54 protein-coding genes and 3 tRNA genes (2 of these 57 running past the window's edge) are annotated in these 54,466 nt (G+C 72.4%); 25 read left to right on the top strand and 32 right to left on the bottom strand.

The features are described 5' to 3' along the window. Together ACIBCJ_RS06590 and ACIBCJ_RS06585 are read right to left on the bottom strand one after the other, a co-directional pair. A protein-coding gene (locus ACIBCJ_RS06590) for a VOC family protein (RefSeq protein WP_365979024.1) crosses the window boundary here: on the bottom strand, window positions 1-423 show its 5' portion. It extends 546 nt beyond the left edge of the window; only the first 423 of its 969 coding nucleotides appear in the window; the start codon lies at window positions 421-423; its stop codon lies off the left edge, out of view. 23 nt (window positions 424-446) lie between these two features. Beyond that, window positions 447-1,934 carry an aldehyde dehydrogenase family protein gene (locus tag ACIBCJ_RS06585; protein ID WP_365979022.1) on the bottom strand — a complete coding sequence of 496 codons (1,488 nt, stop codon included), beginning with the start codon at window positions 1,932-1,934 and terminating at the stop codon, window positions 447-449. 362 nt (window positions 1,935-2,296) lie between these two features. On the opposite strand from ACIBCJ_RS06585, the gene ACIBCJ_RS06580 reads away from it, so the two are divergent. Further along, a complete protein-coding gene (locus tag ACIBCJ_RS06580) occupies window positions 2,297-3,736 on the top strand; it encodes an MFS transporter (protein WP_365979021.1) in 1,440 nt (479 codons plus the stop codon). An 88-nt stretch (window positions 3,737-3,824) separates the two neighbouring features. Here ACIBCJ_RS06580 and ACIBCJ_RS06575 read toward each other — a convergent pair whose 3' ends face one another. Further along, window positions 3,825-4,811 (bottom strand): WYL domain-containing protein, encoded by a 987-nt coding sequence (locus ACIBCJ_RS06575; RefSeq protein ID WP_365979020.1) that lies wholly within the window; start codon window positions 4,809-4,811, stop codon window positions 3,825-3,827. A gap of 118 nt (window positions 4,812-4,929) precedes the next feature. Here ACIBCJ_RS06575 and ACIBCJ_RS06570 point away from each other — a divergent pair, with 118 nt between their 5' ends. Then, window positions 4,930-5,295 (top strand): VOC family protein, encoded by a 366-nt coding sequence (locus tag ACIBCJ_RS06570; protein WP_362094689.1) that lies wholly within the window; start codon window positions 4,930-4,932, stop codon window positions 5,293-5,295. A gap of 120 nt (window positions 5,296-5,415) precedes the next feature. Next, a complete protein-coding gene (locus ACIBCJ_RS06565) occupies window positions 5,416-5,982 on the top strand; it encodes a dihydrofolate reductase family protein (protein ID WP_362510661.1) in 567 nt (188 codons plus the stop codon). 8 nt (window positions 5,983-5,990) lie between these two features. Here ACIBCJ_RS06565 and ACIBCJ_RS06560 read toward each other — a convergent pair whose 3' ends face one another. Next, the gene (locus tag ACIBCJ_RS06560; protein WP_362094683.1) at window positions 5,991-6,401 is read right to left on the bottom strand and encodes an ATP-binding protein; all 411 of its coding nucleotides are present in this window, start codon (window positions 6,399-6,401) and stop codon (window positions 5,991-5,993) included. A 221-nt stretch (window positions 6,402-6,622) separates the two neighbouring features. Here ACIBCJ_RS06560 and ACIBCJ_RS06555 point away from each other — a divergent pair, with 221 nt between their 5' ends. From ACIBCJ_RS06555 to ACIBCJ_RS06540, 4 genes are all read left to right on the top strand, one after another. Continuing rightward, complete coding sequence (locus ACIBCJ_RS06555; protein WP_365979019.1) at window positions 6,623-7,474, top strand: helix-turn-helix transcriptional regulator; 852 nt, start codon at window positions 6,623-6,625, stop codon at window positions 7,472-7,474. A gap of 8 nt (window positions 7,475-7,482) precedes the next feature. Next, on the top strand, window positions 7,483-7,677 hold the full coding sequence (locus tag ACIBCJ_RS06550; protein ID WP_365979018.1) for a DUF397 domain-containing protein: 195 nt from the start codon (window positions 7,483-7,485) through the stop codon (window positions 7,675-7,677). 73 nt (window positions 7,678-7,750) lie between these two features. After that, window positions 7,751-8,212, top strand: coding sequence for a pyridoxamine 5'-phosphate oxidase family protein (locus ACIBCJ_RS06545; protein WP_362094672.1), 462 nt, complete (start codon window positions 7,751-7,753; stop codon window positions 8,210-8,212). A gap of 91 nt (window positions 8,213-8,303) precedes the next feature. Beyond that, entirely contained in the window at window positions 8,304-9,404 is a 1,101-nt protein-coding gene (locus ACIBCJ_RS06540) for an LLM class flavin-dependent oxidoreductase (protein WP_362094669.1), read from the top strand. On the opposite strand, the gene ACIBCJ_RS06535 is transcribed toward ACIBCJ_RS06540, so the two are convergent. Then, window positions 9,380-11,311 carry an EAL domain-containing protein gene (locus ACIBCJ_RS06535; RefSeq protein WP_365979017.1) on the bottom strand — a complete coding sequence of 644 codons (1,932 nt, stop codon included), beginning with the start codon at window positions 11,309-11,311 and terminating at the stop codon, window positions 9,380-9,382. The genes ACIBCJ_RS06540 and ACIBCJ_RS06535 overlap by 25 nt on opposite strands. Window positions 11,312-11,595: 284 nt before the next feature. Here ACIBCJ_RS06535 and ACIBCJ_RS06530 point away from each other — a divergent pair, with 284 nt between their 5' ends. Next, on the top strand, window positions 11,596-12,906 hold the full coding sequence (locus ACIBCJ_RS06530; protein WP_362510670.1) for a M6 family metalloprotease domain-containing protein: 1,311 nt from the start codon (window positions 11,596-11,598) through the stop codon (window positions 12,904-12,906). A 118-nt stretch (window positions 12,907-13,024) separates the two neighbouring features. Here the strand turns inward: ACIBCJ_RS06530 and ACIBCJ_RS06525 are convergent. The 7 genes from ACIBCJ_RS06525 to ACIBCJ_RS06495 all read right to left on the bottom strand — a co-directional run bounded on the left by ACIBCJ_RS06525 (window position 13,025) and on the right by ACIBCJ_RS06495 (window position 18,934). Beyond that, window positions 13,025-13,098 (bottom strand) — tRNA-Lys (locus tag ACIBCJ_RS06525). Further along, window positions 13,089-13,685, bottom strand: a complete 597-nt coding sequence (locus ACIBCJ_RS06520) for a bifunctional DNA primase/polymerase (RefSeq protein ID WP_362510673.1) — start codon at window positions 13,683-13,685, stop codon at window positions 13,089-13,091. Before ACIBCJ_RS06520 ends, ACIBCJ_RS06525 begins: the two co-directional genes overlap by 10 nt. A gap of 144 nt (window positions 13,686-13,829) precedes the next feature. Continuing rightward, window positions 13,830-14,177: a hypothetical protein gene (locus ACIBCJ_RS06515; RefSeq protein ID WP_362094657.1), complete on the bottom strand. Its 348-nt coding sequence runs from the start codon at window positions 14,175-14,177 to the stop codon at window positions 13,830-13,832. A gap of 151 nt (window positions 14,178-14,328) precedes the next feature. Further along, a complete protein-coding gene (locus ACIBCJ_RS06510) occupies window positions 14,329-15,888 on the bottom strand; it encodes a pectate lyase (RefSeq protein WP_362094654.1) in 1,560 nt (519 codons plus the stop codon). Window positions 15,889-16,355: 467 nt separating this feature from the next. Further along, window positions 16,356-17,165 carry a hypothetical protein gene (locus tag ACIBCJ_RS06505; RefSeq protein WP_365979016.1) on the bottom strand — a complete coding sequence of 270 codons (810 nt, stop codon included), beginning with the start codon at window positions 17,163-17,165 and terminating at the stop codon, window positions 16,356-16,358. 138 nt (window positions 17,166-17,303) lie between these two features. Then, the gene (locus ACIBCJ_RS06500) at window positions 17,304-18,035 is read right to left on the bottom strand and encodes an aspartate/glutamate racemase family protein (RefSeq protein WP_362094648.1); all 732 of its coding nucleotides are present in this window, start codon (window positions 18,033-18,035) and stop codon (window positions 17,304-17,306) included. After that, window positions 18,032-18,934 (bottom strand): decarboxylase, encoded by a 903-nt coding sequence (locus ACIBCJ_RS06495; protein ID WP_365979015.1) that lies wholly within the window; start codon window positions 18,932-18,934, stop codon window positions 18,032-18,034. Before ACIBCJ_RS06495 ends, ACIBCJ_RS06500 begins: the two co-directional genes overlap by 4 nt. A gap of 186 nt (window positions 18,935-19,120) precedes the next feature. On the opposite strand from ACIBCJ_RS06495, the gene ACIBCJ_RS06490 reads away from it, so the two are divergent. Both ACIBCJ_RS06490 and ACIBCJ_RS06485 read left to right on the top strand, forming a co-directional pair. Further along, window positions 19,121-20,098 carry a D-2-hydroxyacid dehydrogenase gene (locus tag ACIBCJ_RS06490; protein WP_365979014.1) on the top strand — a complete coding sequence of 326 codons (978 nt, stop codon included), beginning with the start codon at window positions 19,121-19,123 and terminating at the stop codon, window positions 20,096-20,098. Window positions 20,099-20,143: 45 nt separating this feature from the next. Continuing rightward, window positions 20,144-21,529 (top strand): amidase, encoded by a 1,386-nt coding sequence (locus ACIBCJ_RS06485; protein WP_365979013.1) that lies wholly within the window; start codon window positions 20,144-20,146, stop codon window positions 21,527-21,529. Between the two features lie 171 nt (window positions 21,530-21,700). On the opposite strand, the gene ACIBCJ_RS06480 is transcribed toward ACIBCJ_RS06485, so the two are convergent. Continuing rightward, window positions 21,701-22,198, bottom strand: a complete 498-nt coding sequence (locus ACIBCJ_RS06480) for a DUF3830 family protein (protein WP_362094636.1) — start codon at window positions 22,196-22,198, stop codon at window positions 21,701-21,703. A 106-nt stretch (window positions 22,199-22,304) separates the two neighbouring features. On the opposite strand from ACIBCJ_RS06480, the gene ehuB reads away from it, so the two are divergent. The 6 genes from ehuB to ACIBCJ_RS06450 all read left to right on the top strand — a co-directional run bounded on the left by ehuB (window position 22,305) and on the right by ACIBCJ_RS06450 (window position 26,472). Beyond that, window positions 22,305-23,234 (top strand): ectoine/hydroxyectoine ABC transporter substrate-binding protein EhuB, encoded by a 930-nt coding sequence (gene ehuB, locus ACIBCJ_RS06475; RefSeq protein ID WP_362510685.1) that lies wholly within the window; start codon window positions 22,305-22,307, stop codon window positions 23,232-23,234. Then, a complete protein-coding gene (gene ehuC, locus ACIBCJ_RS06470) occupies window positions 23,231-23,932 on the top strand; it encodes an ectoine/hydroxyectoine ABC transporter permease subunit EhuC (protein ID WP_365979012.1) in 702 nt (233 codons plus the stop codon). The genes ehuB and ehuC overlap by 4 nt, the downstream gene beginning before the upstream one ends. Then, on the top strand, window positions 23,929-24,579 hold the full coding sequence (gene ehuD, locus ACIBCJ_RS06465) for an ectoine/hydroxyectoine ABC transporter permease subunit EhuD (RefSeq protein WP_362094627.1): 651 nt from the start codon (window positions 23,929-23,931) through the stop codon (window positions 24,577-24,579). Before ehuC ends, ehuD begins: the two co-directional genes overlap by 4 nt. After that, window positions 24,569-25,354 (top strand): ectoine/hydroxyectoine ABC transporter ATP-binding protein EhuA, encoded by a 786-nt coding sequence (ehuA, locus tag ACIBCJ_RS06460; RefSeq protein ID WP_362094624.1) that lies wholly within the window; start codon window positions 24,569-24,571, stop codon window positions 25,352-25,354. Before ehuD ends, ehuA begins: the two co-directional genes overlap by 11 nt. Window positions 25,355-25,535: 181 nt before the next feature. After that, window positions 25,536-26,294 (top strand): IclR family transcriptional regulator C-terminal domain-containing protein, encoded by a 759-nt coding sequence (locus tag ACIBCJ_RS06455; protein ID WP_365979011.1) that lies wholly within the window; start codon window positions 25,536-25,538, stop codon window positions 26,292-26,294. A 101-nt stretch (window positions 26,295-26,395) separates the two neighbouring features. Further along, window positions 26,396-26,472 (top strand) — tRNA-Lys (locus tag ACIBCJ_RS06450). 70 nt (window positions 26,473-26,542) lie between these two features. On the opposite strand, the gene ACIBCJ_RS06445 is transcribed toward ACIBCJ_RS06450, so the two are convergent. Together ACIBCJ_RS06445 and ACIBCJ_RS06440 are read right to left on the bottom strand one after the other, a co-directional pair. Then, a complete protein-coding gene (locus ACIBCJ_RS06445) occupies window positions 26,543-27,148 on the bottom strand; it encodes a lytic polysaccharide monooxygenase (RefSeq protein WP_133885534.1) in 606 nt (201 codons plus the stop codon). A 143-nt stretch (window positions 27,149-27,291) separates the two neighbouring features. Next, on the bottom strand, window positions 27,292-28,392 hold the full coding sequence (locus ACIBCJ_RS06440) for an SPFH domain-containing protein (RefSeq protein ID WP_362094618.1): 1,101 nt from the start codon (window positions 28,390-28,392) through the stop codon (window positions 27,292-27,294). A 106-nt stretch (window positions 28,393-28,498) separates the two neighbouring features. Here ACIBCJ_RS06440 and ACIBCJ_RS06435 point away from each other — a divergent pair, with 106 nt between their 5' ends. Then, the gene (locus ACIBCJ_RS06435; protein WP_365979010.1) at window positions 28,499-28,669 is read left to right on the top strand and encodes a hypothetical protein; all 171 of its coding nucleotides are present in this window, start codon (window positions 28,499-28,501) and stop codon (window positions 28,667-28,669) included. Window positions 28,670-28,694: 25 nt separating this feature from the next. On the opposite strand, the gene ACIBCJ_RS06430 is transcribed toward ACIBCJ_RS06435, so the two are convergent. Then, entirely contained in the window at window positions 28,695-29,756 is a 1,062-nt protein-coding gene (locus ACIBCJ_RS06430; RefSeq protein ID WP_365979009.1) for a peptidoglycan-binding protein, read from the bottom strand. 198 nt (window positions 29,757-29,954) lie between these two features. On the opposite strand from ACIBCJ_RS06430, the gene ACIBCJ_RS06425 reads away from it, so the two are divergent. The 3 genes from ACIBCJ_RS06425 to ACIBCJ_RS06415 all read left to right on the top strand — a co-directional run bounded on the left by ACIBCJ_RS06425 (window position 29,955) and on the right by ACIBCJ_RS06415 (window position 34,220). After that, a tRNA-Lys gene (locus ACIBCJ_RS06425) sits at window positions 29,955-30,028 on the top strand. A gap of 293 nt (window positions 30,029-30,321) precedes the next feature. Next, window positions 30,322-32,286: a glycosyltransferase family 2 protein gene (locus ACIBCJ_RS06420; protein WP_365979008.1), complete on the top strand. Its 1,965-nt coding sequence runs from the start codon at window positions 30,322-30,324 to the stop codon at window positions 32,284-32,286. Beyond that, a complete protein-coding gene (locus ACIBCJ_RS06415) occupies window positions 32,283-34,220 on the top strand; it encodes a kelch motif-containing protein (RefSeq protein ID WP_365979007.1) in 1,938 nt (645 codons plus the stop codon). Before ACIBCJ_RS06420 ends, ACIBCJ_RS06415 begins: the two co-directional genes overlap by 4 nt. A 90-nt stretch (window positions 34,221-34,310) precedes the next feature. On the opposite strand, the gene ACIBCJ_RS06410 is transcribed toward ACIBCJ_RS06415, so the two are convergent. The 11 genes from ACIBCJ_RS06410 to ACIBCJ_RS06360 all read right to left on the bottom strand — a co-directional run bounded on the left by ACIBCJ_RS06410 (window position 34,311) and on the right by ACIBCJ_RS06360 (window position 44,316). After that, a complete protein-coding gene (locus ACIBCJ_RS06410; RefSeq protein WP_365979006.1) occupies window positions 34,311-35,345 on the bottom strand; it encodes a glycoside hydrolase family 6 protein in 1,035 nt (344 codons plus the stop codon). A 91-nt stretch (window positions 35,346-35,436) separates the two neighbouring features. Further along, window positions 35,437-36,168, bottom strand: coding sequence for a class F sortase (locus ACIBCJ_RS06405; protein ID WP_365979005.1), 732 nt, complete (start codon window positions 36,166-36,168; stop codon window positions 35,437-35,439). A 2-nt stretch (window positions 36,169-36,170) separates the two neighbouring features. Further along, the gene (locus ACIBCJ_RS06400; RefSeq protein WP_362094600.1) at window positions 36,171-36,737 is read right to left on the bottom strand and encodes a hypothetical protein; all 567 of its coding nucleotides are present in this window, start codon (window positions 36,735-36,737) and stop codon (window positions 36,171-36,173) included. 103 nt (window positions 36,738-36,840) lie between these two features. Further along, complete coding sequence (locus tag ACIBCJ_RS06395) at window positions 36,841-37,620, bottom strand: HAD-IIA family hydrolase (protein ID WP_133885528.1); 780 nt, start codon at window positions 37,618-37,620, stop codon at window positions 36,841-36,843. Window positions 37,621-37,737: 117 nt separating this feature from the next. Continuing rightward, window positions 37,738-38,799 (bottom strand): 2-aminoethylphosphonate ABC transporter substrate-binding protein, encoded by a 1,062-nt coding sequence (locus tag ACIBCJ_RS06390; protein WP_365979004.1) that lies wholly within the window; start codon window positions 38,797-38,799, stop codon window positions 37,738-37,740. Window positions 38,800-38,841: 42 nt separating this feature from the next. Next, entirely contained in the window at window positions 38,842-39,639 is a 798-nt protein-coding gene (locus ACIBCJ_RS06385; RefSeq protein ID WP_365979003.1) for an ABC transporter permease subunit, read from the bottom strand. Continuing rightward, window positions 39,626-40,531, bottom strand: a complete 906-nt coding sequence (locus ACIBCJ_RS06380) for a 2-aminoethylphosphonate ABC transporter permease subunit (RefSeq protein WP_362508809.1) — start codon at window positions 40,529-40,531, stop codon at window positions 39,626-39,628. Before ACIBCJ_RS06380 ends, ACIBCJ_RS06385 begins: the two co-directional genes overlap by 14 nt. Beyond that, window positions 40,524-41,585 carry an ABC transporter ATP-binding protein gene (locus ACIBCJ_RS06375; RefSeq protein ID WP_365979002.1) on the bottom strand — a complete coding sequence of 354 codons (1,062 nt, stop codon included), beginning with the start codon at window positions 41,583-41,585 and terminating at the stop codon, window positions 40,524-40,526. Before ACIBCJ_RS06375 ends, ACIBCJ_RS06380 begins: the two co-directional genes overlap by 8 nt. Then, window positions 41,582-42,286 (bottom strand): HAD family hydrolase, encoded by a 705-nt coding sequence (locus tag ACIBCJ_RS06370; RefSeq protein ID WP_362508803.1) that lies wholly within the window; start codon window positions 42,284-42,286, stop codon window positions 41,582-41,584. The genes ACIBCJ_RS06375 and ACIBCJ_RS06370 overlap by 4 nt, the downstream gene beginning before the upstream one ends. A gap of 8 nt (window positions 42,287-42,294) precedes the next feature. Next, a complete protein-coding gene (locus ACIBCJ_RS06365; RefSeq protein WP_365979001.1) occupies window positions 42,295-43,419 on the bottom strand; it encodes a TIGR03364 family FAD-dependent oxidoreductase in 1,125 nt (374 codons plus the stop codon). A 141-nt stretch (window positions 43,420-43,560) separates the two neighbouring features. Beyond that, entirely contained in the window at window positions 43,561-44,316 is a 756-nt protein-coding gene (locus ACIBCJ_RS06360; RefSeq protein WP_362094582.1) for a GntR family transcriptional regulator, read from the bottom strand. Window positions 44,317-44,673: 357 nt separating this feature from the next. Here ACIBCJ_RS06360 and ACIBCJ_RS06355 point away from each other — a divergent pair, with 357 nt between their 5' ends. Further along, the gene (locus tag ACIBCJ_RS06355) at window positions 44,674-46,149 is read left to right on the top strand and encodes a PQQ-dependent sugar dehydrogenase (protein WP_365979000.1); all 1,476 of its coding nucleotides are present in this window, start codon (window positions 44,674-44,676) and stop codon (window positions 46,147-46,149) included. A gap of 250 nt (window positions 46,150-46,399) precedes the next feature. Here ACIBCJ_RS06355 and ACIBCJ_RS06350 read toward each other — a convergent pair whose 3' ends face one another. Then, window positions 46,400-47,755 (bottom strand): ROK family protein, encoded by a 1,356-nt coding sequence (locus ACIBCJ_RS06350; RefSeq protein WP_399281936.1) that lies wholly within the window; start codon window positions 47,753-47,755, stop codon window positions 46,400-46,402. Window positions 47,756-47,811: 56 nt separating this feature from the next. Here ACIBCJ_RS06350 and ACIBCJ_RS06345 point away from each other — a divergent pair, with 56 nt between their 5' ends. The 3 genes from ACIBCJ_RS06345 to ACIBCJ_RS06335 all read left to right on the top strand — a co-directional run bounded on the left by ACIBCJ_RS06345 (window position 47,812) and on the right by ACIBCJ_RS06335 (window position 50,371). Beyond that, window positions 47,812-48,894 (top strand): Gfo/Idh/MocA family oxidoreductase, encoded by a 1,083-nt coding sequence (locus tag ACIBCJ_RS06345; RefSeq protein ID WP_365978999.1) that lies wholly within the window; start codon window positions 47,812-47,814, stop codon window positions 48,892-48,894. Then, entirely contained in the window at window positions 48,891-49,376 is a 486-nt protein-coding gene (locus tag ACIBCJ_RS06340; RefSeq protein ID WP_362094573.1) for a heme-degrading domain-containing protein, read from the top strand. Before ACIBCJ_RS06345 ends, ACIBCJ_RS06340 begins: the two co-directional genes overlap by 4 nt. A gap of 122 nt (window positions 49,377-49,498) precedes the next feature. Next, entirely contained in the window at window positions 49,499-50,371 is an 873-nt protein-coding gene (locus tag ACIBCJ_RS06335) for an LLM class F420-dependent oxidoreductase (protein WP_365978998.1), read from the top strand. A 140-nt stretch (window positions 50,372-50,511) separates the two neighbouring features. On the opposite strand, the gene ACIBCJ_RS06330 is transcribed toward ACIBCJ_RS06335, so the two are convergent. From ACIBCJ_RS06330 to ACIBCJ_RS06315, 4 genes are all read right to left on the bottom strand, one after another. Then, on the bottom strand, window positions 50,512-51,369 hold the full coding sequence (locus ACIBCJ_RS06330) for a fumarylacetoacetate hydrolase family protein (RefSeq protein WP_362508785.1): 858 nt from the start codon (window positions 51,367-51,369) through the stop codon (window positions 50,512-50,514). A gap of 173 nt (window positions 51,370-51,542) precedes the next feature. After that, entirely contained in the window at window positions 51,543-52,256 is a 714-nt protein-coding gene (locus tag ACIBCJ_RS06325) for a membrane protein insertase YidC (protein ID WP_365978997.1), read from the bottom strand. A gap of 103 nt (window positions 52,257-52,359) precedes the next feature. Continuing rightward, window positions 52,360-52,704, bottom strand: a complete 345-nt coding sequence (locus ACIBCJ_RS06320; protein ID WP_133885522.1) for a DUF6412 domain-containing protein — start codon at window positions 52,702-52,704, stop codon at window positions 52,360-52,362. Window positions 52,705-52,808: 104 nt separating this feature from the next. Beyond that, window positions 52,809-53,348, bottom strand: a complete 540-nt coding sequence (locus ACIBCJ_RS06315) for a helix-turn-helix domain-containing protein (protein WP_365978996.1) — start codon at window positions 53,346-53,348, stop codon at window positions 52,809-52,811. 139 nt (window positions 53,349-53,487) lie between these two features. Here ACIBCJ_RS06315 and ACIBCJ_RS06310 point away from each other — a divergent pair, with 139 nt between their 5' ends. After that, a protein-coding gene (locus ACIBCJ_RS06310; protein WP_365978995.1) for an MFS transporter crosses the window boundary here: on the top strand, window positions 53,488-54,466 show its 5' portion. 455 nt of this gene lie beyond the right edge of the window; only the first 979 of its 1,434 coding nucleotides appear in the window; its start codon is at window positions 53,488-53,490; the stop codon falls past the right edge of the window.

Raw genomic sequence — 54,466 nt, 5'->3', positions numbered from 1 at the left:
GCCCACCGGCAGGGACGCGTCCCGGCCGCGCGCGGTGACCGCCCAGGTCTCGGCGGACAGTTCGATCAGCCGTCCGTCGAGGTCGTGGAAGCGCAGCCCGTAGCCGCCGCCGACCTGGTCGAGGGGGCCGGGTTCGGTGACGAGGGCGATGCCGCGCGCCCGCAGCCGCTGTGCGGCCTGATCCACTTCGGCCGGGGTGCCGAGCGCGAAGACCAGGCGGCCGAGACCGATCGTGTCGGAGCGGGTCAGCCGCAGCGCGTGGTGCTCCTCGCCGGTGCCGCGCAGCCAGCTCGCGCTGTGTTCGGCCTCGACGACCTCCAGGCCCCAGACCTCCTCGTAGAAGTCGACGGCGTCGGCGAAGTTCGGGGTGAGCAGCTCGACCGAGCGCAGGGCGCGCAGGCGGCCGATCGGGGGCTGGTTCATGGCGGGGTCTCCCTAGGGGTGGGTCAGTTGGCCCAGGGCAGGGGCGTGGCGTCGGTGCCCCAGTACAGGGACTTCTGCCGTTGGTAGGCGCGGATCAGGTCGCGGCCCTTCTCGATGCCGAGCCCGGAGTCCTTCATCCCGCCGAAGGGGGTGGAGATGGAGAACTGCTTGTAGGTGTTGATCCAGACGGTGCCGGCCTGGATGCGCCGCCCGAGCCGCCAGGCGGCCCGCGCGTCGCGGGTCCAGATGCCGCAGGCGAGGCCGTAGACGGAGTCGTTGGCCAGGGCGACCAGTTCGTCCTCGTCCTCGTAGGGCAGGGCGACCAGGACCGGGCCGAAGATCTCCTCCTGGCAGGCGCGGGCGGAGTTCGGCAGGGAGTCGATGACGGTCGGCAGGTAGTAGGCGCCCTTCGCGTACCGCTCGCCCTCGGGGGCGGCGCCGCCGCACAGCACGCGGCCGCCCTCCTCGCGGGCGCGGTCGACGGCGGCGGCGACGGCGTCGCGGTGCGCGTGGTGGACGAGCGGCGCGACCTGGGTGTCGGGGGAGGTGCCGGGGCCGACGCGCAGTTTCCGTGTCCGCTCGGCCAGTTCGCCGACGAAGGAGTCGTAGCGGGAGGCGTGGACGAACAGGCGGGACCCGGCGATGCAGGACTGGCCGCTGGAGGAGAAGATCCCGTACATGACGCCCGCGAGGGCCTGTTCCGTGTCGGCGTCCTCGCGCACGATCGTCGGCGACTTGCCGCCGAGTTCGAGCGAGGCGGGGACGAGTTTGCCGGCGGCGGCGCGGGCGATGGCGCGCCCGGTGGTGGTGCCGCCGGTGAAGCCGATCCGGCCGACCAGCGGGTGCCGGACGATCGCGTCGCCGACCACACTGCCCTTGCCCGGCAGTACGGCGAGCAGTGCGGTCGGCAACTGCTCCTCGGTGAGGACCCGGTGGACGAGGCGGCCGAACGCGAGGGAGACCAGCGGGGTCCACTCGGCGGGCTTGAGCAGGACGGCGTTGCCGCCGCCGAGCGCGGGCGCGACCTTCTGCGCGTCGGAGGCGATGGGCGAGTTCCACGGGTTGACCGCGCCGACGACACCGATCGGCTCGTAGGTGCTCATCGTCAGGTAAGGGCCGCGCGAGGGGGTGAGCGCGTCCTCGGCGGTCTCCAGCGCGGCGGCCGTGTACCGGAAGGTGCCGGCGGCGCTCAGGGCGAGCGCGCGGGTCTCGGCGAGCGTCTTGCCGGTGTCGGCGGTCTGGAGCGCGGCCAGGTCGCCGGCCTGCTCCTCGATCAGGTCGCCGATCCGGTACAGGACGCGGGCCCGGCGGTGCGGCGGCAGCTCCCGCCACTCGGGGGCGGCGGCGGCCGCGGCGGCGGCGTGCGCGGCCTCGTCCACGTCGTCCGGTGAGGCCGCGTGGACGGTGGTGAGGACGGTGCCGTCGGCCGGGTCGACGGTGTGGATCGGCAGGCCGGCGCCGCGCCGCCACTGCCCCGCGATGAGGATCTCGTCGGCTGGGATGCGCGGCATGGGGGCCTCCGGTAGGGGCGGGAGGGGACGGTGCGGGAACTCGCGGACACGGCTGGGGCCTTGCTCCCGACCGTCGTGTCTAAGCACTAGAAATCTAAGGGCTTAACTATTTTCCCCGCAAGGGACCCGGGACCGGGAATTTTTTACGACGTCAGGAGTAAGGCTTGCCTAACATCGGCGGGCTACCGGTAGAACTTAAGCACTGAGACATTCAGCGCCTACATAAGTGGGCTGTCGCCGCACCTCTCCCGCCCTCATCCCCTCATCGCCGCCGGCACGCGGCTGCTCCGTCGTGCCGTACGGCCCGAACCCTCCGTGCGGGCTCGCGCACTCCCCGACGCACGGGATCCGGAGACCCACCCATGACGATCGACGCAGCCCGTGACACCCCGGGCCGACGAGACGACGGCCGAAGCGACGGCACCGGCGACTCCGCCGCGCTCGCGGCCGCCATCGGCGCCCGCTTCGAACGCCTGCCGCTGTGCCGCTGGCAGGTGATGGTCCGGCTGGTCGTCGGCGCCGTCACGTTCTTCGAGGCGTTCGACCAGCTTCTGATCGCCTACGCGCTGCCCGAGCTGCGTGACGAGTGGCACCTCGGCACGAGCCAGGTCACCGCCCTGATGACCGTCGGCTCGGTCGGCATGCTGATCGGCGCCCTGGTCTCGGGCCGGCTCGCGGACCGGATCGGCCGGGTGAAGGTCATCGCCGGCTGCATCGCGCTGTCCGGCCTGTGCAACCTGGCCCTGACCCTGTGCACCTCCCCCGAGCCCTTCATGGCGCTCCGCTTCGTCCAGGGCATGGCCATCGGCGGCGAGGTGCCGATCGCGGCCACCTTCATCGCGGAGATCACCCGCGCCCACCAGCGCGGCCGCTTCGTCCTCCTGTACGAGCTGGTGTTCCCGGCGGGTCTGACCGCGGGCGCGCTGCTCGCCGCCTGGCTGGTGCCGCTGCTCGGCTGGCGCTGGATGTTCGGCCTGGCGGCCGTCCCCGGCGTGCTGTGCTTCGCCCTCGCCCGCTGGGTCCCCGAGTCGCCCCGCTGGCTCGCCGACCACGGCAGGCACGAGGAGGCGCGGGCGACGATGGCGTCGATCGAGGAGAAGGTCGAGAGGATCACGAGAGCCCCGCTGCCGGACCCCGCACCGGCCCGCCCCGTCCCCGTCCCCGCGCCCGCGGGCAGCGGCGGCACCGGCGGCCTGCGCGAGCTGCTGAGCGGCCGCTACGGCAGGCGCACCCTCGTGATCGGCGCCCTGTGGTTCACGGGCTACTTCGCGAACTACGGCATCACGTCCTGGCTGCCGACCATCTACGAGGACCACTTCGGCCTCGACCTGTCCACGGCGCTGCTCTACTCGACGGTGACGAGCTGCGCGGGCCTGGCCGGCTGTCTGCTCGTGGCCCTCACGGTCGACCGGGCCGGCCGCCGCGCCACGGTGACCTGGTGCATGGCGGCGGCGGCCCTGTGCTTGCTCCTGCTGGGCCTGACCGGGGGCGACTCGGCGGGCGGCGTCCTGGCCTGGACCTCCCTCGCGGCCGTGTTCCTCTTCGGCTCCAACATCTGCCTCTACCTGTACACGCCGGAGCTGTTCCCCACCCGGATCAGGGCGCTGGGCTCCAGCGTCGGCGGCGCGATGAACCGCCTGGGCGTCATCCTCGGCCCGATCGTCGTGGGCGCCATCTACGCCGGTGGCGCGGTCGGCACGGTGTTCGTGACCCTGGCCGTCGTCGCCGTCGCGGGCTCGCTGACGGCGGCGGCCTGGGCGGAGGAGACCAGCGGCCGCGCCCTGGAGGACGTGGCGCCGTAGGGGGCGGGGCCGCACGGCGAGGACAGAAGGGTGCTTCTGTCCTGCGGTGGCTCATTCGCGCGGGGGCCGAACGGATGCGGGGAAGTGTTCACGTGTCGGCGACAGGGGTGTGGGCGCGGACGAGGTGAGCAGCGAGCCGCTCGACCAGGCGCCGCGCGGCCTCCGGGGCGACGACCTCGATGTGCTCGCCGAACTGGAGCAGCTGCCGCACCCCGTCGATCCCCCGGTACGCCACGGTCACCTCGACCCGCCCGTCCTCCCCCGGCTCCCCCGCGTCGCCCACCGCCAGGAGCCGGGCCCCCAGGATCCGCCGGGCGAGGTCCAGGCTCCCGGCGTCGACGCGCGCGGTGACCAGCACCCGCCCCGCACCCTCCAGCGCCTCCGCCAACTCCCTTGCGGAGCCCGCGAGATCGGCACCGGCCCGCAGCCGCCGCGGTTCGTCGAGCACGAGCCACCGCTGAAGCCGGGTGAGCGCGAACATCCGCGGCCGCCCGTCCTGGTCGGCCACCAGGTACCAACGCCCGCCCCGCTGCACGAGCCCGTAGGGATCGACCACCGACTCCCGCGCGGACGGGGCGCCGCTCCTGCGGTAGACGATCCGCAGCCGCTTCGCCGTCCGCACGTCCCGGACCAGCCCCGCGACGTCGATCAGGGGCACGTCGTCCTCGAACCAGGGCCGGTTGTCGATCGCGATCACGTCCGTCAGCGCGAGCGGCAGGTCGTCCCGGGCAGGCGGCGGCTGCCTGCGCGAGGTGAGCTTGCGCAGCGCCGAACGGGCGGCCGCCTCGCCGCCGAGCTGCCGGGCGCGGTCGAGGTCGAGCCCGACCGCCCGCAGCAGGTCCGCCTCGCCGGTCGTCAGCTTCGACAGGTCGGCCTGGTCACCGGGCAGCAGGCTGATCCCGCCGTAGGTGCCCCGCTCGGTGAAGACGGGAATCCCGGCGTCGACGAGCGCCCGCACGTCGCGCAGCACGGTCCTGGTCGACACCCCCAGCTCCCCGGCCAGCTCCTCGGCCGTGGTCCGCCGACGCGTCTGCAACGCCGCCAGAAGCTCGATCAAACGCTGCGGCCGGCTCATCCGGCAGCCTCCTCACCCGAACATGACACCTCGAACATGACACCTTCTGTCATGTTCGCAGACGAGGCTGGCACCGAAGGCCGGATCCGACCGGCCCGTCCGCAAGGAGCCGATACCCATGTCCGCACCCAACCTCTTCCTCGTCTACGTCAACGACGTCGAGCGCGCGACCGCCTTCTACTCCGACCTGTTCGACATCAAGCCCGTGATCACGACACCGCGTTACGTCCCCTTCGAGGTGGCCCCGGGCGTGCTGTTCGCCGTCTGGAGCGGCCGCGGCGACCAGATCGCGCCCGGCACCCCGCGCACCTCGGAGGTCGGCCTCATGGTCCCCGGCTCCGCGGCGGCCGTCGACGCCGTCCACGCCGAGTGGGTGGCCAAGGGCGTCACCGTGGTGGAGGAGCCCCACGACGAGGTCTTCGGCCGCACCTTCGTGGTCGCGGACCCGGACGGCAACCTCATCCGCGTCTCGCCGGTCGACTAGTCCGCCTCCTCCGCCCGGGCGCCGCATCCTCGACATCCGTCGACATCCGTCGACACCTGCTGCGGCGCCCGCCCGGCGGCCGTACCGTCGGACCCGAGCGGCTACCGAGGAGGCCTTCCGATGCGCAGCGTGACCTATTCGATGAACGTGTCCCTCGACGGTTACATCGCCGACGCGAGCGGCGGCATCGACTGGAGCGACCCGGACGACGACGTCTTCGGCTTCTGGACGGACGAGATCCGCGAGGCCGGCGCCCACCTGCTGGGGCGGCGCCTGTACGAGACGATGCTGTACTGGGAGACCGCCGAGGAGGACGAGTCGCTCGGCGCCGCGGAGCTGGAGTGGGCCGCGCTGTGGAAGGCGCTGCCGAAGGTGGTCTTCTCCAGGACGCTGACGACGGTGCGGGGCACCAACACCCGCCTGGCCTCCGGCACCCTGGCCCAGGAGATCGAGCGCCTTCGGGCCGAGCCCGGCGACGGCGACATCGCCATCGGCGGCGCGGCCCTCGCCGCCGAGGCCGCCGCGGCCGACCTGATCGACGAGTACCGGACCATGGTCCACCCTGTACTGGTCGGCGGCGGCACCCCGTACTTCCCCCGGCACGAGCGCCGGGTGAACCTCGACCTCGTCGAGCACCGCACCTACGGCTCACGCGTGACCTACCTCCGCCACCGCGTGGTCCGCTGACCCGCCCGTCAAGCGACCCCCAGCTCGCACCACACGTACTTGCCCCTGTTCCCCTCGCGAGCCAGCGGCTGCCACCCCCACACATCCGCACACGCCCGGACCAGCGCCAGCCCTCGCCCGTCCTCCCGCTCCACGGCCCGGTCGAACGGCTGCGGCGGCTCCGGCGGCGAGGGGTCCGCGTCCCAGGCACCGAGCCGGAGCACTCCGTTCCCGGACCAGCGGACCCGCAGCGCGGCGGGCCCCTTGGTGTGCCGCACGGCATTGGACACCAGCTCCGTCGCCAGCAGTTCGGCGACGTCGACCATCCGGATCAGCCCGTGCATCGTCAGGATCAGCCGCAGGGTCCGACGGCAGACGGTGACGGCTCTGGGGTCGTTCGGGATGTAGAGGGAGTACTCCCACGGATCGTTTTCGGGCATGGCGGTTCCCTCCGAGGGTGGGGGTGATTGGGTGCCGTGCCGGTGTCTTTGCCGCTTTGCCATGACAGGGCAAAACGGTGCGCTTCCGCCACATGCAGTTGCAGTGCGTGTTCTCCGCGCCACTGACGGTAGACCTTAGAATTAATGGCATGCAAGCCCGTCGCGTAATCTGACACCCGAACGAGGAGCAGCACCGGGCGCGTTGAGCAGGGGGCACGAGAATGGGAACCAAGCGCGTAGCGACGGCACGGCAGTTGCGCTTGGCGGTAGAACTGCGCAGGCTGCGCGAAACATCGGCCCTCAGCGCCCGCGAGGCGGCAACCCTCCTCAGCGTCAACTCGGTCCAGATCAGCCAGATCGAATCCGGCACAACAGGCGTGAGTGAACAGCGCCTACGCCGCCTGGCCGCGCACTATGCCTGCACTGACGAGGACTTGGTCAACGCCTTGGTGGCGATGGCGACCGACAGGTCGCGCGGTTGGTGGGAGGAGTACCGAAACCGTTTGCCCACGCCGTTCCTGGACCTGGCGGAGCTGGAGCACCATGCCACCTTCCGCTGGGATGTGGACTTCCTGCACGTCCCAGGGCTCCTACAGATCGAGGACTACGCCCGAGCACTCTTCTCGCGGCGAGTCCCCGAGCTTCCGCAGGACGAGCTGGACTTGCGCGTCCGCCACCGGATGCAGCGACGCGAGATCCTCGAAGGCGAGCGGCCGATCCCGTACGAAGCCCTCGTACACGAAGCGGCATTACGCATCAGAGTCGGAGGTCGCGCCACCTCTCGTTCCCAGCTCGCGCACATCCTGGAGTTCTCCGAGGCAGAGCACGTGACGTTGCGCGTCATCCCTTTCGATCTGGAGGAGTTCGCCGACGTCACAGCCGCCATGGTCTACGCGGGCGGTGACGTCCCGCGACTGGACACCGTGGTGCGCGACGGCCCCCACGGCACGCTGTTCATCGATTCGGAACCGCAGCTGGATGTCTTTCGAACACTCTTCCGTAGAGTGGAGGCGGTATCGCTCACCCCCGAGCGTTCCCGTGACTTCATCCGCAGACTGGCGAAGGAACTGTGAGGCTCTCGGTGACCATCCCCGACAACTGGCGGAAGTCCTCCTACTCCGGCAGCGGCGACGGCAACGCCTGCGTGGAGGTCGCCCTGGACCACCCCCTGATATCCGTCCGCGACTCCAAGACCCCCACCCGAGCCGTGCTCACCTTCCCCACCTCCGCCTTCGCCGCCTTCCTCACCGCCCTGCGGAACCCGCCCCGACGCTGAGGAGCGCCGGCATCTCGGCCTAGGACCCGCGCCCGATGCGCGGCGTGATCGTGAACGCCTAGGGTCGGCGTCCATGCAGGCTACGGAGATCACTCCCCGCACCGCGGCGGAGCGCAAGCGCGACACCTTGCGGCGGTTGAGCACGGAGCGCGACGTGTGGGTGTCGACCGCTCACCCCGACCACGGGCCGCACCAGGTGCCCCTGTGGTTCCTGTGGGACGGGCGGGCGGTCTGGATGTGTACCGCCTCCTCCTCCGCGAGCGCGCGCAACATACGCCGGGAGCCGCGCGTACGGCTGTCGCTGCCGGACACCTTCGACGTGGTGCTGCTCCAGGGTGAGGCGGAGGCGTACTCCGCGAGCGAGGTACCGACGGAGGCCGCCGACGCGTTCGCGGGCAGGTTCGGCTGGGATCCGCGGACGGAACGGGGTTCCTTCGTCTACCTGCGCGTCGAGCCGGTGACGGTCCGCGCGTGGCGCGGAGAGCCGGAGCTTCGCGGCCGGGTCGTCATGCGTGAGGGGGCGTGGCTGGCCTAGCCACCGCACCGGGGAATAACCGGAGGCCCCCTCCTGTTACGTCGCGCAGCGACCCGCGTACGACCACGCCGAACACAGGAGGCACCCCACCATGCCCGCAGACGCCGCAGAGGAGATCCGGGGCACCGCCCACGGCACCGCTCCCGTCCCCCTCTCCGTACTGGACCTGGTGACCGTCGGCGCGGGCCGCACCGCCACCGACGCCCTGCGCACCAGCGTGGACATCGCGCGCCTCGCGGAGCACCGCGGCTACCACCGGTACTGGGTCGCCGAGCACCACTCCATGCCCGGCGTCGCCTCCTCCTCCCCCGCGGTGATCCTCGCCCACCTCGCCGCCCACACCGACCGCATCCGCCTCGGGTCGGGCGGCGTGATGCTGCCCAACCACGCGCCGCTGGTCATCGCGGAGCAGTTCGGGACGCTGGAGGCGATGGCGCCGGGGCGTGTCGACCTCGGTCTCGGCCGGGCGCCCGGCACGGACGGGGCCACCGCCGCCGCCCTGCGCCGTACCGACCGCCTGAACGAGGGCGCCGACGACTTCCCGCAGCAGCTCGCCGAGCTGATCCGGTTCCTGGACGACGACTTCCCCGACGGGCACCCCTACGCCCGCATCCACGCGGTGCCGGGGCCCGTGCAGGCCACCTCGCCCGGTGGCGTGCAGTCGGCGCACCGGCCGCCGGTGTGGCTGCTCGGTTCCTCCGGGTTCAGCGCGCGGCTGGCCGGCACCCTCGGGCTGCCGTTCGCCTTCGCGCACCACTTCTCGGCGCAGAACACGGTCCCGGCGCTCGACCTGTACCGCGAGTCCTTCCGGCCGTCGGCCGTCCTGGACGCGCCCTACGCCCTCATCGGCGTCTCCGCGCTCGCGACCGACGACGAGAAGGAGGCACGCCGGCAGGTGCTGGCCGCCGCCCTGAACATGGTCCGGCTGCGCACCGGACGCCCGGGCCTGGTGCCGACGCCCGAGGAGGCGGAGGCGTACGCCTTCAGCCCGATGGAGGAGGACTTCGTCCGGTCCTGGAACGCCAACGTCGTGCACGGCACCGCCGACGAGGTCCGGGCCGGCCTCGACGACCTCCAGAAGCGCACCGGCGCCGACGAGCTGATGCTCACCGCCAACGCGCACGGCGGCGACGTGAGGCTGCGCTCCTACGAGCTGATCGCCGACGCCTACGGGTTGCCGACGCCGGCCTGACCCCCGGCCGGGCCGGCCCCGGCGGAGTCCAGCAGCGCGGAGATGCGGTCCGGCGCCACCGGCCGGGAGTAGAGCCAGCCCTGGCCGGTGTCGCAGCCGATGCGGCGCAGGCGGGTCGCCTGGTCCGAGGTCTCCACGCACTCGGCGGTGACGGTCAGGCCGAGGCGGTGGGCGAGCTGGACCATCGCCTCGACGATGACCTCGTCGGCCGGGTTGGCGGCACCGGCCCCGCCGGCCTCGGAGACCGCCCCGTCCGAGGCCGCGCCGGCCGCCGCACCGTCGGCCACGCCGTCGTACTGGAAGCCCCGTACGAACGCGCCGTCCAGTTTCAGCACCGAGACCGGCAGCCGGCTGAGGTAGGCCAGGTTCGAGTAGCCGGTGCCGAAGTCGTCGATGGCGATGTGGACGCCCATGTCGCTGAGCGCCTTGAGGACCTGGAGCGGGCGCCCGGCCGAGCCCATCACCGCCGACTCCGTCAGCTCCAGCTGGAGCAGGTGGGGCGCCAGGCCCGTCTCCTCCAGGGTGTGGGCGACGTCCGCCACCAGGTCCGAGTCCCAGACCTGGCGGACCGCCACGTTGACGCTGACGAAGATCGGCGGCTCGCCGGGGTGGGCCAGCTGCCAGCGCCGGGCCTGCCGGCAGGCGGTGCGCAGGATCCAGCGGCCGAGGGGAACGATCGAGCCATCCTCCTCCGCCAGTGCGATGAACCGATTCGGCGCCAGGACGCCGAACTGCGGGTGGTTCCAGCGGATGAGCGCCTCGACGCCCCGCACCCGGCCGTCCTCCATGCCGACCAGCGGCTGGTACTCCAGGGCGAACTCGCCGCGCTCGATGGCCGGACGCAGGGTGGCCGCCAGCGCCTGGCGGGTCATGCGGCTGGCGTTGCGCTCGGGGTCGAAGAGGGTCCAACGGGCCCGGCCGTCCGCCTTGGCCCAGTACAGGGTCGTGTCGGCGGCCTGCATCAGGGCGGTGGGCGTGGTGCCCGCGGTGTGGCGCTCGACGACGCCGACCGAGGCGGTGACCGACAGGCACCGGTCGGCGAGTTCGAACGGCGGCTGGAGGGCCGCCAGGACCGCCCCGGCCAGATCGGCCAGCTGTTCGGTGCCGGTGGAGTCCTCCACCAGGAGGGCGAACTCGTCGCCGCCGAGCCGGGCCACCAGGGGCGTGCCGGAGCGGGCGCCTGCGGCCTCCTCCGCGCACCGCGTCAGCCGTTCGGCCACGGCGGCGAGCAGGCGGTCGCCGACCCGGTGGCCGTGGGTGTCGTTGACGGCCTTGAACCCGTCCAGGTCCAGGTAGCACACGCCGATCCGGCCGGTGCCGCCGTGCTCGTAGGACTCCGCCTCCAGCGCGGCGGTGAGGCGTTCGAAGAACAGGGCGCGGTTGGGCAGCCGGGTCACCGGGTCGTGCATCTGGAGGTGGCGCAGCCTGGCCTGGAGCTCGCGCCGGGCGCTGACGTCGGCGACGGAGAGCAGCAGGCCCGGGGCGTCCCCGTCCCCGGAGCCCTCCGGACCGGCCAGCGGCTCGACCGTCACCTGTGCCCACAGGGAGTGCCCGTCGGCCCGCTTGAGCCGTCTGGTGCAGCGCAGCCGGGGCCGGTGGCCGCGCAGCACCTCGCGGTACGCGTGCCAGGTGCCGGCGTCGGAGGCGAGGTCGACGAGGTCGGCGGCCACCGAGCCGGTCAGCGTCGCCGGGTCGGTGCCGAGCAGGGTGCCCAGGGTGTCGTTGGCGCTGACGACGAGGCCTTCGGGGTCGACCAGAGCCATGGCGAGCGGGGCCGTGGTGAACACCGACCGGTAGGACGAGGGCTCCGCACGTCCGGCACGAGGAGCCAGAGCGCCGTCACTCTCTGTGATGACCGTTGGGCTGAGGTCTACCGCGGGCGCCGGCCCTTCGGAGGTTCCGTTCACCGCTCGCTCCCGCAGTGCCTCGATCTCTGTTCGTGCTCTGTTCGTGCAGGAAAGTGTGCCGATCATAGAGGCTGACACCGGGCCCTTCCAGCCGCCGTTCCGCTTTCCGGACCGGGCGGCTCCTCCGGCAGATCGTTTCTGCTCACACCTGGACGGGTCCGTCACCCCTCCGACCAGTTGTGACGTTCCGTGAGTGTCTTCGGAATGTCGAGTGGGCGAACTCCGTCGAAATCCCGGCCGGCTCACCCATCCGATGTAGGCGAACAGGTCGTAATACGACAATCATGCACAAGCTGGGTGCGGTGTCCCGTCAACCGCGTCCGGAGGTCCATGTGCCGCGCCAGTTCCCCCGGACCAGGCTGCGCAGCACCGCCGCGGTGTGCACCACGATGTCGGCGCTCGCCGCGACCTCCCTGATCACCGCCCCCTCGGTCGCCGAGCCCTTCTCGCCGGCGCCCTGCGCGCTGCGGCGCACCGACGTGCACCACTCCGAGGGCCTGGACACCTGGAACGCGGCCTATCCGCGACCGGCCCGCACGCTGGACGCGGTGATGGTGTTCCTGTCCTTCCCCGACTCCCAGCCGCTGACCGCGCCGGCCGACCTCGTCGCCGACCACTTCCCGGCCACCGGCGACTTCTTCCGGCGCGCCTCGTACGGCGCCTTCGCCCTCCGCCCGCACCCGCAGCGGGACTGGATCCGGATGCCGAGCCCGTCGACGTCGTACGCCATACGGCGCGACTGGGGCCCCGAGCACCGGGCCGCCTACCTGCGCGACGCGCTGGCCGCGGCCGACCGGCACGTCGACTTCTCGCGGTACGACGTCGTCTACTTCGTCGCGGACCCGGACGCGCCCGGGGTGGACTCCGACGCCACGAAGGTCGTCAACCTGGACACCCCGCTGCGTGCGGACGGCAAGGACATCCGTCGGGTCGTCACGGTCTTCGAGAACCACCCGCCGGACCGGCTGGTCCTGGCGCACGAGACGGGCCACGTCTTCGACCTGCCCGACCTGTACCACCGGCCGGCCGACGGCGAGGGGGATTGGGACACGCACGTCGGCGACTGGGACCTGATGGGCAGCCAGTTCGGTCTCGCTCCTGACATGTTCGGCTGGCACAAGTGGAAGCTGGGCTGGCTGCAACCCCGGCAGGTGGCGTGCGTACGGGGCAGCGGGCCGACCCGGCTGACGCTGGAGCCGCTGGCGGCGGGGCCGGGGGTGGAGCTGGCCGACGCCGCCGGGGCGCCGGCCTTCGGTCTCGGCCGGGGCACGAAACTGGCGGTGGTGCGCACGGGCTCGGGCAGCGTGCTCGCCTTCGAGGTGCGCACGCCGGTCGGCAACGACGCCTCCGCCTGCCGGGCGGGGGTGCTGGTGTACCGGGTGCACAGCGGGGCGGAGTCGGGCGGTGGGCCTATCGAGGTGGTCGACGCCCACCCGGGCACCGAGGCCTGCTGGGCCGACTCGGTCTACCCGCCGCTCGCGGACGCGCCGGTGGGCCTCGGCGAGAGCTTCACGGTGCCGGGCGACGGCGTACGGGTGGAGGTCCAGGGCCGCACGGAGTCGGGCGCCTGGACCGTGCAGATCACCCCCGGCTGACTCCTCGGCGCCGAGGGGGCCGCGAGTGGCGAAGCCCCCACGCACGGCGAGACTGCACAAAAACAACGATGGCGAGGTGGTCCGCGCTTTACGCGAACACGCCTCGCCATCGCCAACGTGCGCCGCCAGGGACTCGAACCCCGGACCCGCTGATTAAGAGTCAGCTGCTCTAACCAACTGAGCTAGCGGCGCCTGCTGACGTCGTAGACCTTAGCACCCTGGTCGGGGGGAGGAAAAATCGAAATCCGCACGGCGTCGCGGGCCGCCCGCACGGCCGCCCAGAGCAGGATCTCCGGGCCGGGCAGCCACGGCTGGCGGGTGTCCGGGGCCACCAGCCAGCGCGACCCGGAGCGCGGGGGCGCACCCGCGGGGGCCGGGACGGTCACCGCGTCCCCGGCGCCGTGGCACAGCAGCGGCGGCACCGTGCCCGCACGGCCTCCCCGGCGGCCGCGGGCGCCCCACTCCTCCCAGTCGAGGAGCGAGGGCAGGCGCTGGGCGGTGCCCGGAGCGGCGAACAGCAGCATCCGGCCGCGGAACTCCGCCACCGGCCCCGACCCCGGGCCGTCGTCCCACAGCCGGTCCAGCATCCGGCGGCCGAAGATCGCGGGGACGCTCACCACGTCGAAGACGGAGCCGCAGGGCAGGACGACCGGGGCCTCGGGCCGCTCCTCCCAGAGCGCGAGCGTGCTGCGCGGGTACGCGCCCGCGGACGCCAGCCAGGCGGCGCCGTCCGAGGTGACGTCGGAGACGTGGGGTGCGGCGTTGCGTGTGCTGCTCATGCCGCAAAGATCTACCGAACGTGAGGAGACCGCTCCGTGGAGTTGCCGGAAATCGCGACACGGGGGCCGGGGAAGGGGTATCTTGCCCACCCTCCTGGCATATGCGACACGACTATCCGGGCACCTGTTCGGGGAGCGGCCGGCTCACTCGGCCGGTTCGCCGCGCATCAGGTCGCGCCCGAACTCGACCATCTTCTTGGCGTAGTCCTCGGTCCACTCGGCCCGTTCGGCGATGTCGGCCGTCGTCAGCCGGTCGAACCGCCTCGGGTCGGCCAGCTGCGCCGCCGCGACCGCCTGGAACTCCGTCGCCCGGTCCGCCGCCGCCCGGAAGGCGTGCGTCAGCTCGGTGGCGCGCTCCAGCAGGGCCCGCGGGTCGTCGATCGACTCCAGGTCGAAGAAGTGCTCGGGGTCGGCGGCCGCCTCCGCCGGCTCGAACAGCAGGGGCGCGGGGCGTAGCCGCGGTTCGTTCCGACGCGGCGTGGGCTCCGCCATGTCTTCTCCTCCTCGTACGTCACGACGCGGCCCGCCCCGGGTGCGGGGGCGCTCCGGTGGAGTGGGCCACCGTCCATTGTCCCGCGCCCGCGCAAGAGGGCGGGGTGTGTCCGGCGCCGCTGCCCGGACACACCCCGCCCTCCCGGCCGTGTCAGCCGGCGTACGTCTCGAACTCGGCGATCTTCGGGGTGCCCGAGGCGCCGGTGATCTCGAAGGTGATCTTCTCCAGCGAGACCGGGGAGAAGCCGATCACGCCGGCTCCGCTGCCGGAGGCCAGCACGGCGCCGGTGTCGCGGTTGAGGACGCGGTAGGAGCCGACGGTGCCCGCGGAGCCCGCCGCCTCCCGGATGTTGATCTTGGAGACGGTGGTGGCGGAGGACCACTTGACGGAGATCGAGCCGGTCGTGCCGGCCGGGGACCAGTACGTGCTCAGGTCACCGTCGCGCACGTTGCCGTAGCTGGTGCCGCTCGCCTTGGACGAGCCGTCGGAGCCGGCCCCGAGGCTCAGGTTGGTGCCGCTCGGCGGGTCGGTCGGATCCGGGTCCGTCGGGTCCGTCGGGTCGGTCGGGTCCGGGTCGGTGGGATCGGTCGGGTCCGGGCTCTGCGGCGTGCAGCTGCCGTCCGACACCTTGAGGCCCTTGTTCGCGCCCGCCGTGGCGCTCACCACGGAGGGCACGCAGGAAGCGGCGTCGAGGGTGTAGGAGTACGGGACGGACACCGTGGTGTTGGACTGCGGGTTCGGACCGGCCGGGTTGCTGTCCTCGCCCGGCTCGGACCAGGTCACGTTGTCGAAGATGTTGCCGCTGACCTGCCAGGTGCCGGCCTGGTCGGTGTAGAAGGTGCCGAGGACGTCCTTGGAGTCCTCGAAGTAGTTGTTGTCCACCTTCGCCTTGGCGCCCGCACGGGAGTTGATCCCGGACTCGTTCAAGTTCTTGTAGTGGTTGTTGTACATGTGGGCGATCCCGCCGCGCAGCAGGGGCGTGCGGGAGTCGATGTTCTGGTACAGGTTGTGGTGGAAGGTGACGTACCCGTTGGAGCGGTCGCTCTCGCTGGAGCCGATGAGCCCGCCGCGGCCGGAGTTGCGCAGGACGCTGTAGGACAGGGTCACGTACTGGGTGTTGTCCTTCATGTCGAAGAGGCCGTCGTAGCCCTCCGACTCCCCGCCCGAGGCCTCCAGGGTGGAGTGGTCGACCCAGACGTTGCGGACGTCGCTCTCCATGCCGATGGCGTCGCCGCCGTTGGAGGTGGGCGAGCCGGACTTCTTGACGTTCCGGACGGTCACGTTCTGGATCACGATGTTGCTGGACTCGCGGATGTGGATGCCCAGTTGGTCGAAGACGGCGCCGCTTCCGACGCCGACGATCGTGATGTTGCTGACCTGCTTCAGCTCGATCTTGTCGGCCGCGGTGCTGCAACTGCTGCCGGACACCTTGCTGGTGTTGCCGTGGTTGATGGTGCCCTCGACCTCGATGACGATCGGGGTGCTGCTGCTGGCCCGGCCGCACAGGGCCTGGTGGATCGCGGTGCCGGTGGTGGCCCGGACGGTCTGCCCGCCCGCGCCGCCGGTCGTGCCGCCGTTCTGGGTCGCGTAGCCGGTGGCGCCGCCGGCCGCGGCCGCCGCCTCGGGCATCGTCAGCACCACACCGGCCGCGGCCGCGAGGGCCAGCGTGCCCAGTGCCGCTTGGAGTCGCAGCGCGACTGGTCGTCTCATCCTCGGTCTCCCCATTCGCCTTCACATGCCGGAACGGAAGTCATGTCGTGATCACGTCAAGCAACATGACGGGAAAGCGCTTTCTCGGCGTGACAATAGGGTGCACCCTGGGACCTGACAAGGGTTCAGACGCGTTCAGTATTCAGGCCGTTGTCTGCCTACATGAACGAAGTGATCGCGCGAACGGGTCGTAACGGACCCCGACCCACCCCTTCCCCCGGCCGCACGGCCCCGCCGATGTGCGTCTCGGCCGGAGCTGCGGTACGATCATCCTGCCTGATCACGGAGGTCAACCTCCCGCGGCGGACGATGCGTTGGTGGTCCAAGGAAAGACGCCCCACTTCCCGTGGGGAAATGCAGGTGCAAGGCCTGCCCAGCGCTCGACGAGAACCCCGGTCCCGCTCACGCGGGGCCGGGGTTTTTCCGTGTCGGCCGGGTCCGGGGCCAGCCCCGGACCCGGGTCCGGGTCACCGGGCGAGCTTGGCCTCCTGTGCGTCGATGACGGCGGTCGGCTGCTCGTACGCCTCATCACGGCTGATCGCCGCGATGTTGAAGGAGGAGAACCCGGCGAGCGTGCTGCCCGTCCGGAAGACGACGACCTTCGTCTCGACGGCCTCCTCGTCGGTCTTCGTGCCCACCGTCCAGGCGACGGCGTCCTCACCGGCCGCGAGCTTCTCCCCGGCCACCTTGGTGACCTGCTGCTTCTCCCCGTCGATCGTCATGGCGAAGCCCTTCGCGCACTTCTCGCCCGCCGTCCGCAGCGTGCCGAGGGCCTGGTCCGCGCCGTCGGCGTCGTAGGACCAGAGGGAGGTCATCGTCTTCGTGATGTCGAGGGAGTCGATGGTGGCCTCCTTCGCCTCCTCCTCCGTCATGTCCGCGAGTTCCTCAGTCGAGGGCATGCCCTTCTTGGCCGCCGCGGACTCCTGGACGACGAGCCGCTGGGCGCTCGCCGTCGGGTCGCCCGCCGGGAGGGCCGAGAGCACCCGGGCGACGGGGTCGCACTCCGCCCGGTCCACGGTGAGGGAGTCGGGATCGAAGACGTCGTCCTTCCCCGGCTTCTGCACCTCGTGGTCCTGGAGGTCGGCCGTGGCCACGATCCGCTTCTCCAGTTCGGCGGCGGTCAGCGCCTCCGCCGCCGGCTTGTCGGCCGCGCCGGCCTTCGACTTGCCGCCACCGCTCCCCCCGTCCTGGTCACCGCCGCCGCAGGCGGTCGCCGCCAGGGCGAGAGCGACCGCGGAAGCGGTGAGGACGGTACGGCGTACGGTGCTGGCGCGCATGGTCGTTCTCCTTGTGCTCAAGCGCCCCGCGCCAAGACACGGCGCGGGGTCGACAAGATCAAGACGAACGGGACCGGTCCGGGGTTGTACGCCACCAGCCGGTCCGGTGCGAGGCCTCGCGAGCGGCAGCGCGCCTCCTCAGGCCTGCACCACCGGCTCTCGCGTGAAGAGCGCGCCCAGTTCCGGGGCGTTGACCCGGCGGTCGGCCAGGCGCAGGCCCTCCCAGACGGTGACCTGGTTCGCGGTGAGCACCGGCTTGCCCAGCTCCTTCTCCAGGGCCGGGATGTGGGCCGCCGTGTGCAGCGCGGTGTCCGGCAGGAGCACCGCCTCGGCGTCCGGGCGGTCGGCGGCGCGGGCCAGGGCCAGCACCTCCTCCTCGGTCCAGGTGCCGACCTCGGCGGCGGTGACGATGCCCGAGCTGACGACGTCGGCGACCTCGACGCCGGCGGCGCCGAGGAAGTCCGCGAAGAGCCGGGCCACGTCGTCCGGGTAGGTCGCGCCGACCGAGACCCGCCGGGCGCCGATCTCCTTCGCCGCGTGCACGAAGGCGAAGGAGGTGGACGAGGCCGGCAGGCCCGCCGCCTGGGCCAGGGCGCGCACCTGTTCGTGGGCGCCCTCCCAGCCGTGCACGAAGCTGCCGCTGGTGCAGGCCCACACCACGGCATCGGCGCCGGCCAGCCGCAGCTCGGCCACGCCCGCCTCCAGCCGCTGGGGCGAGCCCATCTCCAGCAGCGCGTCCACCCGGTGGGCGTCCTCGCCGATGTCCGTGTGCACCAGGTCCACCCGGATGTCGCTGCCCAGGAGCTGCTCGATGCGTGGGTAGTCGTCCTCGCCGGAGTGGCCCGGGTACAGGAATCCCAGTGCTGTCATGTCCACCCTTCCTGCTGCTGTTCCGTGTCCGGGACGTCACCGACGCCCGGCATGTCCGCGGCAGCGGGTCCGACCGGACCGGCCACCGCGGGGTCGACGGGACCGGCGGGCCCCACCACCGCGGAACCGGCCACGCCCGTCGCCGCGGGGCCGGTCCGGGCGGCCGGGTCGGTCAGCGCCTGGTACGGCCCCACCGCAGGAGTACCCAGTCGGCGCAGGGCCGCCCACATCGTCACTTGGTTGGCCGAGATCACCGGTATGCGCAGCTCGGCCTCCAGCTGCGGGATGACGTCGTAGGTGGGGAGGTTGGTGCAGGAGATGAACAGGGCGTCGGCCGTCCCGGGCGCGGGTACGGCCCGGCGTGCCATGGCGGCCACGTCGCGGTACGGGACCTTCCAGATGTGCCGGGTCAGCCCCATGAAGGCGCAGCCGGCGACGGTGACACCGGCCTCGGCGACGTACGCCTCCAGCGCCCGGGTCACGGACACGGTGTACGGGGTCACCAGCGCGACCCGGCGCACGCCCAGCTCGGTCAGCGCGTCGAGCAGGGCGCCGGAGGTGGTGACCGACGGGACCGCGCCCGCCCAGGTCATCGCCTCGCACATGGCGCGCTCCCCGGCGGCGCCGCCGACGAAGCTGCCCGAGGTGCAGGCGTAGGCGACGACCTCGGGGGCGATGGCGTTGAGGGTGCGCACCGCCTCGCCCAGGGTCTCGTGCTCGCTGACCATCCGGGCGAGGTCGAGACTGACCTCGACGGGCACGAAGGGGGTCCGCGTCATGTGGAGCGACACGTCGTCGGGCACCCATCGCCACAGCTCGCGATCGAGTGCGAAGTCGAACGGGGCGACCACGCCGACCCCGCGTTGCGGAGCTGGTCCGCCGAGAAAGGAGATGTCCATGGCACGCACCGGCCTCACACTGAGAAAGCAGAGGGCAACGCACCGTCAGAACGGCCGTGTTGACGAAGGTAGGTTGCGGTGCGAGCGTGGTCAATCCGCCCGCGTCACTCCCAGGTCAACAGCCGGTTAACTTCCGCGTCACCACCCGAACCGCCCCCGCCCCGCCGACCGGAGACAGGCCCGCCGATGACCACGTCCCCTTCCCCGTCCGCACCCGCGTCCCTGCCGACGCTCCTCGTCCTGGACGCCGAGCCGCCGCCCCGTCTCGGCCGGCTGACCGGCCGGGTCCGCGTCGAGCACGCCGGCCCGGCGACGCTGGCCGAGCGGCTGCCGTACGCCGACGTCCTGCTGGTGTGGGACTTCACCTCGCACGCGGTGCGCGAGGCGTGGCCCGGCGACGGCCCGCGTCCGCGCTGGGTGCACACGGCGAGCGCCGGCGTGGACCACCTGATGTGCCCGGAGCTGGCCGGGTCGGACACGGTGGTGACCAACGCCCGCGGCGTCTTCGACCAGCCGATCGCCGAGTACGTCGCCGCGCTGGTCCTGGCGATGGCCAAGGACCTGCCCACGACGCTGCGCCTGCAGGGCGAGCGGACCTGGCGCCACCGCGAGTCGACGCGGGTGGCCGGGACGCGCGCCTGCGTGGTGGGCTCCGGTCCGATCGGCCGGGCGGCCGCGCGGACGCTGGAGGCGCTGGGCATCACCACCGCCGTGGTCGGTCGCACCGCACGGTCCGGCGTCCACGGAACGGAGGACCTGGACCGCCTGCTCGCCGGGGCCGACTGGGTGGTGGCGGCGGCTCCGCTCACCGACGACACCCGCGGCATGTTCGACGCCCGGCGCTTCGGGCTGATGCGGCCCTCGGCCCGGTTCGTGAACGTGGGGCGGGGCCAACTGGTCGTCGAGGACGACCTGGTCGAGGCGCTGACCGCGCGCCGGATCGCGGGCGCGGCGCTGGACGTGCTGAACCACGAGCCGCTCGCCCCGGACAGCGCCCTGTGGCGGGTGCCGGATCTGATCGTCTCACCGCACATGAGCGGGGACACGGTCGGCTGGCGGGACGAACTGAGCGCCCAGTTCGTGGAGTTGTTCGAAAGCTGGGCGGCGGGCGGGCCGCTGGCCAACGTGGTCGACAAGAAGCGCGGATACGTGCCCGGACACTGACGTCGCCGCCGGGGCGGACGTCCCAGACCCGCGGGAGGGTGCTGCATGACCGACCTCACCGAACTGACCGCCGTACGGCTCGTCGAGGGCTACCGCGAGGGCGCGTTCAGCCCCGTGGACGCCACCCGGGCGGTCCTGGAACGGGCCGAGCGGATCCAGCCGGAGGTGAACGCCTTCGTCCGGCTGACCGGTGAGGGGGCGCTGGAGCAGGCCCGGCGGTCCGAGGAGCGGTGGCGCCGCGGGGAGCCGTGCGGGCGGCTCGACGGGGTGCCGGTCACGGTGAAGGACATCCTGCTGACCCGCGGCGAGCCGACCCTGCGCGGCTCGCGGGCCGTCTCGCCGGACGGCCCCTGGGACGAGGACGCGCCGTCCGTGGCGCGGCTGCGGGAGCACGGCGCGGTCTTCGTCGGCAAGACCACGACGCCCGAGTACGGCTGGAAGGGCGTGACCGACTCGCCCCTGTCCGGCGTGACCCGCAACCCGCACGACCCGTCCCGTACGGCGGGCGGTTCCAGCGGGGGCGCGGCGGCGGCCGTGGCGCTCGGGGCAGGGCCGCTGGCGCTCGGCACCGACGGCGGTGGCAGCGTGCGCATCCCGGCGTCGTTCTGCGGCGTCTTCGGCCTGAAACCGACGTACGGGCGGGTGCCGCTGTACCCGGCGAGCGCGTTCGGCACCCTGGCGCACGTCGGTCCGATCACCCGGGACGCGGCGGACGCCGCGCTGATGCTGGACGTCATCGGCACCCCGGACGCCCGCGACTGGTCGGCGCTGGGCCCGGCGTCCGGGTCGTTCACCAAGGCGCTGCCGGGCGGGGTGCGGGGGCTGCGGGTGGCGTACTCGCCCTCGCTGGGCGGGCAGGTGGCGGTGCGTCCGGCGGTGGCGGGGGCGGTGCGGCGGGCGGTGGAGCGGCTGGCGGGCCTCGGCGCGTACGTGACGGAGGCCGATCCCGATTTCACGGATCCGGTGGACGCCTTCCACACCCTGTGGTTCAGCGGGGCGGCGCGGGTGGTGCAGCACCTGCGGGCGGGACAGCGGGAGCTGCTCGATCCGGGGCTGCGGGAGATCGTCGGGGCCGGGGCGCGGTACTCGGCGCTGGAGTACCTGGCGGCGGTGGACGTGCGGATGGAGCTGGGGCGGCGGATGGGCCGCTTCCACGAGGAGTACGACCTGCTGGTGACGCCGACGCTGCCGATCACGGCGTTCGAGGCGGGGGTGGAGGTGCCGAAGGGGGCGGGGTACCAGCGGTGGACGGGGTGGACGCCGTTCACCTATCCGTTCAACCTGACGCAGCAGCCGGCGGCCACCGTGCCGGCGGGGAGCGATGGGGACGGGTTGCCCGTCGGGGTGCAGATCGTCGCGGCGCGGCACCGGGACGACCTGGTGCTGCGGGCGGCGCATGCGCTGTACGAAGCGGGTACGTCGGCCGGCTAGTCACCGGCGTGGAGGTGGGCGCGGGTGGGGCGCGTGACCCGGCGCTGCGGGGCGCCTCCCCCAGCAGGGACACCCCCAGCGCCCACCCGTGCCGCCCTGGGCGTACCTCCCAGGGCGTTCAGGCACTGGGGGAGGCACGACTGCCCGCAGCTGGCGGATGGGCACCCGCAGCTACGAAGCCCGGCGGAAGCTGAGCGTCTCCCCCGCCGCGCCCGTGCGCCACAGGTCGTTGCAGGCCTCGGCCATGGCGTCGAGGCCCTCGGTGATGCGCCCCCAGACGGTGCCGGGGACCCAGCCGACGTCGCCGTTGAGGAGCAGGTTGTTGCGCTCGTAGAAGAGGGCGAGGTCGACGAGGGTGGTGCCGGGCCGGACCTCGCGGTCGTAGCCGTACGCCTTCGTGCCCAACTCGGCTCCCGCGAAGGCGAAATAACACAGGTCGCCCGGGATGGGCGTCACCGTCGGGTTCTCCAGTGGTGGCTCGGATGCCGCGAAGGGCGGGAAAAGGGCGTAGATCTCGTTGCGCGCGTATTTGGCGTGATACACGTCGCTGCCGAGGGGGAGCGCGTCCCAGACGGCCGCGCAGGTGATCGGGGCCCGGTCGTCGAGCAGTTGGGCCGTGCAGGTGATTCCACGCTTGACCAGCGAGACTTCGATGTAGCGATCAGCCATGCCTCCATGGCAGTGCCCCGCGGCCCCGCGGTCAAGGGTGCCGGACCGAGGTATCGGACCGAAAAAGATCGGCATAACCTGCCCGGCTTCGGGTAGCTGCGCGCCCATGGCTCCACCACACAGAACCCCTCCATGGGGTATATCCGACCAAAGGCCCAGAACAGCCGGGCCCACTCGCCGGTCGCTGCTCGCGGGGGTCGCGGCGCTCGGCGCACTGGGAGCGGCCGGCTGCTCGCGGGTGGCCACCGCGTCCGACGTGAAGGGGGGCGACCTGCTCGGCCGGCTGCGGGCTCAGGGTGTGGCCCGGCTCGGCATCGCGGGCGAGGTCCCCTTCGGGTACATCGACAGGAACGGCGAGCTGACCGGCGAGGCGCCCGAGCTGGCGAAGGTGATCTTCAAGCGGCTCGGTGTGGACCGGGTGCAGCCCGTGCCGACGGAGTTCGGCTCCCTCATCCCGGGCCTGGCGTCCCAGCAGTTCGACGTCGTGGCGGCCGGGATGTACATCAACGCCGACCGCTGCGAGCAGGTCATCTTCTCCGACCCGGACTACCAGATGCTCGACGCGTACATCGTGCGCAAGGGCAACCCGCTGGGACTGCGCAACTACCGGGACGTCGTCGAGAAGAAGGCCAAGTTCGCCACCGGCACCGGGTACGCCGAGATCGCCTATGCGGTGGAGCACGGGTACAAGGAGAGCGACATCCTGATCGTCCCCGACCAGGTGGCCGGTCTCAACGCCGTCGAGGCCGGGCGCGTGGACGTCTTCGCGGGCACCGCCCTGACGGTCCGTGAAGTGGTCAAGAAGTCCAGCAAGGCCGAGGCGACCGAGGCGTTCGCCCCGCTCGTCGACGGCAAGCCGCACGTCGACGGCGGCGGTTTCGCCTTCCGCCCGGACGAGACCAACCTGCGGGACGCGTTCAACGTCGAGCTGCAGAAGCTCAAGAAGAGCGGCGAACTGCTGCGCATCCTCAAGCCCTTCGGTTTCACGCAGAACGAGATGACCGATCTGACCGCGAAGGAGCTCTGCGGCGGATGACCTCGGGACTGTGGGAACTCGTACTCAAGGGTGTCTGGGTCACCGTCCAGCTGCTCTTCTTCAGCTCGCTGCTGGCGGCGGCCGTCTCCTTCGTGGTCGGCATCGCGCGCACCCACCGGCTGTGGATCGTCCGCTTCCTCGCGGGCTTCTACACCGAGGTGTTCCGCGGGACCTCCGCGCTGGTGATGATCTTCTGGGTCTTCTTCGTGCTGCCCCCGGCCTTCGGCTGGCAGCTGGTGCCGATGTGGGCGGGCACGCTGGCCCTCGGCCTGACCTACGGGGCGTACGGCTCCGAGATCGTGCGCGGCGCGCTCGGCGCGGTCGACCCGGCGCAGAAGGAGGGCGGCATCGCGCTCAGCTTCACGCCCTGGCAGCGGATGAGGCTGATCCTGCTGCCGCAGGCGGTGCCGGAGATGATCCCGCCCTTCTCCAACCTGCTCATCGAACTGCTCAAGGGCACCGCCCTGGTGTCGATCATGGGCATGGGTGACCTGGCCTTCAGCGGCAACCTGGTGCGCCTGGCGCTGCAGGAGAGCGCGGAGATCTACACGTACATCCTGCTGATCTACTTCGTGATCGCGTTCCTGCTCACCCGGGTGATGCGCGGCCTGGAGAAGAAGCTGAAGGCGGGCGTCGGTAAGGCGCCGCAGAAGAAGACGGCGGCCGTGCGGGTGCCCGAGGGAAGTGGTGTGGCGTGAAATGGGACTGGAGCGCGGTCTCCGACTTCATGCCGCACTTCTGGGACGGCCTTCTGGTCACCCTGCAGATCCTCGTCCTCGGCTCGCTGGTCTCCTTCGGCCTCGGCCTGGTATGGGCGCTGCTGATGCGGGTGCCGAGCCGCTGGGTGACCTGGCCGGTCGGTGTGGTCACCGAGTTCATCCGGAACACCCCGCTGCTGGTGCAGCTGTTCTTCCTCTTCTACGTGCTGCCCGAGTGGGACATCACGTTCTCGGCTCTCACCACCGGTGTGGTCGCCATCGGCCTGCACTACTCGACGTACACGATGCAGGTCTACCGGGCCGGCATCGAGGCGGTGCCGGCCGGCCAGTGGGAGGCCGCGACGGCGCTGAACCTGCCGCTGCGGCGGACCTGGACGGCGGTCGTCCTGCCGCAGGCCATCCGCCGGGTGGTGCCCGCCCTCGGCAACTACGTGATCTCCATGCTGAAGGACACGCCGCTGCTGATGGCGATCACGGTGCTGGAGATGCTCGGCGAGGCCCGGCTGTTCTCGCAGCAGAACTTCCAGTTCACCGAGCCCCTGACGGTGATCGGTGTGGCCTTCATCATCATCTCCTACCTGGCCTCCCTTGCCCTGCGAGCCCTGGAGCGACGCCTTGCCCACTGACACTCTCCCCCATCCCGAGAAGAGCCCCGAGCGCGACTCCGGCGAGCTGATACGCCTGGAGCAGGTCACCAAGCGGTTCGGGGACAACACCGTCCTCGACCACCTGGACTTCACCGTCGACGCGGGCAAGCACGTCACCCTCATCGGCCCGTCCGGTTCGGGCAAGACGACGATCCTGCGGCTGCTGATGACGCTCCTCAAGCCCGACGAGGGCACGATCACCGTGGACGGGCAGAAGCTCTTCCCGGCGACCGAGAAGGAACGGCGCGAGGTCCGCAAGCAGATCGGGATGGTGTTCCAGCAGTTCAACCTGTTCCCGAACATGAGCGTCCTGCGCAACATCACCGAGGCGCCGGTCACGGTGCTCGGGATGTCCAAGGACGAGGCGGTGGAGCGGGCCAAGGGACTGCTCGACATGGTGGGCCTGGCCGACAAGTGCGACGCCCGCCCGGCCCAGCTCTCCGGCGGCCAGCAGCAGCGGGTGGCGATCGCCCGGGCGCTGGCGATGCGCCCGAAGGTGCTGCTGCTCGACGAGGTGACCTCGGCGCTCGACCCGGAGCTGGTCGCGGGCGTCCTGGACCTGCTGCGGGACATCGCCCGCAGCACGGACATCACCATGCTCTGCGTGACCCACGAGATGAACTTCGCCCGGGACATCTCGGACCAGGTCCTGATGTTCGACTCGGGCCGGGTCATCGAGGCCGGTCCGCCCGAGAAGATCTTCAGCGAGCCGGAGCACGACCGCACGCGGGAGTTCCTCAGCGCGGTCCTGTGAACACACGCCGTGAACGCCCCAACGTCCGAGGTCGGGACGTTGGGGCATTCCTCTGGCATGTGCCGCCGGGCCTGCGTCGCAGATGGGAGCCCCGAAAATCGGCCAACACCCCCTCACGGGAAGCCTCTTGGCCGGTATCGTGCAGGCAGGGATGCACCCGCGAGCGCAGGGGGAGACCACCGTGGCGCTGCAGCACAGGCCGACCGCGCCGCACCACTCGGCCCAGGACGCCCTGCGCGTCCTGGAGACGATGACGCGGCACACCTCCGGTGTCACCGACACCGAGATCGCCCGCCGGAGCGGCCTCAACCGGGAGCGACTGACCCCGCTCCTGCGCATGCTGCGCCGCGAGGGCTACGTCGAGCAGACCGCCGACGGCACGTACGTGACCGGGGAGGCCCTGGCCCGCCTCGGCTCGGCCCAGGGCCGCGAGCAGGCCCTGCGCGACAAGCTCCAGCGCACCCTGGACCGGCTGCGCGACTCGGTGGGTGCCGCCGTCTACATCAGCCGGTACGTCGACGGCGAGGTCAGCGTCACCCAGTACGCCGACAGCCCGGCGACGCCCAGGGTGAACGAGTGGGTGGACTTCCGGGTCTCGGCGCACGCCACCGCCGTGGGCAAGTCCCTGCTGACCCAGCTGGACCACGCCGGCCGCCGCGACCACCTGTCCCGGCACAAGATGGCCCGCCTGACCTCGCGCACCATCACGAGCGACCGGCTGCTGCTGTCCCGGCTGGAGTCCCAGCCGGCCACCGTGCCCGTCCTCGACCTCCAGGAGTACGCGGTGGGCACGGTCTGCGCGGCCGTCCCGATCACGGCGGGTTCGGCCGTGGGCTGCCTGGCCCTGTCGCTCCCGGTCGAGCACGCGCACCGGCTGCGCCGGGCCGCCGACGAGCTGAACCGCGGCGCGGCACCGGTCCTGCTGTCCCTGGCGATCTGAGGCGTGCCGGGCGGCCGGTCCGGAGCTGGTCGAAAGCACTGCCCGGGACCGGGTAGTATTTTCGTCGTCGCCGACCGCGGAAAGCGGACGGCGGGAGTCATGCGCCGCTAGCTCAGTTGGTTAGAGCAGCTGACTCTTAATCAGCGGGTCCGGGGTTCGAGTCCCTGGCGGCGCACCACGGAAGGTCCCCCTCGCTCCGGCGAGGGGGGCCTTCTCCGTTCTCCGTGCCGCCCTCCGTTCGCAGGCGCTCAGAAGGTGACGTCCGAGCACGCGTAGAACGCGTTGGCCGTGTCGGCGACCGTCCACACCGCGACGATGACGTGGTGACCGCTCAGCCCGGACGGCAGCGTGCCGCTGTGGGAGAGCGTGGCCGGGGGCTGCTTGCCGCCGTAGGGCACCGTGAAGAACGGCGTGAGGTTGAGGTCGGACCGGGCCAGGTTGTGGTTCTGGTTCCAGCCCGCCTTGGTGACGTAGTACTTGAAGTCGGTCGTGGCGTGCCGGGCGGTGAACTGCCAGCGGAAGGTGTAGCTCTGCCCGCCGTTCACCCGGGTGGTCGGCCACGCCTGGCCGTTGGGCTGCTTGGGGCTGTCGAGCGCGGCGAACGTGCCGTGGCCCGCGGAACAGATGCTCCCGTCGGCCGGCCCGGAGGCCGGGAAGCCCTTGGGTCCCTCGACGCTCTGCGGCTCCCACTGGATGGATCCGCATCCGGTGACGGTGCCGTTCTGGCACACCTTCTGCCGGCTGACGGGCAGGTCGGTGTAGCCGTGGCCGCTGGCACCGCCGGACGAGAGCACGAGGGCTCCGGTCGTCGCCATGCCCAGCGCGGCGGCGTAGAACTTGCTCCTTGTGCGCATGCTGCTGCTCCCTGTGCCGTGTGGGGAAGTTCAGTGAGCCGTGCAGGTCTAGACCAAGTTCAGATTATTGCCGTTAGTTGAACATGTCCATACCAAAGGCGGAGTGAGGCGCCGGTCGCGCCGCCCGCCCGCGCCGGGACCGGTCAGGCCCCCGCGTCCCCCCGCCCCGCGCAGAACGCCACCGTCAGGTCCTTCACCAGCACCTTGCGTTCGTAGTCGTCCAGTTCGACCAGCCCGCGCATGGTCAGCCGGGTCACCGTGTCCTCCACCGAGTCCACCACCGAGGTGAGCACACTCGCCCGCTGTGCCGCGTCCAGCGCCGCGATCCGGCGCCGGTGCATCACGGCGGCGACCTCGGGGGCGTACTCCACCCGGACCGGCCGCACCGAGAACACCTCGAGGCCGACCGGCGCCGCGTCCGCCGCCACCAGCCGGGTCAGGGTGTCGCCGGCCACGTCCGCCGAGCTGCGCACCGTGCCCAGCGGCTCCACCGGGACCCGGGCCAGCGCCGCCTCGACGCACTCGCGCAGATACGTCTCGTGGTCCTCGACACCCAGCGTGGCCTTCACGGTGTCCCGCACCCGCCACACCACCAGCGTCACCGCGCGCAGCGCCACCCCGTTGCCGTCGGCCGCGGGCATCGGCTCGCTGCGCCAGTGCCGCAGCCGCACGTCCACCCGGCGGCGCAGCAGCAGCGGGTTGACCCACATCAGGCCGGTGCGGCGCACCGTCCCCCGGTAGCGGCCGAACAGCCCGAGCACCCAGGCCCGTCCGGTCCGGCCCCGGGCGAGGCCGCCGAACCCGAACATCCCCAGCGCCCCGGCGGCCGCGTACGCCGCCCACTGGGCGGGTCCGAGCCCGGCGCCCGCGTGCGCGGGCAGCGCGAGCGCCTCGGCCGCGAGCGGCGGTACGAGACCGGCCCACCAGGAGGTGGCCGCGCACCCGGCCACCCCGCACAGGCCCGCGGCCACCCCCGCCGTCCCGGGCAGCACCCGCGCCGGACGTTCCGTCAGCTCCGGGTCGACCGACGGCACCGGGCGCGGCCTGGCGTTCACCGGACGCCGGGTCCGCGGCCGCTCCGCCCCGGGCGCCTCCCCGGGGCCCTGCCGCCGCGTGACGACCGCGGGCCGCAGCGGTACCGGCGCCGGGGCGGGGTCGTCGCGGAAGAGCAGGTGGACGGGGATCTCAGTGGTGGCCTCGTTGTGGATGAGCCGGCCGGACCGCGGGCCGGCCGGCGCCGCCACGGGCCCTCCGGAGCCGGGCACCGCCCCCGGACCCCGGAAGCCCACCGGGGACGCCGTCGCGGGCGGGGCCACCGGGACCGCGGCGGACGAAGCCGGTGACACGTCCGTGCACGACTCCGCCGACACCTCCGTGGAGGTGAGGGACGTAGGAGAGGTCAGGGACGTAGGAGAGGTGAGGGAGGAAGGGGTGGTGAGGGAGGAAGGTGTGGAAGAAGGGGTGGAAGACGTCGTGTTCGTACTCATGCCTGCTCCAGCCTCCGCGCCAGACGCGTCATGAACGGGTGATCACCTGCGGGCCGCGGTCACGAGAAGAGCCGCCGCCAGGTCTCCGGGCCCGGGTGGCCGTCCGCCGCCCCGCCGCGCCAGCCCTGCGCGCGCTGGAAGGCCTGGACGCCCCGCCGGTCCGCCTCGCTCCAGCGCGGTCCTGGCCCCCGCGTGTAGTGCGCGCCGAACCCCTTGGCCACCAGCTGCCTGCCGAGCCGGGTGACGTGCGGGTTGTCGGCGCCCGGCCCGAACATCGCCCGTCCGGGATATCCCGCCACCCCGTGCGAGGCGGGGCCCGCGGCCGGGGGCGGCACGTCCGCGGTGCCCGCCTTGCCGCTCTGGTCCGCCTGGCTCTCCGTGACCCCCTTGTAGCGGTACGGGAGGTACTTGGCGGAGTTGCTCCAGTAGGCGTACGGGGTGTCGAGTTTGCGGGTGTGCGGCGGGGTCTGTTCGTAGGCCGTGTAACCGGTGTGCGTGCCGTCCGTCCAGCCGCCGAAGATCACCACGTGGGAGCCGCTCTCGGGGTCGGAGGCGTTATGGAACAGCAGGATGTCCCCGGGCTGGAGCTCCTCCTTGGTGATCCGGTCGGCGACGGTGCCGAGGCTTCCGGTCCATTCGTTGGCGGGCAGCTTCCAGGCCATCGACACATAGCCCGAGCAGTCCTGCCGGTAACCGTCGGACCAGTAGGCGGTCATGCTGTACGGCACCTTCGCGGACACCCAGGTCTTGGCCCGGTCGATGATCTCCGTACGGGTGATGCCGGCCAGCTCGGCCCCGGCCGGGGGCGCCGCGGGCCGGCCGGTCGCGCCGTGCAGCGGAGCCCGGGGGCCCTGCGGCGTGCCGGGCTCGTCGGCCGCGGGGAGGCCCGGCCGGAGCGGCGCGTGGGCCGCCGCGGGGAGCGCCGCGGCCGGCCCCGCGCCCAGGGCGGACACGGCGGTCGCCGACGCGGTGGCGGTGGCCACGACCAGGGCGCGGTACGCCGCCGGACGGGTGAGCCCGCGGCCTGCCGGGGACGGCGCCAGACCGCGCCGCGGGTCACGGCAGCCCGCGCAGTCGCAGTCGCCCGCGGGCTCGATCTCCTCGAATACGGGAGCCTCCATGCGATTCCCCTCACACTCCCGGTGGAAAAGTCCGCGGTGGCGCACTTCGGTACATGTCCGCCAGTCTCACAACTGTCGGCATCACTCGCATGTTGACGGTCCGAATGATGTACCCGCCCGAAATGTCCGCTCAGCGGGGGCGCCGGCCGGTGGTCCGGAGCACCGTCCGGCATCGGGTAGAGTTCTGCAGGTCAGCAGGCGCCGCTAGCTCAGTTGGTTAGAGCAGCTGACTCTTAATCAGCGGGTCCGGGGTTCGAGTCCCTGGCGGCGCACAGACGGTCGAAGGCCCCTCGTATCACACGAGGGGCCTTCGGCGTGTGCGGCACCCGAGCGCCTTGCGATCATGACGAACGCCGTAGAACCCTGGTCCGGCCGGGAGCCGGGTGCCCGGGTGGTGCCGAGGGGGCACCATGCAACCGGTAGCCGCCATTCCATGTCTATAGGGTGTGGATGCCGTGGTGACCGTGACCCACCACTGCGACGTCCGTGATGGTCGACGAGGGGGACCGGAACAGGCGTAGGGAAACAACGAAACACGCATGACCAGCGTGTGGGGGGATGACTCATGACGCCGACGGGCGCCGGGCAGGACCACGACCCTTCCCAGACCACGCAGCTCCGGATACCCGGGCACCGGAACTGGAACACCGCTTCGTTCCGCCGGATAAAGAAGACGCTGCCGAAGTACGACTACGAGCACTACAGCCGCCTCGCGGGCCCCCTCACCCAGCCCGACCCGGACCAGCCGTACCGGGTGCGGTACCGCTCGCTGATCTCGCAGGAGCCGCACCGCGTCCGGGTCGCCCTGATGCTGGCCGCCGCTCCGCTGCTGTCGGTGGTGCTGCTGGTCTGGCTGCTCCAGCCCGAGCACTGGACGGAGCGGGACTACCCCGCCTTCTCCTGGCTGCCCGCGCTCGACATCGTGATGCTCGTCGCGATCGGCCTGATCGAGCTGTTCCGCTGCCTGAACGTGCTGTCGAACGCGCACGCCACCCTGGTCGCCCGCGACCCGGTGCCGGTGGTGCCCGAGACCGGCACCCGGGTCGCCTTCCTCACCTCCTTCGTGCCCGGCAAGGAACCGCTGGAGATGGTGACGAAGACCCTGGAGGCGGCCGTCAGGATCCGCCACCGCGGCCTGATGCACGTCTGGCTCCTCGACGAGGGCGACGACCCGGAGGTGAAGGAGGTCTGCGCGCGCCTGGGCGTGCACCACTTCTCCCGCAAGGGCGTCGCCAAGTGGAACCGCAAGAAGGGCCCGCACCGCGCCAGGACCAAGCACGGCAACTACAACGCCTGGCTGGAGGCGCACGGCGACGACTACGACTTCTTCGCCTCCGTCGACACCGACCACGTGCCGCTGCCCAACTACCTGGAGCGGATGCTCGGCTTCTTCCGCGACCCGGACGTCGGCTTCGTCATCGGCCCGCAGGTCTACGGCAACTACGACAACCCGATCACCAAGGCCGCCGAGTCGCAGCAGTTCCTCTTCCACGCGCTGATCCAGCGCGCCGGCAACCGCTACGGCGGGCCGATGTTCGTGGGCACCTCCAACGCGGTGCGCATCAGGGCGCTCAAGCAGATCGGCGGCCTGTACGACTCGATCACCGAGGACATGGCGACCGGGTTCGAGATGCACCGCCACCGGAACCCGGTCACGGGCCGCAAGTGGCGCTCGGTGTACACCCCGGACGTGCTCGCGGTGGGCGAGGGCCCGAACGCCTGGACGGACTTCTTCACCCAGCAGATGCGCTGGTCGCGGGGGACGTACGAGACGATCCTCAAGCAGTACTGGAAGGGCTGGTACTCGCTCCCGCCGAGCAAGCTCTTCAACTACACGATGATGATCATCTTCTATCCGATGTCGGCCCTGAACTGGATCCTGGCGGCGCTGAGCTGCTGCCTGTTCCTGGGCCTGGGCGCCTCCGGCGTCAACATCGACCCGGCGGTCTGGCTGATGCTCTACGGCAACGCCTCCGCGCTGCAGATCGGCCTGTACGTCTGGAACCGCCGCCACAACGTCTCCCCGCACGAGCCCGAGGGCTCCGGCGGCGTGGCCGGCATGATCATGTCGGCACTGTCGGCGCCGCTGTACGCGAAGGCGCTCATCGACTCCGCGCTGCGCCGCAAGAGCAAGTTCGTGGTGACCCCGAAGGGCGACTCGGCCAGCCCGGACACCCTGTTCGGCACCTTCCGGTACCACTGGTACTTCATCGTGGTCTTCGCCGGTTCGATCGCCGCGGGCCTCGTCCTCGGCCACGCGCACCCCGCGATGATCATCTGGGCGACCTTCGCGCTGCTGATCACCGCGTCGCCGATGTTCGCCTGGCGCCACGAACTGCGGAAGGCGAAGAAGAAGCAGCCGCCGGCCGCGGCGGCGGAGTCCGCACCGCGAATCCCGCCGCAGCAGTCGCACGGACGGCACGCGGCGCGCGCACCGCGGCAGACGCCCGACCGGGCGGCCCCCCTCGACGGGGGCGACGACCAGACCATGCAGATCGCCCTTGGTGGACTTGGGGGACGTAAGGAATGAAAGACCGTGCCGGCCGCCGCCGCGCCCGTCGCTTCGCGATAGGTACGGCGGTGGTAGTCGCGCTGGCCGGGATGAACGGGCCGTGGCTCTACCGCTTCGGAACCGGGAAATACCACCAGTACAAGATCAATCAGCCGGAGTACAAGGCCGCCAACGGCAAGTGGGAGATCGTCGACTTCCCCGAGGAGTACCGGCAGAACACCATCCACGCGGCGCTGCTGCGCACCGGCAAGGTGCTGATGGTCGCCGGGTCCGGCAACAACCAGGACAACTCCGACGACAAGCAGTACGACACCCGGATCTGGGACCCCGTCAAGGGCACCGTCAAGAAGGTGCCGACGCCCACCGACCTGTTCTGCACCGGACACACGCAGCTCGCCAACGGCAACCTGCTGATCGCGGGCGGCACCAAGCGGTACGAGAAGCTCAAGGGCGACGTCACCAAGGCGGGCGGCCTGATGGTCGTCCACAACGAGAACCCGGACGAGCCGATCACCCTCCCGGCCGGCACCAGGTTCACCGGCAGGGAGAACGGCAAGACCTTCGTCTCCAAGGACCCGGTCCTGGTGCCGCGCGCCGAGAAGGTCTTCGACAAGACGACCGGCGAGTTCCTGCGCAACGACCCGGGCCTCGGCCGGATCTACGTCGAGGCGCAGAAGAGCGGCAGCGAGTACGAGACCGGCACCGAGGACAACTACCGCATCCAGGGCCTGTCCGGCGCCGACACCCGCAACACGTACGGCATCGCGCAGAAGCTCGCCCTCGACAAGAAGGACTTCCAGGGCATCCGGGACGCCTTCGAGTTCGACCCGGTCGCCGAGAAGTACATCAAGGTCGACCCGATGCACGAGGCCCGCTGGTACCCGACGCTCACCACCCTGAGCGACGGAAAGATCCTCAGCGTCTCCGGCCTCGACGACATAGGCCAGCTGGTGCCCGGCAAGAACGAGGTCTACGACCCGGCCACCAAGAAATGGGCCTACACCGACAAGGTCCGTCAGTTCCCCACCTACCCGGCGCTGTTCCTGATGCAGAACGGCAAGGTCTTCTACTCGGGCGCGAACGCCGGTTACGGCCCCGACGACGTGGGCCGCGACCCGGGCGTCTGGGACGTGGAGACCAACAAGTTCACCAAGATCCCCGGCATGAGCGACAAGAACATGCTGGAGACGGCGAACACGGTGCTGCTGCCCCCGGCGCAGGACGAGAAGTACATGGTGATCGGCGGCGGCGGGGTCGGCGAGTCCAAGCTGTCCAGCGAGAAGACCCGGATCGTGGACCTCAAGGCGGACGACCCGTCGTTCACGGACGGGCCGTCACTGGAGAAGGGCACGCGCTATCCGCAGGCCTCGGTCCTGCCCGACGACAGCGTGCTGGTCTCCGGCGGTTCGGAGGACTACCGGGGGCGCGGCGACTCCGACATCCTTCAGGCGCGGCTCTACCACCCGGACACGAACGCGTTCGAGCGGGTCGCCGATCCGCTGGTGGGCCGCAACTACCACTCCGGTTCGATCCTGCTGCCCGACGGGCGGCTGATGTTCTTCGGCTCGGACTCGCTGTACGCCGACAAGGCCAACACCAAGCCGGGCACGTTCGAGCAGCGCATCGAGATCTACACGCCGCCGTACCTGTACCGCGATTCGCGGCCCGACCTGGCGGGCGGGCCGCAGACCATCGAGCGCGGCGGGTCCGGGACGTTCACCTCGCGGACGGCGTCCGCGGTCAAGAAGGTGCGGCTGATCCGGCCGAGCGCGTCGACGCACGTCACGGACGTGGACCAGCGGTCCGTCGCACTGGACTTCACGACGGACGGGGACAAGCTGACGGTGACGGTGCCGAGCAACAGGAACGTGGTTCCTTCGGGGTGGTACATGATGTTCGTGACGGACGGGGAGGGGACGCCGAGCAAGGCGGAGTGGGTGCGGGTTCCGTAGCGCTGCGCGGCTCGGCCGTCGTTCACCTGCGGGTCCATCGTGGCTGGTCGCGCAGTTCCCCGCGCCCCTTTGGGGCGCGGGGACCCGGGGTCATCCGGTGCTCTCGGCCAGTTCCAGGGCGTACTCGGGGTACCAGTCCCCCGCCTTCGGGCCGCCCTTGCACTCGCCGTCGGACTCCCCGGGGCGCTTGACCCACAGGTAGGCGTCCACGAGGGGGTCGGCGGTCCTCGTCGTCGGGGTCTCGCCGAGGGCCCGGCCCGGAGGGTTGCACCAGCGCTCGTCCGGGGCGCCCTCCGTGTAGGGGCCGTTGCCGTTGCGGCTGGTGTCGATGACGAAGTGCTTGCCGCCCACCTTGGCGGAGAGCTGCTTGCCGTAGGCGACGGATTCCTCGGTGCCGTAGAAGTTCGAGACGTTCACCGCGAAACCGTCGGCCCGGTCGACGCCGGCCCGCTTCAGGGGGTCGAAGATCTGGTCGGGGTGTCCCCAGCCGGCGTTGCCCGCGTCCAGGTACACCCAGGTGTTCTTCAGGGCGGTGAGCTTCTCGATCGCGCCCTTGAGGAGGTCGTAGCGCTCCTCGTGGAACTCCTGCGGGGTGCAGCCGTCCACGAGGTGGAGCACCGCGTCCGGTTCCAGGACCACGACGGCGGCCCGGTCGCCGATGCCCTCGGCCACGTCGTCGACGAAGGCGCGGTAGGCGTCGCCGTCGGCGGCGCCGCCGCCCGAGTACTGGCCGCAGTCGCGGTGCGGGATGTTGTAGAGGACGAGCAGCGCGGTGCGGCCGGCCTCGTCGGCGGCCTCGGTGAAGCCGCGGGCCTGCTCCTCGGGGTTCTCCGGGCTGATCCACTCGCCGGTCGGCTGCTGGGCGATCTTGCGGATCTGGTCGGCCCGGTCCTTCTCGCCCGACTCGGTCAGGGCGGTCACCTGCCGGGCCGCGGTGCCGTCGGGGTTGACCCAGAACGGGTCGGCCTCCTTGGGCTGCTGCGTGATCCCGGCGCCCGGCCCCTTGCCCTCGTCACCGTCACCGGACGAGGAGCAGCCCGCGAGCAGCAGGGCCGCCGCTCCCAGCACCGCCGCCGACGCGGCCCGCCTCCTGGACGCGCTTCCGGCCGGCTTGCTGCCGTACATCCAACCCCCCTGGGTGCACTGTTGCGAGGCTCAATCCTGACATACGCCGCCGGTACCCACGCGGTTCCCGGATACCGGGGCGGGGGCGTCGCTAGTGGCCGGTCCCGGTCAGGTAGGCGGAGACGACGACGTTGGCCGTGTAGCTGTCGGTGGTGTGGTCGAAGGTGCCGCCGCAGGTGATCAGGCGGAGCTCGGAACGGCCCGTGGCGCGGGGTCCGTAGGCCTGCTGGGCGTCGAAGCCGTCGCGGGTGAGGACCTGGACGTCGTCGACGGTGAACTCGGCGACCCCGCCGTCGTCGCGGGCCACCCGGATCGTCTGACCGGGCTCCAGAGTGCTGAGCTGGTAGAAGACGGCGGGCCGGGTCTCGGTGTCGACGTGCCCGACCAGCAGGGCGGTCCCGGCCGCCCCGGGGGTGACGCCGGCCGCGTACCAGCCGACGGTGCCGGGCTGGTCGAAGGGCGGTGGTTCGATCGCGCCGTTCGCGTCGAGGCCGCGCGCGACGACCGGGGCCTCGATGCCGAGGCCGGGGACGTCGAGGCGTTGCGGCCCGGCGTCGTCGAGGGGCGCGTGCGCGGGGGGCAGGGGGACGTCGGGGGGCCGGCCGGCCGCCGCCATGTCGCCGGTGGCCGGCCGGGATATGCCCTCGCGCACGTCGGTGGCCTCGCGGCCCCACAGCCACAGCCCGAGCAGCAGCACCACCCAGGCGATGCCGGTCACCAGACGCCCGCCGGGGAAGGCGGCGCGCGGCTCGTCCACGGCCGTGGCGGTGGCCGTGGGCGGCGGCGGCCGGTCGCCCCGCACGTGCTCGTCCTGTGCGGACATGGTCATCCCGTCCCGCGGCTCCGGCTGCGCACGCCGCGCAGCGCGACGGCGACGGCGGCTATGCCCGCGAGCACCAGACCGGTCACGGTCTGCGCCGTGCCGGGGGCCTGGGAACGGGCCCGCTCCCCGCTGTCGGCGGCGGCGAGCCGCGCGGTGCCGCCGCCGCCCGCGTCGACCGGGGCGACGGGTGAGGCGGGGGCGGACGGCCGGGCGCCGGGGCGCCGGCCCTCCCCGACGGTGAGGGTGCCCCTGCGGGCGTGCTCGCCGCAGTCGACCCGCACGGCGTACACACCCGCCCGCACGGTGGTGCGGACCTGGGCGGCGCCGACCAGGACGCCGTCGCCCGCGGCCAGGCCGAGCCGGACGTCCGACTCGAAGGCCGCGGACACGGCGACCGCCGACTTCTCGGTGCAGTCGGGCACGCGCAGCGTCACGTCGGTGCCGGGAGCGGGCGCGACGGGGGTCACGGAGACGCCGCCGCCGTCCTCCGCGTAGGCGTGGGCCGCCGGTGCGCACAGCGCCGTGGCCAGCGCGGCTCCCGCACAGAGGGTGACTTTCAGTGAGCCCATCGTGTACCTCCAGTTACCTGGAGGCTCCCCCGTCGGCCCCCGCACCGCATCCTGCGCGGGGGCACACCTACTCCGATCGGGTCACGCGGAGGAGGTCCGGGTTTCAGACCCGTTCGACGAGGTCGGCGATGGAGTCGACCACCTGGGACGGCCGGTACGGGAAGTTCTCGACCTGCTCGGGCCGGGTGAGGCCGGTGAGGACCAGGAAGGTCTGCATGCCCGCCTCCATGCCGGCCAGTACGTCGGTGTCCATGCGGTCGCCGATCATCGCGCTGGACTCCGAGTGGGCGCCGATCGCGTTGAGCCCCGTGCGCATCATCAGCGGGTTGGGCTTGCCGGCGAAGTACGGCTGCTTGCCGGTCGCCTTGGTGATCAGCGCGGCCACCGCGCCGGTCGCCGGGAGCGGGCCCTCGGTGGAGGGGCCGGTCTCGTCGGGGTTGGTGCAGATGAAGCGGGCGCCCGCGTTGATCAGGCGTACCGCCTTCGTCATGGCCTCGAAGGAGTACGTGCGGGTCTCGCCGAGGACCACGTAGTCGGGGTCGTGGTCGGTGAGGATGTACCCGATGTCGTGCAGGGCCGTGGTCAGACCGGCCTCGCCGATGACGTAGGCCGAGCCGCCGGGCCGCTGGTCGTCCAGGAACTCGGCGGTGGCCAGGGCCGAGGTCCAGATGGACTCGATCGGCACCTCCAGGCCCATGCGGCGCAGCCGGGCGTGCAGGTCGCGCGGGGTGTAGATCGAGTTGTTGGTGAGGACCAGGAAGGGCTTGCCGGATTCGCGCAGCCGCTTGATGAACGCGTCGGCGCCGGGGATCGGCACGCCTTCGTGGATGAGGACCCCGTCCATGTCGGTGAGCCACGACTCGATGGGCTTGCGGTCTGCCATGTGCGGGTCTCCTGCCTGCGCGGTCCTGCGTGCGCTCCAGCCTAGACAGTGCCGGATCTTGAGGGAACGTCCGTCTCAGCTCCCGGTCGCTCGTGATGTCGGGCCTCCCGGCTGCGGTCAGCTGCCCGTCGCCTCCTTCCAGGCGTCGATGTAGAAGGTCAAGTTCTGCTCGACGTCGTCCCAGTCGGGCTCGAAGACCTCCACACCGTCCATCAGCCCGCTGAGGGCGATGGCCTCCGCGTCGGTGGCCTTGACGTCCTGGCGCGCCGCGAAGCCGCCGCCGATCTCGCTGACCTGCCGCTGTGCCTTCTGACCCAGCATGTAGTCGAGGAGCTTCTTCCCGTTCCCGGTGTGCGGGGCGCCGGTGACCAGGCCGGCTGCGTAGGGCAGGGCGAAGGTGGTGGGCCTGCCGCCCTCGCGGGCCGGGAACCAGATGCCGAGGTTCGGCATGGACTTGGACTGGGCGTGGTTCATCTGCACGTCGCCGTTGGCGACGAGGAGTTCGCCCTTGTCGACCTTGGGGGCGAGTTTGCCGGTGGAGGCGGACGGGCCGACGTTGTTGGCCTGGAGCTTCTTCAGGTACTCCATGGCGGGCTGCTCGCCGCCGAAGTCGTGCACGGCCTTGATGAGGACGGCGGTGCCGTCGCCGGCGACGCCGGGGGTGGAGTACTGGAGCTTGTTCTTGTACTTCGCATCGAGCAGGTCCTCCCAGGTGGCGGGGGCCTGCTTCAGCTCCTTCGTGTTGTGGACGAAGCCGAAGTAGTTGTTGACGACGGCGGTCCAGGTGCCGTTCGCGGCCTTGTCGGCGCCGCTGACCCGGTCGACGCCCTTCGGGGCGTACTTCTGGAGCAGGCCCTTGGTCTCGGCCTGCTGGATGAAGGGCGGGAGGGTGACGAGCACGTCGGCCTGGGGGTTGCGCTTCTCCCGGGTGGCGCGCTGCACCATCTCGCCGGAGCCGCCTTCGACGTACTCGACCCTGATGCCGGTCTCCTTCTCGAAGTCGGCGAAGACCCGGTCGTACCAGCCGTCGCCGTTCTCGCCCTTGAGGCCGTCGGCGCTGTAGACGGTGACGACGTTCTCGCCGGAGGCGGCGGAGGTGCCGGAGCAGGCGGTCAGCGGGACGGTGAGGGCGGCGAGGGCGGTGAGGCCGGCGAGCGGCCTGCGGGCGTTCCTGGGCATGGCGAGGTGGACTCCTTGCGTAGGAGAAGTGGTGAGGGGGGCTCAGCGGTACGAGGCGCGGGTGCGGATCCTCGAGACGGCCAGCAGCACCAGCAGGGTCGCCGCCATGAGGACGACGGCGATCGCGGAGCCGGTGAACAGGGCGCCGCGGTCGGTGGCGGCGTGGATCAGGACCGGGAGCGGGGTCCAGTCCGGCGGGTAGAGCATCATCGTGGCGCTCAGCTCGCCCATGGACAGGGCGAAGCAGAGTCCGGCGGCGGCGGTGAGGGACGGCAGCAGCAGCGGCAGCTTCACCCGCCACAGGACGTACGCCGGGGAGGCGCCGAGGGACGCGGCTGCCTGCTCGAAGGCCGGGTCGAGGCGGCTGATCGCGGCCGACACCGACTGGTGGGCGAAGGCCGTGACCAGGACGGAGTGGGCGATGATCACGATCCAGCGGGTGCCGTTGAGGAGCATCGGCGGCTGGGAGAAGGCGACCAGGACGGCGAGGCCGACGACGACCGAGGGCACCGCGACCGGCAGCACGAACAGGGCGTCGAGCACCTTGCGGGCCCGCTTGCCCAGCGCCGCCGCCGCGAGCGCGGCCCAGGTGCCGGCGGTGAGGGCGAGCAGGCTTGCCGTGACGGCGGTGACCAGGCTGGTGGTGAGGGCCTGGAGGGCGTCGCCCCGGGTGGCCGCCTCGTAGTGGGCGGTGGTGAGGCCGGAGGGCAGGACGCCGGACCAGTTGGTGGCGAAGGAGGCGCCGAGGACCACGAGGAGCGGCAGCGCGAACAGCGGCAGGAAGAGGACGAGGAAGACCGCCCACGCGGCCCACCTCGCTCCGCGGCTATGCACCAGCACGGCGGCTCACCACCCGGTAGAGGCCGTAGAGGCCCACGGAGATCAGGACGTTGACGACGGCGACCGCACAGGCGCCCGGGTAGTCGGACTCCAGGATCGCCTTGCCGTAGACGAGGGTCGGCAGGGTCGTGACGCCCTTGGCGCCGGTGAACAGGACGATGCCGAACTCGTTCAGGCACAGGACCAGGACCAGGCTGCCGCCGGCCGCGAGGGCGGGCAGCGCCTCGGGCAGGATGATCCGCCGGACGATGCGCGGGGCGCGGGCGCCCAGTGAACCGGCGGCCTCCAGCTGCCCGGTGTCCAGCTGCGAGAAGGCGGCTAGCAGCGGGCGCATCACGAACGGTGTGAAGTACGTGATCTCCGCGAGGAGCACGCCCCAGGGCGTGGTGAGGAACCGGAACGGCCCCTCCTCCGCCCCCGTGACCTCGGTCCACGCGCCGTTGGCCATACCGGCCGTGCCGTAGACGAACAGCAGGGCGAGCGTGATCAGGAAGGACGGGAAGGACAGGAAGACGTCGATGAAGCGGGCCACCGCCTTCGCCCCGGGGAAGGGCACGAAGGCGATGATCAGCGCGAGGACGAACCCGAGCACGAGGCAGCCGGCGGTGGCGGCCGCCGCCAGCCACACCGTGGTCCACAGCGCCTCGCGGAAGGCGTGCGAGGCGAAGACGTCGGCGTACGGCTGGATCGAGGTGCCGCCGGTGTCCGGCCGGAAGGACTGCCGGACGACCAGGGCGAGGGGGTAGAGGAAGACGAGGGCGAGCAGCGCGACGGGCGGGAGTGCCCACCCGAGCGCCCGGTAGGGGCGCGGGGCCGAGCCGGACTTCCGGCTGCCGCCGGGCGGGCGCGCCCGGCCGCGGACGGCCGGTCCGTGCGGCGCGGTCTCAGTCACGGTCCACCCCCGCGGGCAGCAGCACCGCGTCCTCGGGGGCGAAGTGCAGGCTCACCGGCTCCCCGTGCACCGGCGGGGCCTTCAGCTCGCGCAGGTCGGCCATGACGCGGTGACCGCCGACGTCGACGTGGAGGCGGTGGCTGGCGCCGCGCCACTGGATCTCGACGACGGTGCCGGTGATCCGGTTGGGGCCGTCGCCGAGTCCGACGAGGTGCGGGCGTACGCACAGGGTGGCCCGGGCTCCCGCGGCGACGCCCTCCGTCCGCACCTCGATCCGGGCGTCGGCGAAGGAGACCCCGCCGGCGCCCACCGTCACCGGCAGCAGGTTCGCGTTGCCGACGAAGGACGCGGTGAACTCGTCGGCCGGCGCCCGGTACAGCTCGCGCGGGGTGCCGACGGCCTGGAGGCGGGCCTTGTCCATGACGGCGATCCGGTCGGCGAGGGTGAGCGCCTCGATCTGGTCGTGGGTGACGTAGAGGATCGACACGCCGGGCAGCTCGCGGTGCAGGCGGGCCAGTTCGGCGAGCATGCCGGAGCGCAGCCGGGCGTCGAGCGCGGACAACGGCTCGTCGAGCAGGAGGACGTCCGGGCGGACGGCGAGGGCGCGGGCGATGGCGACGCGCTGCTGCTGGCCGCCGGACAGCTCCCGCGGGTGGCGGCGGGCGAAGGCGCCCATGCCGGTCATCTCCAGCGCCTCGGCGACGCGGGTGCGGATCTCCCCCTTGGCGACCTTGCGTGCCTTGAGGCCGAAGGCGACGTTGTCCTCGACCCGCATGTGCGGGAACAGGGCGTACTGCTGGACGACCATGCCGATGCCGCGCCGGTGCGGGGGCAGAGCGGTGACGTCCCGGTCGCCGAGGAAGACCCGCCCCGAGGCGGGCCGTACGAACCCGGCGACCGCCCGCAGCGCGGTGGTCTTGCCGGATCCGGACGGCCCGAGCAGCGCCATGACCTCGCCCGGTCCGACGGTGAGGTCGAGGGCGTCCAGCACGACGTTGCCGTCGTAGGCGACGGTGACCGAGTCGAAGCGGATGCCGCTGCTTGTGGTGCTCATCGCCCGGTTGCTCCCCGGAGGAGGGCGGGCAGGCCGGCGACGGAGTCCAGCACGTGACCGGCGCCCGCCTCGCGGAAGGCGTCGTCGCCGTGGGCGCCGGTGCGCACCCCGGCGACCAGGCCGGCGCCCGCCCGCACGCCGCTGAGCACGTCGTACGAGGTGTCGCCGACGACGGCGACCTCGCGGACGTCGGCCGCGGCCTTGGTGCGCAGGAACGCCTCCAGCACCATGTCGGGGTACGGCCGTCCGCGCCCGCCCGCGTCGGCGGGGCACAGGGTGAGCGGCACCAGGTCGCGCCAGCCGAGCGCACCGAGGACGGCGTCCTGGGTGACCCGGGCGAAGCCGGTGGTGAGGACGACGGTGCGGCCGTCGGCCGTCAGCTCCTCGACGGCCTCGCGGGCGCCGGGGACCGGGGCGATCAGGCCGCCGTCGACGAGTTCGCCGTACGCCTTCTCGAAGGCGGCGTTGGCCAGCCGGGCGCGGTCCTCCGTGCCGAACAGGTGCCGGAAGACGGAGATCTTGGACTCGCCCATCGTGGCGCGGACGTAGTCCAGCTTCTCGGCGTGGTCGTCGGTGCCCGGCTCGACGCCCAGCTCGCGGGCGGCGGTGTCGAAGGCGCGCTCGACGAGGCCGCCGTCGGCGACGGTGGTGCCGGCCATGTCGAGGACGACGAGGCGGATGCCGGGGGGTGTCGTGGTCATCAGGGGGTTCACCAGTCCAGTTCGTTCGCGGTGGTCTCGGCTATCGCGGGTGAGCAGGTCATGCCGCGCCCGCCGGGCCCGGTGACCAGCCAGACCCCGTCGCGCACCCGCTGCCGGTGCACGACCCGGCTCCTGTCGGTGCACTGCGCGTACACCCCGGCCCAGCGGCGCCGGATCCTCGGCAGCGGGCGGCCGAGGAGGGACTCGACGACGCCGGTGAGGTGCTCGTAGGGGTCCTCGACGGTGTCGAAGGCGAAGGGGTGCTCGTACTCGTGGGTGTCGCCGATGGTCAGGCCGCCGTCGGCGCGCTGGACCATCAGCAGCTGCATGGCGTGGTCCGCGGCCGTGGCGGGCTGCGGCTGCCGGGTGTTCAGCTCGTCCAGGGCGGGTGAGGCGTACGCCGGGTAGTAGCGGAAGCTGTCGGCGTCGGCGACCGAGGTGGTCAGCGGTTCGCCGAGGGGGTCGGTCTGCATCATCTGGAGGCGGACCCGGCGCACCGGCAGGTCCCCTCCGGCCAGCTCGCGGACGAGGCCGCCGAGCCAGGCGCCGGTGCACAGGACGACGACGTCGCCGGAGTGGGTGTCGCCGTGGTCGTCGCGGACGGCGTGTTCGCCGACGACGTCGCGGACCTCGCGGCCGGGCAGGAAGGTGTAGCGCGGGGACTTCAGCAGCTCGGCGCGCAACGCGAGCTGGGCGGTGCGCGGTTCGACGGCGGCGTCCCGCTCGCAGTGCAGCGCGGCGTCGAACTCGCCCCGCAGCGCCGGGTTCAGGGCCCGGGCCTCACCGGGAGTGAGGAGCTTGTGGCCGCGGGCGGCGGCGTCCGGGCCGGCGACGGCCGCCTCGGCGACGGCCCGCTCCAGGTCGCCGCGGAGCGGGGTCAGCGAGCCGTTCGGGCGGAAGCCCAGCGCCGGGATCCGGCCGCCGAGCTCCTCCCACAGCTCCCGGGCCCGCAGCGCGGTCTCCAGCTCCTCCCCGCCGGCGCGGCCACTGACCCAGATCTGGCCGAAATTGCGCAGGGAGGCGCCGCGGGCCTCGGCCTCCCGTTCGATCTGCACGACCTCGTGGCCGCGGTTCACTGCGTGCCAGGCGTGCATGGTGCCCACCACGCCGGCTCCGACGACTATCACTTTCACGACCGCCACGCTCCTTGGCATCGGGGAACCGGAGGAATCCGGCTGACAACGAGAGCGTGAACTGGTCATCACGTTTGGGCTAGACCCGTTATCTTTTCGTGATGATGCGGAGTGGGCGAAAAGGGCGCTTTCCGGGACCTTTCAGCCCCTCAGATGCGTCGTGAACGAGAACCGGTCGCCCCGGTAGAGGGTGCGCACCCGCTCCAGCGGACGGCCCTCGGTGTCCCGGGAGACGCGGTGGATGAGCAGCATCGGCAGGGCCGGCGGGGTGCCGATGAGCAGTGCCTCGCGCGGGGTGGCGAGCACGGTCTCGATGCGTTCGTCGGCGTCCCCGAAGGCGATGCCCTGCCCGGCGAGGTGGGCGTAGAAGGACGAGTCGGGATCGAAGGCGGTGTCCAGGTCGGGGAGACGGGCCACGGCGACGTAGGTGCTCTCCAGCCCGACCCGCTCGTCGTCGGCGAGCAGCACGCGCTCCAGGTGCCAGACGGGCTCGCCGCGCGTGAGGCCGGTCTCGGCGGCGAGCGCGTCGGGGCAGGGGAAGCGGTCGAGGGTGACGAGCGCACGGCCGGGGGTGCGCCCCTGGCGCCGGACACCCTCGGTGTAGCTGGCCAGGGACAGCGGCTGCGCCAGCTTCGGCCCCGCGACCACCGTGCCGCGCCCCTGCCGGCGCAGCTTGCCCTCCAGCACGAGTTCGCGCAGGGCCTGCCGCACGGTCTCGCGGGCGACCTCGTACCGCTCGGAGAGGTCCCGCTCCGTGGGGATGGCCTTGCCCTCCCCCAACTCGCCGACGAGACGGTCGATCCGCGCCTTGACGGCGTAGTACTTCGGCACGCGCCCGTGCTCGGGGATCCCGGAGCGGACGGGGGCGCCGGGGGCCTGGTCGTTCGGATAGTCCACGCAGGGATGGTCGCAGACGGCGGCGACGAGGGGGGCCGGGGAGTGCCGGGGAGTGCCGGGGAGTGCGGGGGGGGAGGGGGGCGACCGAGGGCCGTCTGCGCCGAGTGGGCCGCCCACGACGGGGGCGGTCACCGATGGGGGTGCGTCGCGTCGCGGGCGCGTTCGTGACGGGGGCGCGTTCGCGCCGGCCGGTGTGAAAGTGGCTCGATCGCGTGTTGCCGGTAGGGCGCCGGGACCCCAGCCTGAGGGGCGGGAGCGCTCCCACGACCGCGAAGGACTTCCATGCAGCCTTGTCATATACATGCTCACCGCCTCTTCCGAAGGCGCCGTCCGGCCCTCCTCGTCGCCGGCCTCGCCTTGGCCGTCCCGGCTCTGCTCCTGACGCTCCTCACCCCCTCGCCCGCCGCGGCGGCGGCACCGTCGCCCGTGCCGCTGCCCTCGCTCAGCGCGACCACCACCCAGGTCGCCTCCGGGCTGAAACGCCCTACCGCCCTCGCCGCGCCGGACGACGGCACGGACCGGCTCCTCATCACCGAGAAGTCCGGCCGGGTCCGCGTCTACCACCCGGACACCGGCCTGGCGTCGGCCCCACTGCTCGACATCACCTCGGCCGTGGACGAGTCGGGCAACGAGCGCGGGCTGCTCGGGATCGCCCTCCCACCCGACTTCGCCGAGAGCCAGGAGCTGTACCTGGCGTACACCGCCCTGCCGGACGGCGCGGTCACCCTCGCCCGCTACCGGCTCGACGCGTCCCGCCTCGAACCCCTGCTCTCCCAGCCGCACGCCGAGTACAGCAACCACAACGGCGGCCAGCTCGCCTTCGGCCCCGACGGCAACCTCTACTGGAGCATCGGCGACGGCGGCGGCTCCGGGGACCCCTTCCGTTCCGGGCAGCGGCTGGACACCCTGCTCGGCAAGATCATGCGCATCGACGTCAGCAGGGCCTGCGCTCCTCTCGCGTACTGCGTCCCCGGCGACAACCCCTTCGTCGGCACCGCCGGCGCCCGTCCGGAGATCTGGCTGCACGGCCTGCGCAACCCGTGGCGCTTCTCCTTCGACCGTGCCGACGGATCGCTGTGGATCGGTGACGTCGGCCAGGGCCACTGGGAGGAGATCGACCATCTCCCCGCCGGTCAGGGCGGGCTGAACCTGGGCTGGTCCTGCTACGAGGGCCCGGAGAAGTTCGAGGGCGGCGACTGCCCGCCCGGCGCGCGGTACACCGAGCCGGTCTTCACCTACTCCCCGTACACCGGCGGCTGTTCGGTCATCGGGGGTCACGTCTACCGGGGCCGGGAGTACGCGGATCTGGTGGGCGGCGTGTACATCGCCACCGACTACTGCTCGTCCACCGTCTGGGCGCTGCGCCCCGACGGACGGGGCGGCTACGAGCAGGCCGAGATCGGCCGCACGCCGACCCAGGTGACGTCGGTCGGCGCGACCGTCGACGGGGAGTTCTACGTGGTCAACGATCTGCCGGGCGGCCTGCACCGGATGTCGTTCAGCCGGGAGGAGCCGACCTGCCGGGTGGACCGGACGGTGACGTCGTGGGGTACCGGCGCGACGGTCGACCTCACCGTCACCAACACCGGTGACACTCCGGTCAGCGGCTGGACGCTCGCCTTCACGCTGCCCTTCGGGCAGACCGTCGTCTCCGACTGGAACACGGAGCTGACCCAGCTGAGCAACACGGTCTCGGCGGTCAACGCCCCGCACAACGCCACGATCGCGCCGGGCGCGAGCGTCACGCTGGGCTACCTGACGGCACACACCGGCGACGCCTCGCCGCCGGCGCGGTTCATGCTCAACGAGGACGCGTGCGCGGTGGGCCGCTGAGACGCCGGGTGGCCGCGACGGCCCTTCGGCGGGTGGCCACGGCGGCCCTCCGGCGGGTGGCCACGGCGGCCCTCCGGCGGGTGGCCGCCGCGGCCGACGCCGGCCCTCCGGGTCCGGCGGTCGGGGCGGCGGGGAGGTTGGGCGACGGGGCGACGGCCGTGACGGCCGTGACGGCCGTGTCGGCCGTGTCGGCCGTGTCGGCCGTGTCGGCCTCGGCCTCGGCCTCGGCCTCGGCCTCGGCCGTGACGCCTCAGGCGCCGCCCCGGCCGAACAGCGGCGCGAGCAGCAGTTGGGCGGCGCCCTCCGCGACCGCTCGCGTCCCGCCGGGCGCGAGCCGCACCGGCACGGCGCCGACGTGGTCGCCCTCGCGCCGGGCGCGGGCGTCGAGAACCGCGCCGACGCCGTGGACGAAGGCGTCGGGCGCGGCGGCGACGGTACGGCCGCCCAGCAGCACCAGGTCGATGTCGAGCAGCCCGGCGAGGTTCGCGGCGCCCGTGCCGAGCACCCGCGACGCCTCCGCGAGGTCCCCGCGGGCGACGGCGGAGAGGCACAGGGCCTCTATGCAGCCCCGGGCGCCGCAGGTGCAGGGCGGCCCGTCCAGCTGGACGACCTGGTGCCCGAACTCCCCGGCGCCCGTCCGGACACCCCGGTGCACACCGCCGCCGAAGACGAGACCGGCACCGAGCCCCGTACCGAGGTGCAGATAGGCGAAGGAGCCGCTCCCGCCTCGCCCGCCGGTTCCGCCTCCCCCGCCCGTCCCGACGGTCCCGCCGCCGACGGCGAGACCCAGCGCCGCCGCGTTGGTGTCCTTGTCGACGACGACCGGCACCCCCAGCCGCCGGGCCAGCGCGTCCCGCAGCGGGTAGCCGTCCCACTCCGGAAAGCCGGTGACGCGGTGCAGCACCCCCCGGACGTGGTCGAGCGGTCCGGGCAGGGCGACGCCGAGACCGAGGAGGGTGGGCACGGCCGCCAGGCCGGGGCCGGACGGCCGCACACCCTCGGCGGCGGGACGGCACCGGCCGCCGTCCGCGCCGGGCGCTCCCAGCCCCTCCGCCGTGAGGTCCCGCGCCGCCCGCGCCACCTCCGCCAGTACGGTGTCCGCCCCCGCGCCGAGGTCCAGCGGGGCGCGCCGCTCCGCCACCACGGTGCCGTCCAGGTCGACCAGCACCGCCCGCAACTCGTCCCGGTCCAGGTGGACGCCGAGGGCGTGGCCCGCCCCGGGCACCAGGCGCAGCACCGTGCGCGGCTTGCCGCCGGTGGACGCGCGGCGTCCGGCCTCGGCGGCCAGGCCCTCGCCCCGGAGCCGAGCGGTGATCTTGCTGACCGCCTGCGGGGTGAGCCCGGTGCGCTCGGCCAGTTCCAGCCGGCTGATGCCCTCGGCGCCGGCGGTGCGCATCAGGTCGAGCACCAGGGCGGTGTTGTGACTGCGCAGGGCGAGCAGGTTGACGCCGCCCGCAGCACCACCGATCGCCTGGCCGCCACCGGGCGTCGTGCCGCCACCGGCCGCCGCGCCGCCCTCGGTCGCGCCCCCGCCACCGGTCGCCTCACGACCAGCGGCCGCCGGTCCGCCACCGGTCGCCGCGCCTTCGTCGTTCGTCCTGTTCACACCCCCATTGTGTCCGGCGCTTGCACTTTGGCAACACCGTTGCGAAAGTAGGACGCATGACTGGTACTCCTCCCGGCAATCCCCCTCTGCGCGTCGGCCTCGTCGGCTACGGCCTCGCGGGTTCCGTCTTCCACGCCCCGCTGATCGCGGCCACCGAGGGCCTGGCCCTGGACACGGTCGTCACCTCGAACCCGGAGCGGCAGCAGCAGGCCCGCGACGAGTTCCCCGACGTACGGACCGTCGCCACGCCCGACGAGCTGTTCGACCGGGCCGGTGAGCTGGACCTGGTCGTCGTCGCCTCCCCGAACAAGACGCACGTGCCGCTGGCGACGCGCGCCCTGGAGGCCGGTCTGCCGGTCGTGGTGGACAAGCCGGTCGCGGGCACGGCGGCCGAGGCCCGCGAGCTGGCGGCACTCGCCGAGGAACGCGGCCTGCTCCTCTCCGTCTTCCAGAACCGCCGCTGGGACAACGACTTCCTCACCCTGCGCGATCTGCTCGCCGAGGGCGCCCTAGGCGACGTGTGGCGCTTCGAGTCCCGGTTCGAGCGCTGGCGGCCGAAGCCGAAGGGCGGCTGGCGCGAGTCCGGCGACCCGGCGGAGATCGGGGGCCTGCTGTACGACCTCGGGAGCCACGTCGTCGACCAGGCCCTGGTCCTCTTCGGCCCGGTCACGCAGGTGTACGCCGAGTCCGTGGTCCGGCGCGCGGGCGCCGAGGCGGACGACGACACGTTCCTCGCGCTCACGCACGCGAACGGCGTCCGCTCCCACCTCTACGTCTCCTCCACCGCCGCCCAGCTCGGCCCCCGTTTCCGGGTGCTCGGCTCCCAGGCCGGGTACGTCAAGCACGGCCTCGACCCGCAGGAGGCGGCGCTGCGCGAGGGCAAGCGCCCGGGCCCCGGCTGGGGCGAGGAGGACGAGTCGCTGTGGGGCCGCGTCGGCTCCGGCCAGTCCCCGCTGACCGGCGGCGGACAGGTGCGGCCGACGGTCGCGGGTGACTACCCGGCGTACTACGCGGCGGTGGCGAAGGCACTGCGCGAGGGCGGTCCGAACCCGGTGGACGCACGGCAGGCGGCCGCCGCACTGGACGTACTGGAGGCGGCCCGCCGGTCCGCCCGCGACTCCGTGGTGGTGACCCTGTGAGCGCCGGGGCATCCGCACCCGCGCCGCCCACCGTGGCGGAGCTGGAGGAGCAGGAACGCCGTCTGGTCCTGCGCCGGTTCACGGACGACGACGCGTGGGCGCTGGGCTCGCTGCTCGTCGAGCTGGCCCGGGAGCGTCAGGCGCCCGTCGCCGTCGACATCCACCGCGCCGGCCGGCAGCTCTTCCGCGCCGCCCTGCCCGGCTCGACCCCGGACAACGACGCCTGGATCGCCCGCAAGCGCCGCGTGGTGGAGCGGTACGGCTCGGCGTCGTACCTGGTCGGTTCGCGTTTCCGGGCCAAGGGCACGACCTTCGAGGAGTCCTCGCGGCTCGACCCCGACACCTACGCGGCCCACGGCGGCTCCTTCCCGCTCACCGTCGCCGGCGTCGGCGTCATCGGCGCGGTGACGGTCTCCGGACTGCCGCAGGTGGAGGACCACCGGCTGGTGGTGGAGGCACTGGAGCGGTTCCTGGGCGAGTAGCCCGTCCGGCTCCGGGCCGCCCGGACGACAGGTGTGCCCGGGGAATCATCGGTGGGTACCCGTGGTTGGCAGCACGCAGACACGCATGACGATCACGGTGCCCACCGGAGGGATCTCAACCGATGAACGAGGCGACGGCTTCCCTGAAGGAATCGGTCGGACGGTACGGCGTCTGGAGCGTCCAGCTGCGCTCCGAGGACCCCGAGGGTGCGACCGAACGCGCCGAGTCCGCCGCCGAGTTGGAGCAGCTCGGTTACGGCGCCGCATGGCTCGGCGGGAACAGCGCGGCGGGGAACGCCGCCCCGCTGATCGAGGCGACCTCGCGGATCGTGGTCGGCACCAGCATCCAGAGCATCTGGGAGCACAAGGCGTCCGAGGCGGCGGCGGGCTTCGCGGAGCTGGAGGTCTCCCACCCCGGCCGTTTCGTGCTCGGCCTCGGCGTGAGTCACGGCCCGCGTGTGGAGGGATACCGCCGCCCGTACTCGACGATGGTCGGCTACCTCGACGAGCTGGACCGGGCCGGGATGCGGTCGGGGCACCGGGTGCTGGCCGCGCTCGGCCCGAAGATGCTGGACCTGTCCCGGGACCGGGCGGCGGGCGCCATCCCGTACCTGGTCACGCCCGAGCACACCGCGCAGGCCCGCGAGCGGCTCGGCGACGGCGCGCTGCTGGCCCCGGAGTTCAAGGTCGTCCTCGACTCCGACCCGTCCCGCGCCCGCGCCACGGCCCGCGCCTACCTCGCGATGTACCTGAAGCTGCCGAACTACACCAAGAACTTCCTCAACCTCGGCTTCACCGAGGACGACGTCGCCGGTGGCGGCAGCGACCGCCTCATCGACGCGGTCTTCGCCTGGGGCGACGAGTCCACGATCCGCGCCCGCGTCGACGCCTTCCACGAGGCCGGTGCCGACCATGTCGCCCTCCAGCTGGTGGAGGACGACATGACCCGCCTCCCGAGGGAGGGCTGGCGCAGGCTCGCCGCACTCCTCACGTGAGAAGGCGCGCCCCCGCAGGGGCGCGGGGCCGTGCCACGCCACGAACGGCTCCGCCGCGCGGGCGCGACCAGCCACAGCCGGCCCGCGGCCGACAACGAACCGCATGCCCCCGGCGCCCCTCCCCTTGCCCGGCGGAGCGCCTACGCGTCCTTCAGCTCCTGCCGCTGCCGCCCCAGCCCCTCGACCTCCAGCTCGACCACGTCACCCGCCCGGAGGTAGGGCTTGGGCTCGGCCTGTCCCATCGCCACTCCCGCGGGCGTCCCGGTGTTGATGACGTCACCGGGGCGCAGCACCATGAACCGGCTGACGTACCGCACGACCTCCGCCACGGGGAAGATCTGCTCCGCGGTCGTCCCGTCCTGCTTCAGCTCGCCGTTCACCCACAGCCGCAGCGACAGCCGCTGCGGGTCGGGTACCTCGTCGGCGGTCACCAGCCACGGGCCCAGCGGGTTGAACGTCTCGCAGTTCTTGCCCTTGTCCCAGGTCCCGCCCCGCTCGATCTGGAACTCCCGCTCGGACACGTCGTGCGCGACGGCGTACCCGGCGACGCACGCGAGTGCCTCCTCGTCCGACTCCAGGTAGCGGGCCGTACGGCCGATGACGACCGCCAGTTCCACCTCCCAGTCGGTCTTGACGGAGCCGCGCGGCACGAGCACCGTGTCGTGCGGCCCGACCACCGTGTCCGGCGCCTTGAGGAAGACGACCGGCTCGGCGGGCGGCTCGGCCCCGGTCTCGCGGGCGTGGTCGTGGTAGTTCAGCCCGATGCACACGATCTTGCCGATGCCTCCCACCGGCGGTCCGACGCGCAGCCCCGTGCCGTCCAGGGCGGGCAGCGCACCGGCCTCGGCGGCGGAACGTATCCGGCCGAGCGCCTCCTGGTCGGCGAGCAGCTCGCCGTCGATGTCCCGCACTACGCCCGACAGGTCTCGCAGGGTCCCGTCGGCGTCGAGCAGCGCGGGCCGCTCCGACCCCGCCGTACCGACTCGCAACAGCTTCATGATCCCCAACTCCTCGATCGCGGGCAGCCCGCCCGACGATGCGCGACCTGGGTGCGGCAGCAACGCGACAGCATCGGAGGACTGGTCGATCCTCCAAGGCCGGGGTCCACTCCGCAATACCCCGTTCACGTACTGGACCGTAGGGCGGCCGGGCTCCAGTGCTCTCCGGTGGTTCAGCGGTAGAGCACGGCCCGCTCGGCGGCGCTCCACGCCGTACTGGTGACGACGTACAGCGCTGCGGCCAGCGGCACCACGGCCACGGTGACGAGCGTGAAGAAGGACATGAACGGCATGGCCTTGGTGATCGCGCCGACGCCCGGCACGGCCTGCCCGTCACCGGTGGGCGGCACCGGCCGGTCGGCCATCGTCCGCCGGGTGAGCCGGTAGCTGAACGTGGCGACCGCGGCGACGACCGCGAACAGCGCCACGTACACGAGCCCCGCGCCTCCGAGCGGCCCGCCGTCACCGAGCGCGTCGGCCCAGCGCCCGCCGAGCGGGGCGGACAGCAGCCGGTGGGAGAGGAGCCCGTTGGCCTGCCCGCCGATCGCCGAGCTGGAGAAGAGGTGGTAGAGCAGGAAGAAGGCGGGCAGCTGGAGCAGGCTGGGCAGGCATCCAGACAGGGGTGACACCTTCTCCGCGGCGTGCAGTTCGAGTACGGCCTGCTGGAGTTTCTCGGGGTTCCTGGCGTGCTTGCGGCGCAGTTCGGCGAGCTGCGGCTGGAGTCGGGTGCGTGCCTTCTGCCCACGGGCGGCGGCCCGGGACAGCGGGTGGACGAGGAGCCGTACGAGGGCGGTGAACAGGACGATGGCGGCGGCCGCGGCCGAAGCGCCGAACAGGGGCTGGAGCAGGTCGGCGAGATGCTCGACCAGGCTGGCGAAAACGGACATGGGTGGGTGAGCCCTCCGGGGGTCTCGTCGTGCCGGGATGACGGGGGAACGGCGGCATGACGACACGCCCCGCGCAGGGGGTGACCTCTACAGGAGCGGTGCCCTACGCGGCGGTCGCCGGGAGGGCGCGCCCGGGCGCTCGGGGCCGGCGGCGGCCGGCGGCGTCGGGATCGCGTTGGGGCAGGAAGGCCGTACGCAGGTCGCGGTCCCTGATGGCCGTGCGCACCCGGGTGGGCGGCACGGCGGGCGCGCAGCGGGCGGCGATGACGGCACACACGGCGAGCGCGGAACCGACCGCGGCGGTCGCGGCGAGCGCGACGGTGGCGGAGAGGCTGCCGACGTCGACGAGCGCGACGGGCAGGAGGACCAGCAGCAGGACGAGGAGCGGCCGCAGGGGGCGCGGCAGCCGCAGGGCTGACCGGCCGTCCCGAGTCGTCGTCGGCGACATCGGCGCCTCCTCCTCCCGTACGTCCCTGTGCCCTGGTGGTACAGACGTTCCAGTTATACAGGAGGTTGCGCGAAGCCCTGCCCGGCCTCGACCGGCCCTACCGGTCAGGCCGGTTCGACCGGTTCGACCGGTTCGATCGGCTGGAGCAGCCGCCGCGTGCCGAGCAGCGCCCGGCTGACCGGGTCCGCGGGGTCGGGGTCGAGACCGGGGCCCGGCCGCATGTCGATGTCCTGGACCGCGACGGGCCTCCCGCAGGTGGGGCAGCCGCCGTACGGGGTGAGTTCGGTGCCGCAGTCGGCGTGCCAGAAAGTGCGCATCGGCTCGCCGCCGAGCTGCTCGCGCCCCCAGATGCCGAGGGCACGCAGCGCGGGCCACAGAGCGATGCCGCGGTCGGTGACCACGTACTCGTCCCGGGGCGGCGACTCCTGGTACCTGCGCTTCTCCAGGAGCCCCTCGGCGGTGAGCGCCTGGAGGCGGTTGGCCAGGACGGCGCGCGGGATGCCGAGGTGGACCAGGAAGTCGTTGTAGCGGCGGACGCCGTAGAGCGCGTCGCGGATCACCAGCAGCGTCCAGCGTTCGCCGACGACCTCCAGTGCGCGGGCGATCGAGCACTCCTGCGTCGCGTAGTCCTTGCCCAGTGCCATGCCGTCCACTGTAGCCAATTTCCCAGCCACGGTTCATTCACCGAACCAAGGGTGTTACGTTGAGTGTCAGGTCAGTTCATTGACCGAACTCACTCACTTGTCGAGATCAGCCCGAGACTCCGAGAGCGGACCGCCAGCCATGACCGACACCGGCACGGATTCCTCCACGCTCCCCGCCACCCCGACCACCCCGACCACCCCGACCACCGCGGCCACCGCGGCCACCGCGCAGCGGGCCTCGCCGCCCCCGCACCCCGGCCGCACCCTCGCGCTGACCAGCGCCGCGACCGCCGTGGCGCTGATGACGTACACGGCGCCGCTGGTCACGCTTCCCGACACGGCCGCCGCCCTGCACACCCCGCTGTCCGCGCAGGCCTGGCTGCTGAACGGCACCCCGCTCGGCCTGGCCGCCCTGCTCCTGGTGGCCGGCAGTCTGGCCGACGACTACGGACGCCGCCGGCTCTTCGTCTCGGGCACCCTCGCGCTCGGCGTCACCACCGTCCTGGGTGCCTTCGCGTCCTCGACGTGGCTGTTCACGCTGGCCCGCATCGCGCAGGGCGCGGCGAGCGCGGCGCTGCTCGCCAGCAGCCTCGGCCTGCTCGTCCACGCCTTCCCGACCCCGGCCGGGCGGCTGCGCGCGACCGGCGTGTGGGGCGCCTTCGTGAGCGGCGGGATAGCCGTGGGCCCGGTGCTGGTCGGGGCGATCCCCGACTGGCGGACGGCGTACGGCGTCCTCGGCGCCGCCGCGCTGGTGGTGGCGGGGCTGGGCGCGCGGTCCCTGTCGGAGTCGCGCTCACCGCGGCCGGGCCGGCCGGACCTCGCCGGGGCGCTGACGTTCGGACCGGCGCTGGTCGCGCTGGTGGCGGCGCTGACGCTGGGCCGGGACGGCTGGCTGCGGGCGCCGGTGGGCCTGCTGCTCGCGGCGGCGGTGCTGCTGGCCGGGGTCTTCGTCGTCGTGGAGCGCCGCGCGGCCTCTCCGATGATCGACCTGTCGCTGCTGCGCCGTCCGCTCTTCCTGGCGTCCTCGACGGGCGGACTGTTCACGGGCCTGTCGGTGATCGGCTTCTTCAGCTTCCTGCCGACGGTGCTGCAACGGGCGCTCGGCCTGTCCCCGATGA

The organism is Streptomyces sp. NPDC051136 (assembly GCF_044455745.1).
Lineage (GTDB): Bacteria > Actinomycetota > Actinomycetes > Streptomycetales > Streptomycetaceae > Streptomyces.
This window is presented reverse-complemented; position numbering and strand designations above follow the sequence as displayed.

Excerpts from the sequence above, each read along its gene's own strand:
- ACIBCJ_RS06405 (WP_365979005.1), bottom strand. The coding sequence starts at position 36,168 with ATGTCCGCACAGGACGAGCACGTGCGGGGCGACCGGCCGCCGCCGCCC.
- ehuB (WP_362510685.1), top strand. The coding sequence starts at position 22,305 with ATGGCTCCACCACACAGAACCCCTCCATGGGGTATATCCGACCAAAGG.
- ACIBCJ_RS06505 (WP_365979016.1), bottom strand. The coding sequence starts at position 17,165 with ATGCGCGCCAGCACCGTACGCCGTACCGTCCTCACCGCTTCCGCGGTC.
- ACIBCJ_RS06545 (WP_362094672.1), top strand. The coding sequence starts at position 7,751 with ATGCAGGCTACGGAGATCACTCCCCGCACCGCGGCGGAGCGCAAGCGC.
- ACIBCJ_RS06445 (WP_133885534.1), bottom strand. The coding sequence starts at position 27,148 with ATGCGCACAAGGAGCAAGTTCTACGCCGCCGCGCTGGGCATGGCGACG.
- ACIBCJ_RS06490 (WP_365979014.1), top strand. The coding sequence starts at position 19,121 with ATGACCACGTCCCCTTCCCCGTCCGCACCCGCGTCCCTGCCGACGCTC.
- ACIBCJ_RS06570 (WP_362094689.1), top strand. The coding sequence starts at position 4,930 with ATGTCCGCACCCAACCTCTTCCTCGTCTACGTCAACGACGTCGAGCGC.
- ACIBCJ_RS06575 (WP_365979020.1), bottom strand. The coding sequence starts at position 4,811 with ATGAGCCGGCCGCAGCGTTTGATCGAGCTTCTGGCGGCGTTGCAGACG.
- ACIBCJ_RS06560 (WP_362094683.1), bottom strand. The coding sequence starts at position 6,401 with ATGCCCGAAAACGATCCGTGGGAGTACTCCCTCTACATCCCGAACGAC.
- ACIBCJ_RS06580 (WP_365979021.1), top strand. The coding sequence starts at position 2,297 with ATGACGATCGACGCAGCCCGTGACACCCCGGGCCGACGAGACGACGGC.
- ACIBCJ_RS06510 (WP_362094654.1), bottom strand. The coding sequence starts at position 15,888 with ATGAGACGACCAGTCGCGCTGCGACTCCAAGCGGCACTGGGCACGCTG.
- ACIBCJ_RS06330 (WP_362508785.1), bottom strand. The coding sequence starts at position 51,369 with ATGAAGCTGTTGCGAGTCGGTACGGCGGGGTCGGAGCGGCCCGCGCTG.
- ACIBCJ_RS06415 (WP_365979007.1), top strand. The coding sequence starts at position 32,283 with ATGAAAGACCGTGCCGGCCGCCGCCGCGCCCGTCGCTTCGCGATAGGT.
- ACIBCJ_RS06485 (WP_365979013.1), top strand. The coding sequence starts at position 20,144 with ATGACCGACCTCACCGAACTGACCGCCGTACGGCTCGTCGAGGGCTAC.
- ACIBCJ_RS06370 (WP_362508803.1), bottom strand. The coding sequence starts at position 42,286 with ATGACCACGACACCCCCCGGCATCCGCCTCGTCGTCCTCGACATGGCC.
- ACIBCJ_RS06400 (WP_362094600.1), bottom strand. The coding sequence starts at position 36,737 with ATGGGCTCACTGAAAGTCACCCTCTGTGCGGGAGCCGCGCTGGCCACG.
- ACIBCJ_RS06335 (WP_365978998.1), top strand. The coding sequence starts at position 49,499 with ATGAACGAGGCGACGGCTTCCCTGAAGGAATCGGTCGGACGGTACGGC.
- ACIBCJ_RS06410 (WP_365979006.1), bottom strand. The coding sequence starts at position 35,345 with ATGTACGGCAGCAAGCCGGCCGGAAGCGCGTCCAGGAGGCGGGCCGCG.
- ACIBCJ_RS06345 (WP_365978999.1), top strand. The coding sequence starts at position 47,812 with ATGACTGGTACTCCTCCCGGCAATCCCCCTCTGCGCGTCGGCCTCGTC.
- ACIBCJ_RS06540 (WP_362094669.1), top strand. The coding sequence starts at position 8,304 with ATGCCCGCAGACGCCGCAGAGGAGATCCGGGGCACCGCCCACGGCACC.
- ACIBCJ_RS06430 (WP_365979009.1), bottom strand. The coding sequence starts at position 29,756 with ATGGAGGCTCCCGTATTCGAGGAGATCGAGCCCGCGGGCGACTGCGAC.
- ACIBCJ_RS06480 (WP_362094636.1), bottom strand. The coding sequence starts at position 22,198 with ATGGCTGATCGCTACATCGAAGTCTCGCTGGTCAAGCGTGGAATCACC.
- ACIBCJ_RS06390 (WP_365979004.1), bottom strand. The coding sequence starts at position 38,799 with ATGCCCAGGAACGCCCGCAGGCCGCTCGCCGGCCTCACCGCCCTCGCC.
- ACIBCJ_RS06320 (WP_133885522.1), bottom strand. The coding sequence starts at position 52,704 with ATGTCGCCGACGACGACTCGGGACGGCCGGTCAGCCCTGCGGCTGCCG.
- ACIBCJ_RS06420 (WP_365979008.1), top strand. The coding sequence starts at position 30,322 with ATGACGCCGACGGGCGCCGGGCAGGACCACGACCCTTCCCAGACCACG.
- ehuC (WP_365979012.1), top strand. The coding sequence starts at position 23,231 with ATGACCTCGGGACTGTGGGAACTCGTACTCAAGGGTGTCTGGGTCACC.
- ACIBCJ_RS06395 (WP_133885528.1), bottom strand. The coding sequence starts at position 37,620 with ATGGCAGACCGCAAGCCCATCGAGTCGTGGCTCACCGACATGGACGGG.
- ACIBCJ_RS06555 (WP_365979019.1), top strand. The coding sequence starts at position 6,623 with ATGGGAACCAAGCGCGTAGCGACGGCACGGCAGTTGCGCTTGGCGGTA.
- ACIBCJ_RS06520 (WP_362510673.1), bottom strand. The coding sequence starts at position 13,685 with ATGAGCAGCACACGCAACGCCGCACCCCACGTCTCCGACGTCACCTCG.
- ACIBCJ_RS06585 (WP_365979022.1), bottom strand. The coding sequence starts at position 1,934 with ATGCCGCGCATCCCAGCCGACGAGATCCTCATCGCGGGGCAGTGGCGG.
- ACIBCJ_RS06315 (WP_365978996.1), bottom strand. The coding sequence starts at position 53,348 with ATGGCACTGGGCAAGGACTACGCGACGCAGGAGTGCTCGATCGCCCGC.
- ACIBCJ_RS06515 (WP_362094657.1), bottom strand. The coding sequence starts at position 14,177 with ATGGCGGAGCCCACGCCGCGTCGGAACGAACCGCGGCTACGCCCCGCG.
- ACIBCJ_RS06375 (WP_365979002.1), bottom strand. The coding sequence starts at position 41,585 with ATGAGCACCACAAGCAGCGGCATCCGCTTCGACTCGGTCACCGTCGCC.
- ACIBCJ_RS06565 (WP_362510661.1), top strand. The coding sequence starts at position 5,416 with ATGCGCAGCGTGACCTATTCGATGAACGTGTCCCTCGACGGTTACATC.
- ACIBCJ_RS06495 (WP_365979015.1), bottom strand. The coding sequence starts at position 18,934 with ATGGACATCTCCTTTCTCGGCGGACCAGCTCCGCAACGCGGGGTCGGC.
- ACIBCJ_RS06530 (WP_362510670.1), top strand. The coding sequence starts at position 11,596 with ATGCACAAGCTGGGTGCGGTGTCCCGTCAACCGCGTCCGGAGGTCCAT.
- ACIBCJ_RS06500 (WP_362094648.1), bottom strand. The coding sequence starts at position 18,035 with ATGACAGCACTGGGATTCCTGTACCCGGGCCACTCCGGCGAGGACGAC.
- ACIBCJ_RS06325 (WP_365978997.1), bottom strand. The coding sequence starts at position 52,256 with ATGTCCGTTTTCGCCAGCCTGGTCGAGCATCTCGCCGACCTGCTCCAG.